Below are 57,671 nucleotides of genomic sequence, written 5' to 3' on the forward strand. Positions count from 1 at the left end.
CCCTTCCACAAGGCGCGAAGTCATGTGTACATGCTCCAGGCCGGTTTTGAGGTGGAACGTGGGATCAATCCTTCTGTTTCTTTCGATAAAGCGATCGCTTCCTTGCAACGGCTTCTGGAACTCAATCCGAGTGACATGCTGTCCTACAATACGCTCGGTCTTGTGTACTGGAATCGCGCCGACTACCTGTATCAAACCGGCAAGGATCCCTCCAACGACCTTTCCGAGGCGAGGTTTCACTTTCATCAACTGAAAAATGAACGCGAGGACTTGGCGGTGACCTACAACAGCCTGGGGTTGGTGAATTGGACCCAGGCTGAATACCTGCGTTTCAATCATCAAGACCCGTTACCTTATTACGACAAGGCGATTGGTTCGTTCGAGCAAGCGATTCAACGCAATCAAATGGAGTTCGCTTATTCGAACTTGGCGGCGGTTGCCAATACCAAAGCCGATTATTTGCGACGCGCGGGCAAAGATCCCACGGATGCCTTGGCGGTGACGCGCAATACGGTCGAAGCCGGTCTGACGATTAACACGGACGATCCCGATTTACATTATGAGCGGGGGCGGTCCTGGCTGATCACGGCACAACATGTGATGGACCGAGGCGAATCACCGTTGGAAGCCTTTGCCGCGGCCAAGGAAGCTTTGGAGAAGGTGCTGACGATTAGCGGTGATTGGTATGGTAGCCATTTGGAAATGGGAGAATACTACCTGATTCAGGCTTGCTGGGCGCACGGCCGCGAAGACCAGTCCGCCTCGGAAGAAATGTGGCGGAAGGCTTTGGATTACGTGGAAAAGGCCGTGGCCATCAATCCATTGACCAATCGGGGCAAAGGATTGATGGGCCAAATTTGGTTACTGGCCGCGCGGCAGGCCGCCACCGAGGCCGAAAAACAAGTGCGGCTAAAACGTGCCGTCGACCACTTCGAGGCGTGTTTTGCGCGGCTCAATCCCGAAAACGAACTTTTTCGCGGCGATTATGAGCGGGCCAAGGAACTGCTTTCCCCCTAGTCCTGCCATTCTCACCAGAATTCGTCGCTACTTTTTGGCATTTAGTTGGTTTGGCCCATGCGTTGGTAGGTGTCCTTCATCTCTTGGATCCCGCGCATATTGTTGCCGAAAATGGAACGGGAGGCGTCTTCCACGGCAGGTTGCAGCAGCATGACGCTAAGGACGTGGTTGGTCATGAAATCGTCGACCGGTTCGGTATAGGGCTGGGGGGTTAGGGAGTCAACAACGGTCAGTTCGTTATCAAGCCAAGCGCTGATGACCACCCAATGGAGGTTACCGCTTTGGCGTCGGCGGATGAGGGTAAGGGCGTAATGGCCGCTTTCCAAGTGATTTTGTAGGTGCCGGCGTGCCGGTACAGGATCTTGTAGGTCGAGGACGGCGGTGGCGAACCCGTCTTGATGCACAACCCGCAAAATGTCGGGCTGAACCGTGCCGAGCGTGGTTGCGTCGAAAGGGTTGGCGCGCCGGTCGACGCCGAGTCGAAAACGCAGGTCGGCGGCGGCGGGGTCGAGGCTGTAGCTCTTGTAAATGGCCGATAATGAATGAAGGCCGCAGGTATGACCTTCGGTTTGGTTTTCGCCCTGAATCGGGTTGGGTAGCGCGCTTGGTTTTTGTTGCGCGTCGCTTGCGTAGTATTTGCCGCTACGTCGATTGGGACCGGAATCCGGTGGCCCGACGAAGTAGCAAACAGGAATCAGGCAGCACAAGAAAAGCGCGATGAGTTTTCGTTTTCGGCCTTTTCGCTGTTGGAACAGATAGCCGTTTTCAATATAGGGATCTTTTAGGGGTCGGGGTTCTTTTTCCATAAATATCCTGCTGTCTGATAAGAACTTGGCGGCTTTTTGCAAAAATAGGGGCAAATAGTGGACAAGAAAAGCAAAAGAACTATATTAACAGGGTTGGCCGACTGATCGAAACTCGGTGGGCCGGCATAGGGACGCGGTCGCTAACCGCGTCGGTATGAAATGAAGGAGGGCCGAAATGGCCAAGAACAAGAAGCGGCAAAAGGCCGCGAGTGAGCAGGCCAAGGAATTGCGCAAGCTCATGGGACGCCGTGATTGGGGCGGAATCAATCCGGTAACGCGGGTGATGCCCAACAAGAAAAAAGACCAACGCGCGCGCAAGGCCAAACACAAGGGTCGAGGGTTCGACCCTTATTTGGCCGCCTGACATTGCATTTGTTTTGTTGCAAGCGCGGGACGAGACCCGCATTTACAAGAACACAAACGCTGCTTCATTCATCACAGCTTATCGGTTTGGAAGGAGACGACTTTTAGGAACTTCGAGGTCGGTTCGAGCGAGACGCCTTCCAAGCTTCGGCGCAGCATGTCGAGTGCAATCGTGGCTGAGAGGATGCGGATTTTCTCGCGACCCCAGTTGGGAAGTTGGAGCAGCATGCTGACCAACTGTTCCGGTGAGGCAAGCCCGAAGGCGACGGTGCCGACGGGTTTGGTTTCAGTGCCGCCGCCGGGTCCGGCGATGCCGGAGACGGCGAGGGCGTGACTGACCTTGCCGTGTTTCACCGCGCCCGCGGCCATGGCGGCCGCAACCTCGGTGGATACGGCGCCGACCGAATCGAATAAGGCGTTGGGGACACCGAGCATGTCGTGTTTGGCGGCGTTGGTGTAGGTGACGTAACCCCGGTGGAACCATGCGGAACTGCCTGAGTTGTCGACAATACGCGAGGCGATCATGCCGCCGGTGCAGCTTTCGGCCGTGGCCAGGGTGAAGCCGTGTTTGATCATTTCGTCTTGAAGTCGCAGTTCCAAGCTTGCGTTGCCTTCAAAAACCACATTGTCGCCAAAGGCCGCGCGTAGCTCGGGCAGGAAGGCCTCGGCCTGTTGTTCCGCTTCCTCGCCGGCGCCCATCAATTTGACCTCGGTGTAGGGAAAGGTGGCGCGGTAGCCGACGCGCACGCCCGTGGGAACCCTTAGGGCGGCGGTCAGGTCGTTGATGCGCGCTTCGCCAATACCGAAGGTGGTGATCTTTTTGACAAATGCCGCGCGTGGCCCGCCCAGATGCTCCGCGAGGTGCGGCATGATCTGTTCGCGCATCATCTTGTGGAGTTCAAAAGGGGGGCCGGGCGTGAAGTACACCCAGGCGCGGTGAATTTGAACCACAAAACCACAGGCGGTCCCGCGCGGGTTATCGAGGATTTGGGCCGATTTTGGCAGGCGCGCTTGCTTGAGTTGGCGTTCGCTGACCGTGCGCCCCTGTTGGGCGAATTTGCTGTTGAGTTGTTGCACCCATTCGGGAAAAAGCACCAGGTCCTCGTTGAGGGCGTGGGCCGCGGCTTGCGCTGAGAAATCGTCGTCGGTCGGCCCGAGGCCGCCGTTAACGATGATGACGTCCGCGCTGCGTGCACGGGTACACAATTGCTCGACCAACTCGGGTAAGCGATCTCCGATGGTGTAGCGGCGGGAAACCTCGAGGCCTTGGTCGGTGAGGAAACGGCTCAGCCAGGTGGCATTGCCGTCGGCAATTTGACCGGAGAGGACCTCCTCCCCGGTTGTCATGATTTCTACCTTCATTAATTCGATCCTGCTGATGGGCTTGGGCGGTTACGGATTGCCCGTTTCACGGCCCTGTCGCCGTTAGTCCAGTTGGAGGTCCTTGAACAGCGGATGCACCAAATCTTTGTCGCTCAGCACGGCGTTTTCGGTGTCGGGCCAGTTTAAACCGAGCTGGGGGTCGGACCAAATAACGCCACGCTCGTCTTGGGGTGACCAGTAATCGGTGCATTTGTAGATGACCTCGGCGGTGTCGCTGGTTACCTGAAAGCCGTGGGCGAAACCAACGGGAACCCAAAGCATTTGTTTGTTTTCGCCGGAAAGCGTGGCGGAAACGCTTTGTCCGAAGGTCGGTGAGTTGGGGCGGATATCGACGGCGACATCCCAAATTTCGCCGGCGATGCAGCGCACCAGTTTTCCTTGCCAGCGGTTGACCTGGTAATGCAGGCCGCGCAGGGTGCCTTTCACCGATTTGGAGTGGTTATCTTGGACGAATTCGTCCTTAATACCGAGCTCTATAAAGACGCGTCGGTTGTAGGCCTCCATAAAGAAACCGCGGTGATCCGCAAAAACGCGCGGGGTGAGGAGCAGGGGACCTTCAACATCGAACTTTGTGACTTCCATGACGATACCTCGCTGAAGTGTAACTAGGCGTTGGGTGAATCTTTTAGGAGGGTTTGGTTTCGATTTCGCCCTCGGAATGCGCGATGATGACCGCGCCGACCGAGTCACTGAAGACGTTGGTGGCGGTGCGCAGCATGTCGAGGGGGCGGTCGATGGCGAGCATGGTGCCGACGATGACGCCGACTTGATCGCCTTTCAAACCCACGGCGTCCAGTACGATAAAAATCATGACGAGGCCGGCGGAAGGAATGCCCGCCGCGCCGATGGAAGCCAACAGGGCGGTGATGACGACGGTCATTTGCTGGAAAAAGCTTAGGTCGACGCCCATGACTTGGGCGATGAACAGCACGCCGGCGCATTCGTACAAGGCGGTCCCGTCCATGTTGACGGTGGCGCCGAGCGGCAGCACAAAACTGCTGATTTTGTTGCTGACGCCGGCTTCTTCTTCAACGCATTCCATGGTGACGGGTAGGGTCGCCGAGCTGGAACTGGTCGAGAAGGCGGTGAGCAGTGCGTTACGCATGTGGGCAAAGTGTTTGATGGGGCTTTTTCGTGTGAATACGAAAAGGAGCAACGGCAAAGCGATAAAAAGATGGCTCAAAACCCCAAACAGAATGGTGAGGAAATAGGCGCCCAGTGCTTTGAAGAATTTGAGGTCTCCTATTTCGTAGATGGCGGTGAAGACCAAGCCGACCACGCCGAACGGGGCCAGGGCGATGATGGCGCCGGTCATTTTCATCATGGTCTCAAACAAAGAGTTGATGAAGTTGAGAATACGGTCGCGGTGTTCAGACGGCATGGTGGTTAGGGTTATGCCGAAAATGAGGCTGAAAAAGATAATGCCGAGCATGTCCATTTCGGCCAGCGCTTGAACGGGGTTGGTGGGGATCATGCGGAAGATGATCTCAAAGGGCGAGCCTGGTGTATTTAAGGTGCTGGGGTCAATGGCCTTGGTGCCGGTTTCCGGAAGTTCAACCCCGCGGCCGGGCGCCATGACATTACTGGCAACCAGGCCGATGGTGATCGCGAACAAGCTGGTCATGGTGTAGAAAAGCAGCGTTTTGATGCCGAGCCGGCCCAGGTTTTTGCTGTCACCGATGCTTGCTATCCCCACCACAATCGAGGAGCCGACCAGCGGTACAATCACCATCTTGAGCAGGCTGATAAACAGCTTGCCGAGGCCGATCAGCGGCGCGGCAACCCAGGCGGAGCCGGTTGTGTAGCGCAATGGCTCGGGGATGCCGAAGCGCATGAGGCAACCCAACAAGGCGCCAACCAGCATGGCGATAAAAATTTGCGTGTGAAGTGGCATTTTGCCGATCGAGGGAGCGCTCATACATCATACTCCGGGAGCTAAAAAAAATAGGACCTTGGGCGACGGGCGAGCCGACATAGATGCGGTTCGCGGTGGGGCAAATAAACGGGTGTTGCGGAAAAGTGCAACGTTGGAAAAGCGCCGGCGGAAAGGTCTGGCCCCATTCTACCCGAGCGACAGGGCGCGGGCACAAACTTTTCCACGGGCCGCGCGGGAAAGTGGCGGTAAAACACCAACGGGTGGGAGGGCCGTGGTGTTTTTGCAACGGGCGCGTGGGCGATTTTTGGGAATTTTGGGGGGAAACGCGTCTCTGTGCTTACGCCGCAACGCGGCCGATTTGCCGCGACGGGTGACAGCTTGGTGATGTGGCGCAAGACATTGAAGGTCACTCGATGCGGCTGTATCCGCGCTTAGAGACAGTGCGCCTGGAAGCCTGACGTATTGGCCTTATTCAGGTTATTGGCGCCTATGGTTATTGAAAGCCGGCATCTCGTTTGCATCTACTTCGTGCCGTCGCGTCGCTGTTACGCGAAATTTTCTTTGAAACGCGCCGAGTTTCTCCTATGATCGGGTGAAAATTGAGGTTGTGGATGGCCGCACCATTAAGTTTTTTTCTTTTTGGATTGCTTGTGAAAGATCGTTTGTTTGTCGGCTTCTTAGGAACACACCTCGGCGTGAAACGTGACGAAAAAACATTGGGCGTAATGCGTCTGGATGCGTCGCGAAAGTGAGGATTTTTTATGTGTGGAATCGTTGGTTATGTTGGGATGCGCAAAGCCGCCCCTATTCTGTTAAATGGGCTCAAGCGATTGGAATACCGCGGCTATGATTCGGCCGGTTTGGTAACCGTCGCCAAGTCGGGTTCGCGTCGTTACCGGGTTGTCGGCCGCGTACAAAATCTCGACAAATTGGTCAAAGGACTCGATTTACCGATGACCTGCGGCATCGCCCACACGCGCTGGGCGACCCACGGCAAACCCAACGAAACCAATGCCCACCCTCACACCGACGAAACCCAGCAGTTCTACGTGGTTCACAACGGCATCATCGAGAACCACGAAAAGTTACGCGCCGGATTGGAAGCCGACGGCGCCCACTTTCATACCGAAACCGATACCGAGGTCATCGTCCAGCTGATTGCCAAGTTTTTTGACGGCAGTTTGGAAGCCGCGGTTGAAGAGGCCCTAAAACACCTCGAAGGCACTTTTGGGATCGCCGCCGTTTCGGCCGCTGATCCCATGAAGATCGTGGTTGCCCGTCGTGGTTCGCCGGTGATCATCGGCATTGGCAAGGACGAGATGTTTGTTGCCTCGGACGTTTCCGCCATCGTGCAGTACACCGATCAAGTTATCTACATGGAAGACAATGAGTTAGCGGTATTGACTCCTGGCGATTACCAAATGATGTCCTTTGATCACAAGCCGATTCAGCGGGAGACCTTCCAAATCGATTGGAAGGTTGAGGACGAAGGTCTCAACGGTTTCCCCCACTTCATGCTCAAAGAGATTTACGACCAACCGGAAACCGTGCGCAACGCCTGTCGCGGTCGCATGAACGTGTCCGAGGGCGTCGCCGTCCTGGGCGGATTGCAGTCCAAAATGGACGAAATCAAGAATTTACGCAAATTGATTATCGTCTCCTGCGGCACCAGTTACCACGCCGGCTTGATTGGCCGCTATATTTTCGAGGCCTTGACCGATCTCAATGTCGAGGTCGAGTTGGCCAGTGAGTTCCGTTACCGAAAGCTGCGCCTTGATGAAACAACCGGGGTTTTGGCGATCAGCCAAAGTGGCGAAACCATCGATACCTTGGCGGCGATTCGCGAGGCGCGTCGCAAGGGTGCGCTCACCATTGGTTTGGTGAACGTGGTCGGTTCAACCATCGCGCGGGAAACCGATTGCGGTGTCTATTGTCACGCGGGCCCGGAAATCGGAGTCGCGTCCACCAAAATTTTTGTGTCCCAGTTGGTCATTCTTAACCTGATGGCGTTGTTGATCGGCCGCTACCAAATGGTCTCGCTGAATGAGGGCGTGAGCCTGCTGAAGGCGCTCAACCGGCTACCCGACCAAGTTTCGGACATCTTGGCCCGTGCGAGCCAAATTGATGAGCTGGCGCGCATCTACCAGAAATTCGACAACAACCTGTTCATCGGGCGCCAGACCCACGCCGCGGTGGCGATGGAAGGGGCGTTGAAGCTCAAGGAGATCTCCTACATTCACGCCGAGGCCTATGCCGCGGGTGAGATGAAACACGGCCCGATCTCCTTGATTGACGAGAATTTCCCGACCATTGCACTGTTGGCCAATGATGCCAGCTACGACAAGATGCTGAGCAACATCCAGGAAATTCGCGCTCGTAGCGGCCCGGTTCTGGCGATTACGTACGAGGGTGACGATCAATGCGCCCGTCATTGCGACGATTTGTTTCGGGTACCGCAGACCCACGATCTGTTGCAACCGATCTTGACCACCATCCCGCTCCAGTTATTCGCCTACTACTGCGCCCGTTATCGCGGTACGGAGATCGACAAGCCGCGAAATCTCGCCAAAAGTGTGACGGTGGAATAAGGACGGAACATCCGCTAAGGTTTGTCTGGTTGCGGCAAAAGGCCTCTCTTTTTACGGAGAGGCCTTTTATTTTTATGTTTTTCCGGGACTTGCCGTAAGGTTTACCTGGTATTGTTCGGCGCTTTTATCTAAAATGTGGCCGTTCGTGAGTTCAATATGGGGATCAATGTCCCCAGAGGGCTCAAGAGGCACCTGCCTTTTGGAGTGATTGAGGACCAGGCAAGGAAAAAATGGCCTGGTGGTTCCCTAATGCACGGTCACGCCTCGTCGTGTCTTGATTTTTTTATGTCATGGGAACCACGTGAGGAACTAAAAGGAACAGTTGGGTGATATTTCGATGAAAAACACGACTAAGTTTGTGAGTGTCGTCACATTTCTGGTGGCCGTCGGCGCCCTTGTCGGCGTTACGGCGCTTGGCCAGGGTGAGCGAATTAAAACCGAGGTCAAAGAAGTCCCGGTTGGCGCTTACGCCCCGAAGCAACCAATCGACTACAGTCACAAGTTACATGCGGGCGATCTACAGATCGAGTGCCAAAATTGCCACACTTACGCCCGACGGTCACGGTCAGCGGGTATTCCCGCGCTGGAACAGTGTATGCAGTGTCACGTGCTGATTGCAGCCGACCGCGATCCGATCAAAAAAATTGCCGAGGCATACGAGAAGAAGGAAGCGATTGAATGGGTGAAGGTTCACGACCTGCCCGATTTCGTTTACTTCGATCACTCGCGCCACATCAAAGCCGGTTTCGATTGTCAAACCTGTCACGGTCCGGTGGAAGAGATGGAGCTGCTTTACCGCCATGCGCCACTCACGATGGGTTGGTGTGTGAATTGCCACCGCGACAATTTGGATAAGGGCGCATCGTTAGACTGTCTAACGTGCCACAAGTAAGTGAGGTAATTCATGGCCAAGAAGATTAAGAGAAGAGACTTCCTCGGACTGATGGGTCTGGGTGGTGTTGCCGCGGCCACATTAAGCTGTGATTACCAACCCACCGATTACGAAGAGGGCTTTGATGAAGTTTGGAAGCCTTGGGTCGAGCCGGTAGACGGCGAGATCCCCTACGTGCCGCGTTTCTACGCGACGAGTTTGCCCGAATTGGGCAGCTTGGGGCTTCACATCAAGTCCATTAACGGACGTGCAAACAAAACCGAGGGCAACCCCGACCACCCGGTCAACATGGGGACGCTGAGTGCGCGCCAACAGACGGTGATCCAGAACCTGTATTCACCTGACCGTGTGCGCAAGCCGCTGTTGGACGGCAAGGCGATTACCCGCGCGAAAACCCAGGAAGTGTTGAAAGAGAAACTGAGCGGGGCCAAAGGTCGCAACGTTTCGGTTTTGGCGGGCGATCTGTCCGGCGCAACCCAAGATTTTTGGACGCAGTTTGTCGCCGCCATGGGCACCGGCAAGCTGGTGCGTTACACCGCTTTCACCGACAGCTACTGGGCAACTGCTTCTGAGAAAGTGTTCGGTCGCGCCGAGGTGCCTTACATCAACCTTGCCGGTACCGATTTCGTGTTGTCCTTGGGCGCACGCTTCCTGGACAGCTGGGGCGACCATACCGCTCACGCCCGTAACTGGGCAAACATGAAAAAAATCGAAGATTTCAACCGCGGCAAGCACGTGCAAATCGAAACCCGCACTTCTTCCACCGGCGCAATGGCGGATACCCGCCTGCACTGCAAGCCTGGAAGTGAGTCGGTCATTCTGCTCGCCCTGCTCAAAGAAGTGGCGGCGAAAAGCACCAAGTTGAGTGCCGAGGATCAAGCGGCGATTGCCGGCTTGGTAAGCGGCGCCGATATGGGTGCGGCGGCCGGCGCTTCCGGTTTAACCGCCGCCGATTTGCAAAAGGTTGCCGAGGAACTGCTCGCGGCCGGTTCGGCCGTGGTTCTGCCCGCGGAAAACACCGTTTTGGGTGATCAATCGCTGCAACACCACGCGGCGGTTCTGCTGCTTAACAAAGCGTTGGGCGGCATTGGCAAGCATTTCAACTACGCGGCCTCCAAGCCTGCCACGCGCACCGTTCACCACGGTGACATCAGCGACTTGGTTCAAGACCTGAACGGCGGCAACGTCGATGTGCTGATTGTGTTGGGCAACCCCAACCCGGCGTTTAACACGCCCGGTAGCCTGAAGTTCGCCGAGGCCATGAAAAAAGCCACCTTCTCGGTTGCGTTCGCCGCCTCCAACGACGAAACCACGACGCTGGCAAACTTGGTGGTACCGAACCACCACGGTTTGGAAGCATGGGGTGAGGTCAACACCTACGAGGGCCTCAACCAATTGCAACAGCCGACCATGCGCCCCCGTTGGGACATGGCTCAAGCCGAGGACCACATCATCGGTCTGATGAAAGAACTGGCCCCGGACACTTACGCGCAGGAAAGCTTCCGCGAGTATGTGCAAGCGAGCTTCACCGCGCGGTTCGGCGCGGAAGCCGCCGACGCCGGCAAGTTCTGGCGCGACTGCCTCCGCAAGGGCGGAATCTTCGCCATGGCTGAAGCCGGTGAAGACCTGCCGGTTGCCGCCAATATGGACGCCGGTTTCTTCGGCGCGGTTGCCGCGATGAACGTCGCCGGCCCGGCGCTGATTGTGATGGAATCGCCCCGCTTCGGCGACGGTTCAGCCGCAACCAGTGGTTGGATGCAAGAACTGCCCGAGGCCATGACCGGCGTAACCTGGGACTCGTTCCTCGAAATCAGCCACCAAACCGCCAAAGACAACAACCTCAAGTACGGCCAGGAAGTCGAGTTCACCGTAAACGGCGCCACGGTTGCCATGCCGGTGATTACCTCGCAAACCATGCCGGACGGTGTGGTTTACATGGAAACCGGCCAAGGTCGCACGGTTGCGTCGGAAACCTTCGTACGCGGCGCCAACGCCTTCAGCCTGTTTGGCGGCGGTGTTAACGCGGCCGGGGTTTTTGCTTTCGCACCGACCAAGGTGTCCCTGAAAGCCACCGGCAACCAAACCAAAGTGGCCACGTACCACATTCCTGGTTTGGGTGACCAACTCTACACGCCGATGAGCGACTCGCCTTACTTCCACGAGGAAGACGGCAAGCAAGATCACCGCTTTGTGCGCGACCTGTTCCAAACGGTTAGCCTCAAAACGTTGTCCGAGGGCGGCCCCAAGTACGTGCCCCACTACGCGCCGTACGACAAAAAGCTGCCTTTCGTCAAACACCAAGACAAAGACTTCTACGATGATCGCGGTAACGATCCCATCTACTGGGGCCGTGAAGAGAAGTTCTACGAGCCCTACAAATGGGAAATGGTGGTTGACCTCGACACCTGTAACGGTTGCGGTTCTTGTGTGACGGCCTGTTACGCCGAGAACAACCTGCCGGTTGTGGGTAAAGATCAGGTAGCCAAGGGTCGTGAGATGGCTTGGATGCGGATCGACCGCTTCCTGAACGTGAAGAAGGACAAGCAAGGTCACCAGAAAGTCGAAGTGAACTTCATGCCGATGATGTGTCAGCAGTGCGGCAACGCGCCGTGCGAATCGGTTTGTCCCTCACTCGCGACTTACCACAACAAAGAAGGTCTCAACGCCATGGTCTACAACCGTTGTGTTGGTACCCGTTATTGTGCGAACAACTGCTCCTACAAGGTGCGCCGCTTCAACTGGTTCTCGTTTGAATGGGACGAGGACGCCCGCTGGTACACCAACCCCACCGTGTCGGTTCGCCACAAAGGGGTTATGGAGAAATGTACATTCTGTTCGCAACGGATTCGCGATGCGCGCAACAAGGCAAAGGACGAAGGTCGTTTGGTTCAAGACGGCGACTTCCAAACCGCTTGTCAGCAGGTATGCCCGTCTAAGTGCATTTCCTTCGGCAACTACATGGACCAACAGAGCGAGGTTTACAAACTTGCTCACGACCAACGCGCCTACCGTGCGCTGGACAGCCACATCAAGACGAAACCCGGTGTGTCCTACTTGAGACGCACGGTGTTCGACCAAGGTCACGCGTGATCGGAGAGGGTGAGTAACAGTGGACGTTAAACAACACGAAATCAATTTTTCTTATGCTGAAATCACTAAGGACATCCTAAGTACCCTCGAAAAACCCCGTCCTACCTATTGGCTGATGATGGCCATGATTGTGGGTGGACTGGGTGTCGGCGTTGCCAGTTGGATGTACCAAATTAAAGAAGGGATGGGCGTCGCCGGTCTCAACCACCCGGTTGGCTGGGGTGTTTACATCACCGACTTCGTATTCTGGGTTGGTATCGGTCACGCCGGTACGCTGATCTCGGCGATCTTGTTCTTGTTCCGCGCCAAGTGGCGGAACGCGATCTTCCGATCCGCCGAGGCCATGACCATCTTCGCCGTACTCACGGCGGCCCTGTTCCCGCTGATTCACGTCGGCCGGGTATGGGTCGCATGGTGGTTGATCCCCTACCCCAACCAACGCGAACTCTGGGTTAACTTCCGTTCGCCGCTGTTGTGGGACGTGTTCGCGATCAACACCTACTTCTCGGTATCGGCGATCTTCTTCTGCATCGGTTTGATTCCCGATGTCGCCGCCATTCGCGACAAAGCGAAAGGCATGCGCAAGAAGATTTACACCTTCATGTCACTGGGCTTCGACAGCTCGAACCACCAATGGCGCCACTACATGGCGGGTTACGGCTTCTTTGCCGCCCTGGCCACGCCGCTGGTTCTTTCGGTTCACTCGGTTGTATCTTGGGACTTCGCGGTCTCGATCGTTCCCGGTTGGCACTCCACCCTGTTCGCACCTTACTTTGTTGCCGGTGCGGTTTTCTCAGGGATGGCGATGGTTATCACGATCCTGATTCCCTTCCGCCGCATTTTTAACCTGGAGAAGTACCTGACGATTTGGCACTTCGACATGATGGCTCGTCTGATCATGCTGACCGGCACCATCGTCACCTACTCCTACCTGACCGAATACTTCATCGCTTGGTACAGCGACGACGTTTTCGAAATTTTCATCTTCCACGAGCGTGTATTTGGTGCTTACCAAGTTCCGTTCCTGATGATGTTCGGTTGTAACTGCGTCGTGCCACTGATTCTGTGGGTTCGCAAGCTGCGCACCAACCTGACCGTCCTGTGGATCGTCACGATCTTCATCAACATCGGTATGTGGTTCGAACGCTTTAACATCATTGTTAGCTCCTTGGCGCAGGAATACGATCCGTTTGCCTGGGGCTGGTACGTGCCTACTTGGGTTGAAGCCGGTGTAACGCTTGGTTCGTTCTGCTGGTTCTTCATGTGGTTCTTCCTCTTCATTAAATTCTTCCCATCCATGGCACTGACTGAGATGAAAGAGATTGCCGATCCCCCCGTATCTGGTGACGCGACCCACGGTAAGGAGGCAGCGTAATGAGCAATAACAGTGTTCCCGGTGTGCTTGGGATCTATTCCCACATGGACACCGTTATTAAAGCAATTCATCACTTCAAGGAGCGCGGCCGCGACGACCTCAAGGTTCACTCTCCTTGTCCCCACCACGACTTGGATCACGCCCTCGACGAACCGGTTAGCCCCGTGCGCCGTTTCACCCTGTTGGGCGGCCTGACTGGTTGCACCTTCGGTTTTGTTTTTACCTCCTTCGCATCGCTCGATTGGATCTTGCCCACTTCCGGTAAGCCCATCGTTGCACCGCTGGCGTTCACCGTCATCGCGTTCGAATTGACCATTCTGTTCGGTGCCTTGTTCACGCTGTTTGGGATCATCCTCAACGCCAAGTTGTTCCGTCCCCGGACCACCTTGTACGATGATCGTTTCAGCGATGACAAGTTCGGGATCTTCATCCCCTGCAGCAAAAGCGAGTACGAGGCGGTTGCCAAGGAACTCGCCGAGAATGGCGCGGAAGAGGTGAAGCATGCGTAACAAAATCATGCTCCTCAGCCTGGCGCTGGTTTGCTGTACCGCACTTGTCGCCGGTTTTGCACGTCCCTACCGCTGGTGGCCCTGGAACGACATGGCCGAGCAACACATCATCAAGCCGTTCAACCAAGACGGCTTGCGTGCTCCCGCCGAGGGCAGCGTCGCCATCGATGCATGGGAACCCGTTCCCAAGCCGATGGACCTGCTGACCCAACCGGACCAGTGGACACACTTTAAGAACCCCGTTGCCAAAACCCCGGAATCGCTGGCCAAAGGTAAAGAGTTGTATGAAGTCTACTGCATCTCTTGCCACAGCGTGGACCTGGGTGTGAACCCGGACACCAAGTCGCCCGTTGCTAAGGGCGGCAAGTCCTACTACCGTGAGGGCGCTGAGTTTACCGGTATGCCGGCTGCCGCCCCCCAACTGATCAAAATGCGCTCTGACGAACAAGTTTTTGCGGTTTTGACCCACGGTAGCGCGATCATGAAACGGGTCAGTTACAACCTGAGCCCAGAAGAACGCTGGCATGTCGTTAACTACGTTAAAGACTTGGCCGACAAATCACCAAATCCATAAAGAGGTTAGCCGTGGGACACCATCATCATACAGATTATGTTGACGTCGTAAGCGCGAAAGGACCTGCGAAACCAAGCGGGTCCACACTAGCCGTCTTTGCGTTAATGATTTTGATCGGCTTTGGCACTTTCGTTTACTGCGCTTTCGGAATCGAAGGCAAAGAACGTTTGGGCTGGATCGCATTCTTACACAACACATACTTTTTCACTTTGTTGTCGGCCGCCGGTTTGGTAACAGCCGCCATCATGCAAGTCACGCGCTCTCACTGGGGGCGCACCGTTAAACGTTTCGCAGAAGCATTCGGTGCCTTTCTGTGGTTCTCGCTCGTCTGCATGCTCATCCTGAAATTTGGCGTTGAGCATCTGTACGAGTGGAGCCACATCAAAGAATGGCCCAGTCACTCCAACAAAGCCTCCTGGCTGCAAGAAAACTTCTGGTGGGGTCGTCAGATCGTATGGGTTGCCGTTATGATCTTCGTCGGTCAGATGTTCCTCAAGTACTCCAACCGTCCCGACATGGGCCTGGCCCACGAAAAACATCCCAACCTGTGGAAAAGCGTTCCCGGTTGGCGTGGTGCCGCCACGGAAATCGAAGACTGCCAAGCCAAGCAAAGCACATGGGCCGTGCTCTACTGCATCGCCTTTGCCGTTTGCGTTTCCATGCTTTCCTACGACTTGGTTATGTCCTTGGACTTCCGCTGGTTCTCCGCGATGTTCGGTGGCTGGAACTTCACCACCGCGCTGTTGACCGGTTGGGCCTCCATGGTTCTGATTTCCTGGTTCATGAGTGAGCGCTTTGAAGTCGCCAAATACCTCAGCAAACCCGTCTACCACGACTTGGGCAAACTGACCTTTGGTTTCACCATCGTGTGGGCTTACCTTTTGTTCGCTCAGTGGTTGGTTATCTGGTACGGCAACTTGCCACACGAGGCCGGCTTCCTGTTGACCCGCTTCCAAGATCCGATCTGGAAACCTTGGGCGATTCTGGTGTTCTGCTCCGTGTTCTTGGTTCCTTTCATCTTGGGCCTGAGCAAGCACCTCAAGTTGTCACCGAAAACCTTCGCCCCGATTGCGGTCCTGAGCTTGTGCGGCGTATGGTTGGAGCGTTTCATCTTGATCGCACCTTCCGCTTGGTACTTCAATCGGAAGGAAGGTGTTTACTGGGACCAAAACCCGTTTGTGAAGGGTTCCGAGGATATCGCCGGTGCCGCCGCTGACAGTGCCATGAACATCATTTTGGTGAACGGCGTTGTTGGTCTCGGCTTCCTGGGTGTCTTCGGTTTGATGTACACCTTGTACCTCTACAAACGTCCCATCATGGTCATCTCCGACCCCCGTTTGGACATGGGTGTGAACCGCCACTAAGTTTTTCTTTTTAGAAAACCTAAAAGCCGCACGTTTTACCACGTGCGGCTTTTTTGGTTTTAGCCCGCATTTCTTACGAGGATTCGTAGCGAGAAGCTGGAAGCCTTCCGAGAAATGCGGGTTAGGGTCGATGGTGTGTCGCGGCCAACTGTCCATAAAAAAAGCCCGCCGGATGCGCGATCCGACGGGCTTCTTTAATGATTGCTTTGCGATTGCGGTTTAGTAATAACGCATGCGCTCGACACCGGAGATGATGCGGGCGACGCGGGTTACCTGCATGGAGTAGCCGTACTCGTTGTCGTACCAGGCGTAAACGACGGCGCGGTTGCCGCGTGTTTGCGTGGCCAAGGAATCGACGATGGCGGCGTGGGTGTTGCCGACCATGTCGCTGCTCACCACGTCGTCGTCGTTGGTGAAATCGATTTGGGCGACCAGCGGGCCTTCCAAGGAGGCGTGGCGCAACATGTCGTTGACTTGCTCGCGGGTGACTTCTTGTTCCAGGTCCAGGTTCATGATCGCCAGTGACACGTTGGCGGTCGGGACGCGAACCGCGTTGCCGGATACCTTGTTCTCGAGCGCGGGCAGTGCCTTGGCGACGGCTTTGGCCGCGCCGGTTTCGGTGATGACCATGTTCAACGCGGCGGCCCGGCCGCGACGTTCTTTTTTATGGAAATTGTCCAACAGGTTTTGGTCGTTGGTGTAAGAGTGTACCGTTTCCACATGAACGTGGTTGATGCCGAAGGCCTCGTGAACCGCTTTGAGTACCGGGGTGATGGCGTTGGTGGTGCAAGATGCAGCAGAGAAGACGCGTTCGCCCTCACCGTATTCGCGGTGGTTCACCCCGTAAACGATGTTGGGAACGTCACCCTTGGCGGGGGCCGTCAACAGCACGCGGTCGACGCCTTTGGCCTCGAGGTGGAGGCTCAGGCCGTCGCGGTCACGCCAAACACCGGTGTTATCGATGACCAGCGCGTCTTTAATACCGTGAACCGTGTAGTCGGCTAGGTTGGGGGCGTCGCAAGAAATGAACTTGATGTAAACGCCGTTGGCGATGATGGCGTCCTGCTCCTCGAGCACCGTCAAGCTACCGCCAAAGGGACCGTGAACCGAATCGCGCAAAAACAAAGCGGCGCGTTTGGCAACGTTGAGTTTGCCGCGGCAAACAACCGCGCGCAGGCGCAGCGCGCCGCCGCCGCCGGCTTGTTCGACCAGCAGGCGCGCGAGAATACGGCCGATGCGGCCGAAACCGTAGAGCACCACGTCCTTGGGTTCAAAATCGGCTTTGCCGGGCACCAGATGCTCGGCAAGCTGTTCTTGTAGAAAGCTGGTTAAGGTGTTGGGTTCGCGTTTGGTTCGCAGCCATTCACTGGTCAGGCGACCGAGATCGAGGCGCGAGGGGCAAAGCGGCATTTCGGCGAGCTGCTCCAAAATGGGCAGGGTATCGCTGATGCGCATTTCGGTGTGGGAAATTTGGCGGGCGTACTGGTGGCTCTTCAAAATTTCGAGCGGTCCTTGGTGAACCAGGACGCGGCGGAACAACAAAACTTCAACCGAGTGTTCAACCCATAATTTGTGAATGGCTGCGATGGCACGGATCGCCAGGGATTCCTGTTCAACCCAGTTTTGAAGTTCGTTGTGGTATTCGTTGACCAAAAAGGGACTCCTTCAAGAGCAGGGGGAGCGCAAAAATGGATATACCACCATCGCGGACCTAGCCCGAACGCGGCTCTTCAGCGCGGACCAAGGGTGAGCAAGCCGGGAAAACCGGCCCCGTCTGGGTGTTGCCGCGTTCCCCCGAATGCGGCTTTATGTGGCGCTGCACGGTGAAACCATGAGGTGCGGCGCTCAAATCGCGCAGTATAACACAACCCGCCGGCTTTGGTGTAGCCGGGAACCGTTGCGAGAGAAGCCGCTTCGCGTTACCAGCCCGCGTCGGTACCGGGTCGGGGGTTGATGAAGCGGTTAAACATCAGCCAGGCTTCTTTGACATCGATGTTGGGAATGAAGATCGCGCCGCTACCGGAACCTGCCACATCTAATTGGAGTTCCGCCAAACCGCGCACATATTGGAACGGGGTTTGGTGGACCGCCGCGTTTTGAATTTTACTGAGCGGGATCACCCAATAATGAAGGCCCAAAAACCCGGTTTTGACATATACAAAGCGCAGGTCGAAGGCGTAACCTGTTTGGCGCCAAGTCGCATGGGCAATCACCCATGACGCGGGGATGCCGATCACCGTCAGAAGAACGGCGAGGGTTTGAGCCCAGGTTTCGCCCGCGTAGACGGCGATTAGGGCCGTGATGAGCACGGCAAGCAGGAGCAGCAGTTGGCGGAATTGACGCGTACGGGTGTACTTGTGGACCGGGCGCCAGGCCAAGTGGTTCCAGCCCGCGTTGGGCCAAACGCATTGAACAAAGTGTTGGGTTTGCTTGACCGCGGTGATGGGAACGAGTAAATCGGACTCGCCTTGGCCGCCGTCTTGAAATCCGACGTGGCCGGCCGACTGTACAAAAATTTGCATCAACCCCAGGGGCCGCCGTAAAGGTGTGATACGGCAGCGCAGCGCCTGAACCTTGTTCAAGGGGAAGTTGTATTGTCGCAAGGTGAACAGGCCGGTTTTGATGCTGACGCTGTCGTGATTATGGCGAATGGTGAATTGGTACCAGCGAATAAAAGCGGTGATAATGCTGAGCATCCAAGCGGTAAAAAGCAACGTGATCAGGGTGCCGCACACCAACAGGGCGACCTGCCACCAGGACTGATCCCCAAGCCCTTGGACCGTTTCTACGCCTTGTTGTAGCAACTCGGGTCCTTGGCCGGCCATTGAGTTAAAGATCCGGTCCTCAAACAGCTGGAACAGACCGGCGAAAGCAACAAAAATGATGCCGAGCCGATGGGTGGTTGCACCCGCAACCAGAATGTCGCGATGGGAAATTCGGTAAAACGGGGTTGCGTCGTCTTCCGCCAGCAGTTGGGTGTCCGCTGCTTCAATTTCTCCGCTTTTCTCCCGGCGCCAATACGCGAACAGTCGTTGTGCTTCTCCATGGGACAAGGCGGGCAAAGACGCCTCGGCGGCGCCCCCGCCCGCGGTTTCAATATCGAGACGGACGACATTGAGCCGGCGGGCGACCAAGTTCTGGCGGATGTTGATGTTGTGAATGCGTTTGGCGGGAATGCGGCGCACTTTTTTGGAGAAAATACCTTCGCGGATGCAAATGCTGCCGTCGATGGTGGCGTAGCGGAAGCTGGCATAGCGGGCCAACAGGGTGGACATAGACGTTAAAACGGCTATACCGACCCAGAACATCATGCCAAAGCTGGCCGGGTTCAGAAGGAACACAAAAACAAGCGGCAAGATCAGGCGCGAAATCATTTCACCCGAACCGAAGAGCAGCATGGTTGGGTGCAGCGCTTGCCAATCCTCCGGAATTTCAGATGTTTGCATGGGTGTGCCCGACCTCCGAGAGGTAGTCACGCAGTGCCTCGGCGTCTTCCTTGGGCAAGCCTGGCACCGTCAACGATCCCAACATGGCGCCGGCCGTGTGTACGACCAAATTGGCGAGGCCGAAGCTGCGTTCCATCCACCCGGAATGGGTGTCCACGTGCTGGATGCGCGAGAAGGGAACCGCGTAGATGCGTTTGACAATGACGCCGCGGCGAATTAAAAGGTCGTGATCGCGCAACGCATAGCCCCAGTGAGGATAGGCGACAAACGGCCAAAAAATTTGTCCGCCCGCGATCATCACCATCAGGCCGCAGGCGGTGAACAGGCCGAACCGTATCCAACCGCTGAGACCGACCGCGAGAATCAAAAGAAAGGTCACCGGGAACATGATGAAGAAAAAGGAAATAATCCGGCCCAGCATCCAGGTGATGCGCACATTGGGATCAAGGCGGTAGAAGGTGGCGGTGGGTTTGGGTTCAATTTCGCCGACATTCTCAAGGGTCGCATCCGCGCGCCGAATGGGAGGCGAATATTCCATGGGTCACTCCTGTTCGCAATGGCACCATTCTACCCTAGCCCGCAATTCTCACCCAGCGTTATGTCTCGGGGCTGAAAGTGCTGCGATTGGGTCGTTTGCTTGACTTCGCGGTTATTTCGCGACCCTGGCCTGGGTTCCGCAATGCCGCAAGGATTGAATCGTTACCAATCAGGTGATTGCCGATCTTGTGGTGTCCTGTTCACGAGGGGATTACGCAACCCGAGGTTTTGTGCGGATCGCTTAAACGCCGGAATCAATTTGCCGTATCTGTAGCCTTCATATGGGGCGGAAGGTGACCGAAACCCATGTGAAAAATACCGGCCAAAGGGTCGCGCGGAGTATGTGTGTTTTAACTCAGGCGATGCACCCGTGCTGCAATTTGTGTCTAAACTTGGTAGCCGGGTTCGGGGCCGGGGCGCTCTTTAAGCGTGCGGTGTGGGTTGCTGATTTGGGAGATGCCCAGCAGACCGGTTTCATCGTCGGAGGGGCACAGCTCTTTTTCTTTTTTGGCGCAGCCGCCGCAACTGGGTTCTTCGTCCATAAAGTGGGCCGTGCTGCGGCAAGATGCCTTCATGGCGACACCGCGGATAAAAAAGCCGATGCCGAGGCCGAAAAAACACAGGCCGAAAATGGTAATTGCCATCAGTGTCGTGGTTAGCATGAAAACCCCCGTCTCAAACGCCGCCCATTATAACAGAAAGTGCCCGAATTCGTTCGCTGGGTCTTGCGGGGGCGGGTCGTCGCCTGGGTTTTCCCCCGAGTCGGGTTGGTTTTCGGTAGGGGATTCGCCCGCATCGTTTCCGGTCTCGGTATCGCTTGGGGCGTCTGGGTTCGGCAGCGCCGGGGTCGGTTCACCTTCCGCCGGTTCCGAGGTTGCCGGCGTGGGTTCGCCCTCAACGGGTGCGCCGGGTGTGGGTAGCGGGGGGTTGCCCTGGACGGCGGATGCCTCGGTGCGGGGTAAGCAGAAGAGTTCGACAGCGGGACGACCGGCCTGGGGTACACCCGCGTAGTTGAAATCGAAACTGTTGCCGCCGTCGACCCACAAGGTGACCGCGCTGTCGACCGCGGCGTCGGGGGAGGTTAGGGTTAAGCGCAATGGCCGACGGGCGCTCGCCAGGGGCTCGAAATCGAGTTGAAGCCAGGCGTTGTCTTGGAGCGTGGCGGCGTCAACGGTCTGCCGCCAGAGGGGCCGCGCTTGCTCGTCGGGGCCGTTATCGTCCTCAATGGTTACGATCAACGTGCTGCGATTGATGCGGTTGTAGGTAGCGAGGTTGATTCTAAGTCTGGTGAGCCCGTCGTGAGCGGTCATGAAGTTCATGGCGAACGGGGCGTCGGCGGTGATCGGGCCGAGGGGGCGTAACGCCGAGGCCTCGGGCTGCCATGGCGGCAGGACAGGCTGGTAGACGCGGTACAAATCGTAGCGTTCCGCGATACCCCTGCCGAAGCGGTAGGGCAAAATTCCCCGCGCATGCACGTAGAAGTTGGTGTGGGTTGTTTCGTCGCGGAGCTGGATCGGCCATGGGTTTTCAATTTCGAAACTTTGCACCAATTCGGCCCGTTCCATCAAGCTTGGGTCAACCGCGATCCGGTCGGTGCGGTGTGGAATTAACAGGCGGCGTACCTTTTGCTCCTCGCCTTTCTGCAAATACGTCATGCCCAGGCGTTCGCCGGTGAAACGAACCCCCATTTCACCGACCACGTGAATCTGGCTCGGGTCTTCCGGCAGCGGTAGACGGCTGAGATCTTGGGCATGGGAAAAGGTGCGTTCGCTCTGGGCGGTGGTCCAGCCGAGCACAACGGAAAGGAGCGTCGCCAGCAGCAAACCACCGCGGATGGCGGGCACCGCGGGCAAGGTTTTCAGGAGCGCCAAGAAGGTTGCGCCGAGTAGCAGCAGGTTATAGCGGGGCGAGGCGAAGGCGGCGAGGAACATTTGGAACATCGCCATGCCGCCGGCCCAAACCAGGAGCGTGAACCACCAAAGCGCGTATTCGCGATCCGTGGCCAGTTCCTTCAAGGCGCGGGGAATTAAGGCGACAAAAGCTAAGCCAAGCGCCGTGAACAGCCAGGGCAACCAGCCCGGGAAACCGACGCCGACAAAAGGCAACACCAGGACCCAGCCCCAGCCAAGGCAGGCGAGCAGTGGGTAAGCGGGGCCGTCCTGGCCGCGGAAGGCCGTCGAGAACGGGGCGAAGAACCCGAGCGCGGCGCCGAGGTACAGCACCATCACGCGGGTTTTGGCCCAAATATTTTCCAGGACGAGCCCTTTATTGACCTCGGTGGTGATGCTTAATGCTTCGCGAGGCGGCGCAAAGTAAGGAAAGATGCCGTGGTTGTAATAGACCTGGCCAAGCCAGAGCACGAACGGTGCCAGGACCGCGATGGTGAGCACCAGGGTTTCGCCGACACGACCCCGTCCCACGCCGCGTAACGCCATCAGGACCAACAAGCCCAGGCCTTGGTAGGCGGTGAAAACGGCGCACCAAGCGCAAAACAGCGCGAGCGTGTACTGAACCACCGCGGCGCGACCGGATCGGTCCATGGCGCGTTCCCAAAACCACAAGCCGCCCACCCAAAAGGCGAACAGGGGTACATCGGCCATGAGTGTTACCGCATTGGGTAGAAAAAGCGGGCCGAGCACCAAGGCCAGCGCCAGCCAGCCGGGCTGTTCGGTAGTGCGGCGGATCAGACCCGCGCAACCCAAGGCCGCGAGGATTAAAAACGGCGCAAAAGCCAAGTGCATAAAAAACAGGTGGTCGCCCCATTGGGGGCCAAGGGCGGTTTGGAGGAGGCGCAGGTAATAGGGAATGAGGGGGGGATGGGTGCTTTCGAAAACCACAAAGTCACGTAAGACCTGGCCGTGGAAAACGTAGTCGGCAACTTCTGAACGGGCGGGATTCCAAGTGAGCCGCGCGGCATAGTCGAGGAACACGCGGTCGTCGTTGAGGATTCCTGTGTCGGCCAAGGGTGCATAGGCGACCAAACAAATAAAGATGATGGCCAGGATCGAGCCGATCGATAGATCTTGCTCGTGGCCGGAATCCGAACCGAAGTAGGCATTCATGAGAAGGTTCCTCGCCGCGATCCACGAGACGGTTTGCCCGCTGCATCGCGTGCGGTCCCCCCTTTGATCGCTGTGTTATTCGCATCAGTTGGTGCTGTTTGGGACAAAACACGCGCGTTGTGGTCGCGTGTAGGGCCGACCCACCCTTGTTCCAAAAAGTGGGACGACGGTGAGCCCCTGGAGCTCAACGGCACGCTAAGCCTACCTGTCACAGCTTTTGCAAGCAAGCGAAGGACGAAAAAAGGGCGGTCTTTTGATGCGGAAGCGACGGTTTTCAAGGGTGGACCCAATATTTCTGTGAATATTCTGGTTTAAATATGCAAAATTATGTTAGTTTATGCGGCGTTTATCCAGGGTTCGAATGCCGCGACCATTCGAGCATGTGACGGCTTTGTTGCCTCGTTGATCACCGTTACACCCGGAACCTTCGCCAAGTATCAATGCAAAGCCCTTCTTTTGAGTAGCTTAGCGTCACCTTTTTGGGTCGGCGCGGTTGGCTACCCGTCTGTCTAACGCAAAATTGCAATTGCGGTTGATGGGTGGGCTGTATAGAATGGCGTTTTCAGCCAGACAATTTAACCGAGGCGGTTATCAGCATCAGCACCTGGTCACCGCCTTTCGTGTATTCGGAGGCCCCCTTTGCAAGGATACCTGCTGTTCCCTGACGGCCGTGCGCTTCAGGGCGAATTGATTGGCGCCAAACGCCCCCAACTGGGCGAATTGGTGTTCAACACTTCGATGACCGGCTATCAAGAGATTTTGACGGATCCCAGTTACCACCGCCAGATCGTGGTGTTGACTTACCCCGAGGTCGGCAACTACGGTTGTCACCTGGAGGTAAGTGAGTCGACGTTGGGCCATGCGGCCGGCATGGTGTTGCGGAACCTGAGCCCCGGCTCGTTCCACAACCGTTACCAACAAACGTTCGACGCTTTTTTGGCTGAAATCGGTGTGACCGCCATTATCGGGTTGGACACACGCAAATTGACCCAAATGATCCGAGATGAAGGCCCCCGAAATGTGATGATCGTCCCCGCGGAAATCGCGGTAGAAGAGGCTGCCAAAGATTTGGCGGCCGCGGCACCCATGGCCGGTGCCAATTTGGTTCCCGAGGTGTCTACCCAAGAAAAGGTGATCCACGGTGACGGCGAAACCCACATTGTGTTGCTCGACTTGGGCATTAAGTTGGCAACCATTCGCGCCCTGGTTGAGCGCGGTTGTCGCGTGACCCAGGTTCCCTGGAACACCGACTTTGCGGCGATTGAGGCCTTGAAGCCCGACGGCATTTTATTGTCCAACGGACCTGGTGACCCCGCCGCCGTACCCGGCGTGCGCCCCACGGTTGCCAAGCTAATGGATACCTATCCCACCATGGGCATCTGCCTTGGGTTCCAGTTAATGGCCCTTGCCATCGGCGGCGAAACTTACAAACTGCCTTTTGGCCACCGCGGCGGCAACCATCCCGTCAAATTCGACAAACGGGTGGTGATCACCTCGCAGAACCACGGTTTTGCCGTCCACGAGGAATCGATCCCGGTCGATACCTGCGAAATTACCCACCACAGTTTGTTCGATGGCTCGTTGGAAGGGTTCCGCATGCGCGAGAAACCGGTATTCGGCGTTCAGTTCCACCCCGAAGCGGCGCCCGGCCCCAACGATTGCCTCGACCACTTCGATTATTTCCTAAAACAAGTGAACCAACACAAGGGGGGCGGGGATGCCTAAACGCGAGGATATCCAAAGTGTCCTATTAATCGGCAGCGGCCCGATCATGATCGGCCAGGCCTGCGAATTCGATTATTCCGGGGTACAAGCCATTCGTGCGCTCAAAGAAGAAGGGATCCGCGTCATCCTGGTTAACTCCAACCCGGCCACGGTCATGACGGACCCCGATTTGGCCGACGCCACCTACATCGAACCCCTGACGCCTGGTTTCTTGGAAACCATCATCCAAAAAGAAAAACCCGACGCGCTGCTCCCCACCATGGGTGGCCAAACGGCGCTAAACCTCGCCATTACCTTGGCGGAGCGCGGAATTTTGGAAAAGTACGGCGTCGAGATGATCGGCGCCAGCGTTGAGGCGATCTCCCTCGGTGAGGATCGCCTCAAATTCCGCGATTTGATGACCGACAACGGCATGGACACGTGCCGCGGTGGTTTCGCGCATTCCATGGATGAGGCGCGTACCATCCAAAAAGACATCGGGTTCCCGGTAATCATCCGTCCCAGTTTCACCTTGGGCGGCTCCGGCGGTGGTGTGGCCCATTCGTTGGAAGAGTTTGAATCCATTGCCCACGCCGGTTTAACCGCTTCGCCCAACAGCCAAATCCTGGTGGAAGAATCGATCATCGGTTGGAAAGAATTTGAGCTGGAAGTCATTCGCGACAAAGCCGATAACTGCATCATCGTGTGTTCGATTGAAAACCTCGACGCCATGGGTGTGCACACCGGTGATTCCATCACCGTCGCCCCGGCGCAAACCCTCACCGACCGCGAGTACCAAACGTTGCGCGATATGTCGCTCAAGATTCTTCGCTTGGTTGGGGTTGATACCGGCGGCTCCAACGTGCAGTTTGCCGTCGATCCAAAAACCAGCCGGGTGATTGTGGTTGAGATGAACCCTCGGGTATCGCGCAGCTCCGCGCTGGCTTCCAAGGCAACGGGTTATCCGATTGCCAAGGTGGCCGCCAAACTCGCCTTGGGTTACACCTTGGACGAGTTAGCCAACCAAATTACCAAAATCACGCCGGCAAGCTTTGAGCCGAGCTTGGATTATGTGGTCATTAAGTTCCCGCGTTGGGCCTTTGAAAAGTTTCCCCGTGCCAATGCGACCCTAACCACCCAGATGAAATCCGTCGGTGAGGTGATGTCTTTGGGCCGCGGTTTCAAGGAAGCCTTCCTTAAAGCGGTGCAATCCTTGGAACAGGGCCGTCACCACCTGGGCATCCCCCGTAGCGAGCCACCTGAAAATTTGGAAAAGCGTTTGACCGTGCCCAACTGGCTGCGCATGCGCAGTATTTTTCATGCCTTGCGCGCGGGTTGGGATGTGGATCGGATTTATGAGCTGACCCACATCGACCCTTGGTTCTTGACCCACTTCCGCGACATCGTCGCCATCGAGCAACAGCTCAGCGAACACAGGCTTGACAGCTTGCCCGAGGACTTGCTGCGATTGGCCAAATTCTGGGGCCTTTCGGATGCGGGGATCGCCCTCTTGATGGGTGAGGAGGAAACCACGGTTCGTGCCAAGACGAGCCAACTCCCTTATGGCTACAAGGCCGTTGACACCTGCGCGGGCGAGTTCCCCTGCGAAACCCCCTACCTCTACGGTGCGGCCGGCGAGGAAAGCGAAGTGGAACCCCTGCCGGGACCGAAAGTGGTCATCATCGGCAGTGGTCCCAACCGTATCGGTCAAGGGATTGAGTTCGATTACTGTTGTGTTCAGGCCGTTAACGGATTCAAAAAGGCCGGCTTCAAAACCATCATGGTCAACTGCAACCCGGAAACGGTTTCGACCGATTTCGACGTGGCCGACCGGCTTTACTTCGAACCGCTCACGCTTGAACGGGTTCTCTCGATCCTCAACTTCGAGAAACCGGACGCGGTCGCGGTAGCCTTCGGCGGTCAAACTTCGCTCAACCTGGCCGAACCCCTTTCGGATTTGGGGTTCCGCATCATCGGGACTTCCAGTGAAATCATCCACCGTGTTGAGGACCGCGAGGCGTTCGCCCAAGTCATCGAAGCCACCAACCTGCGCCAAGCTGAAAACCGAACCGCCAACGACATTGAGGAAGCCAATGCCTTTGCCAAGGAACTTGGGTTTCCCTTGATGGTACGACCCAGCTTTGTCTTGGGTGGCCGGGCGATGTCGATTGTATGGGATCAGGAAGAGTTGGACCACAGCCTGCGATTGGCGATGGAAGCAACCCCGAACCAACCGATTTTCATCGACCGCTTCTTAGACGACGCCATCGAATTGGACGTGGACGCGATGGCCGACGGCAAACAGGTTTCCATCGTCGGCATCATGCAGCATATCGAGGAAGCGGGTATTCACTCCGGCGATTCCTCCTGCGTCCTACCGCCGGTTGCGCTTTCGCCCACCCAAATCACCGAAATCAAACGCGCCACCCGCGCATTGGCGGAAAACCTCGGCGTTGTCGGCCTGCTCAACGTGCAATACGCCATCTGGCGCGACGAGCTGTACGTGATTGAGGCGAACCCGCGCTGTTCCCGTACCGTACCCTTCGCCGCCAAGGCGATTGGTTTCCCGGTCGCCGAAACCGCGGCCAGGGTGATGGCCGGTGCGACGCTGGAAGAATTGAACTTCCCGCTGGAGCCCGAACCCTACATGTGGCACGTCAAATCACCGGTGTTCCCGTTTAATAAGTTGCAAGGCGAAGACCCGGTACTCGGCCCGGAAATGAAATCCACCGGCGAGGTGATGGGTTCGGCGCGCAGCTTCGGCAACGCCTACGCCAAGGCCTACCGCGCTACCAACTACGAGTTGCCGCGTGAGGGCAAAGCCTTTATCAGTGTCACCGACAGTGATAAGCAGGTGATCGCCCAAGTCGCCCGCGAACTGTACCAACTTGGTTTTACCATCGTAGCCACCCGCGGTACGGCCCAGTTCCTGCGTGAACGTGGGGTGCCTACCGAGGATATCGCCAAGCGCCACCAGGGCAGCCCGAACATTGTCGATGCCATTCAGGGCGGCGAAATCGCGTTGATCATCAACACCCCGGTCGGCAAAGAAAGCCACGAGGATGACCGTTACATTCGGTTCGAGGCCTTGCGCTTAAACGTCCCATGCATCACGACAACCTCGGCCGCGATGGCGGTAGTTGCCGCGATCCGTGCGATTAAATCGGAACGTCTGACGGCCGACAGCCTGCAAGACCTGGCCCGCGACCGAGCCTAACAAACAAAGGGGACCGGATGCTTCCATCCGGTCCCCTTTGTTCAACTTGGCCGTGTGCCGGAATCCGAGCACGCTTCTAACAGCCCTGGACGGTGGGCCTTCTGGTATGCGTGCTTCATCACTCTCATGATCTATCATCCCGATGGCTCCAGCAGCCTGGTTATCATCGACCGGGAGAATCGCCGATCCCCCCTGAGCAGACCAGGGGTGTGCTCTTTGTAATGCTTAATCCATCTTTTGAGGGGTGCGTTCACCGTCGGAAAATTCCACTCGGAAAACAGAGCCACCGGTTGGTTTTTCCACCCAAAACGCTTTGCCCTGCATCGTTTGTTCGTTGCCGTTCTGATGGTACCTAATGATCTGGATGGTGGTATTTAAGATGCTTTTCTCACCAACATTGAGCGTCGAGGGCGGTTTTGTCAGGAGTTGGTCTAGGTCGATTTTTGACAATTCGTTCAAACCGGTTCGACCAGGTGACTCAGGTAGGTAAGCATCGGAAGGGGCGGTCGCCTGATCCCATAAGGGATGAACCCGGAGCTTTTCCAGATGACGCTGGTCAAACTGTATTGAAAAGACGTTTTCGGATGCACGGTGTTTGGGCACGTCGGAAGTCAAACCTTCTTCTTGGGGCGAATGCGGCTCGGAAGCAGGCTGGTCAACGTGCTGTTGCCGATCCTGGGATTGATGTGCCGTGGGTAAGATGAGGTCGTACCCGTAAACAATACCTGCGAAAAGAAGCAAACCTAGGGTAATCGGCCATGTTATCCAATGCACGCCCAGCACTTTGTTCGAGACAATAGGTCGGTGCTCGCCGGGATCATTGAGGTGAACATCGCCCGTTTCTAATCCTTCAACCAAGGTATCAATGGTTTTTTCAAATCGTTTCATTGCTTCTTCCAGGTATCTCGAAAAAAAGTGCTCAGCAGCTTGGCCGCCTCTTCACTGGTACTTGCTTTTGAAAGCGGGATTTCTAAAAGCCGAATCGAATAATTCTCTCTGCGTATGTTCTTCACCATATTGACCGCCACCAGCACCAGCGATTCCATCGCGGTACCCAAGGCGGCCACTTCAATTTGCGGATTGGCGTAAATCCCTACATAAATCACGCCCATTCCGGTAAAACCAATGAGAATCGCGAAGGAAAGAAGAATCCGCTCAGGAACCTTTCCATCCGCAATCGCGTCTTGCAACACGTCGTGAATTGACCGTCCTACCATGCAAGCTACTCCCTGTTGACCTTGAGGTCAAATGTCAGGTGCACATTTTTTTGCCAAAGAGACGGGGGACATCACAGCAGGGCGAGGCTCACCCGAAAATCTGAGGGTGCCGGCAATCAGTAAGTCTCTGTGTTGGCTTTGTTTTGCTAAATATTAGTCGCGCAAAGTCGCAAGCGCCAGGGTTTTTTTGGGTTGTCGGTATTTTTTTATAAAAAGTTTTCATTCGCGACTTCCGCTAACCGTCGGGTTCCGCCTCAAATACCCATCCGCTTACCCTTCACCTCGAACCAGATCTCGCGGCCTCGCCTTGGTTTGATGGAATGGGAGGCGGTTTCCTCATAGGCGCGTATCTCGAAGCGGTTGGCCAGGTGCTCCTGGAATTCCTCTGACGCCACCGCGAAAGGTGGGCCTTCCCGACGGGTAACCTGGCGAAACACCATGCCGAGGTAGGTGCCGCCGGGCTTGAGGGCACGCTGGATACCGTCGAGGTAATCGCCTCGGTCGCTCGGATCGAGCGCACAGAAACAGGTGTATTCCCAGATCCAATCGAAACGGGCCGCGAAATCGAGCCGGCGCACGTCGGCCTGTTCCCAGCTTAATCGTGGATGCTCGTAGGTAGTTTGGGCCGTGGCCAGGGCCGTGGGGGCGAAGTCGACGCCGAGCGTGTGACCGCCTTTTTTCGCCCAATAAAACGCGTCGTGCCCCGTACCGCAGCCGGGAACCAGCACCGAACCGGTGACCTTGGTGTCGCGCAAAAACGCGATCAACGCCGGGGTTACGCCGCCCAGGTCCCAGCGCGTGTCGGCGTCCTGCCAGACCTGTTCCCAATGGGCGGCCGATAAAAAGGGATCAGTCATTGGCCGCTTCGGCGGTTTTTCCTTTGTAACGCGAGAAGCTGTAGAAATCGTTTTCAAGCCACTGGATCCACGCTTTTTGGTCGGCGACTTGGCGCGTGATGGCGGTCATGATCCCGGCCAGCTCCGTCATGTTTTCGATGTCCAGGTGTTCGGGGTTGTCGTGTACCTGGTGGTAGTGCTCACCGCCGCCCCAGGTGGAAAAAGAGTGGGCCGGAATGCCCACCGCGGTGCGTTTCTCGCGGTCGGACTCCAGCATCGCGAAGCGAATGTTGTCGGAGCGCACAAACAAATTGAGCTTGGGGAACGGGGCGTCCACGTATTCCCAACCCGCATCCTTGGCTTTGGCGATGACGATTTTGTGCAGATCGCTGTAAGGGCCGCCGGTTAGCCACAGCTTCTTTTTGCCGAGCTTTTTGGTGTGACCCACCATCTCAAAGTTGAGATTAACCACCATTTTCTCCAGCGGTAACAGCGGGTTTTTGGCAAAATGACCCGAGCCGAACAAACCCAACTCCTCGGCCGCCCAGCCGATGATCACCACGGAACGCTTCGGGCCGCGCCCTTCTTTCTTCATTTTGGCCAGCACCTCGCCGACCGCCAAACAGACCGCCACACCACTGGCATTGTCGTCGGCCCCGTTAAAAATGAGGTCGCCTTCGCCCTCGGGTTTGGTGCCCACGTGGTCGTAATGGGCGCTCAGCATGATCCATTCGTCTTTGAGCTTGGGATCGGAACCCTCGAGCATGGCCATCACATTTCGCGCCGAAAGTTCTTGTTTCTGAAACGTGAAATCAAACGATTGGAAGTAACCTTCAGCTCCTGGCAACGGCTTTAGGCCGAGGGTTTTAAATTCATTGGCCAGCCATTCGGCGGCGCGTTTTGCGCCCGGCGTCCCCTCTTTGCGACCTTCCATGGCGTCGCCGGCGAGTTCGTCAACCCAGGTTTTTAACTGTTTGGCGCTGGTTTGGGGGATCGGCTCCTCGGCGGAAACCCAAAAGGGTGCGGTCAGACAGCAGCAAAGCAGGATGCGAATGAGGGTAAAGCGGGAAGGGTTCATAGGAGGTCTTTCCTTTAAAGCGAGATGGTTTTGAAGGGGCCCTGGTCAGCGGATGTGAAAATTGAGTGAGGCATTTACAGAAAAGCCATTTTACCTTATGCAACGACCAAGAAAAGAAAACGCCGTATCAAAATTGTGCTGGTACCCTTCGTGCTTGAACGGCGTGGGGACCTGTGGTTTGGTTGGGGCATGTTCCTGAAACCCACATTTTTGGGAGGGCCCCTTGTCCCACGCGTCAAACCCGTCCTCGGATTCACCCACTGCTTGGCAATTCTGGATTGATCGCGGCGGTACCTTTACCGATATCGTTGCTCGCCGGCCCGACGGCAGCCTCAGTGCCCATAAATTCCTGTCGGAACACCCGGAACGCTACCGCGACGCGGCGTTGTTCGGCATGCGCAGCCTGCTTCAATCCGCGCCCGCGAAGCACCGGAACGGGGAACCGAACCTTTCTCAGGCGTGCGTCGAAGCCGTCAAAATGGGAACGACGGTGGCGACCAACGCCTTGTTGGAACGCAAGGGCGCCAAAACCCTGTTCGTGGTTACGGAAGGGTTCGGTGATGTGTTGCATATCGGCAGCCAGCATCGACGCGATATTTTCGCCAGGAAAATTGAGAAGCCCGTGCCCCTGTTTTCGCGGGTTGTCGAAGTCAGGGAACGCATTTCGGTTGACGGCATGGCGCTGTTCCCACTCGACGAGGACCACGCGCGCGCGGCCCTTCAGCAGGCTTTTGACGACGGCTTCGAGGCGGTGGCGGTGGCGCTGGTCCACGGTTATCGGCACCCCGCCCATGAACGCCGCCTGGGCGCATTGGCCGCCGCGGTAGGTTTTACCCAAGTTTCCCTCAGCCACCAGGTGACCGGCTTAATTCGTCTGGTCCATCGTGCCGATACCACCGTGGCCGATGCCTACCTTTCGCCCGTGTTGCGTCGTTACGTGGCACAGGTCCAGGCGGAAACAGGCGATATTCCGCTGCTGTTTATGCAGAGCAACGGCGGTTTAATCGCGGCCGACGCCTTCCAAGGCAAAAACAGTGTTTTGTCCGGGCCGGCGGGCGGTATCGTCGGCGCGGTTGCCACCGCCGAACAAGCCGGATTCCCCCGGGTGATTACCTTCGACATGGGCGGTACCTCCACCGATGTGGCCCACTACAGCGGCGATTTGGAACGCGCCTACAACCGTGAGGTCGCCGGCATACGTCTGCAAGCGCCGATGATGGACATTCACACCGTGGCGGCGGGCGGTGGTTCCATCCTCAGCTTCGACGGCCTGCGCTTCCAGGTCGGTCCCGCCTCGGCCGGCGCGGATCCCGGACCGGCGGCCTATGGAAGGGGTGGACCGGCCACGGTTACCGACGCCAACTTGATTCTCGGCCGTTTGGTACCTGCCTGTTTTCCCAAAGTATTCGGGCCCAACGGCGATTTAGGCCTCGACAGCGAGGCGGCCCTCGCCCGCTTTCAAACTTTGGCCGACCAAAGCACTGCCGCAACGGGTAACGCCACGACGGCGGTCGATGTCGCCGAGGGTTGCCTGCGCCTCGCGGTGGCGGGCATGGCCGACGCGGTGAAAAAGATTTCACTCCAGCAAGGTCGCGATGTCGCCGGCTACGCCTTGCAGTGTTTCGGCGGCGCGGGCGGCCAGCTCGCCTGCCGTGTTGCCGCCGAGCTGGGCATGCGTACGGTTCTGGTCCATCCTTTCGCCGGCGTTTTATCCGCTTACGGCATGGGTTTGGCCGATGTTCGCGTGCTTGAATCGCGTACCGTGGAACAACCTTTAACCGAGAGGATGTGGCCCGAACTCAACGAACTGGCTTCCCAACTGAAAACCCAGACGGTGGCAACCCTTGAGGCGCCCAAACATGCGACACCGAGCTTCCACGTCAGCCTCCAGGTCAAATACGAAGGCAGCGATGAAGCGCTGCGTGTTCCCTTCGAATCCGTCGCGCAAGCGACCGAGGCGTTTGTCGCACGACACCGCGCGCGTTACGGCTTTGTGTTGGAAGGCAAAACCCTGCTGGTGGCAAGCCTTGAGGTGGAGGCGCGTTTGGCCGAAAACACCCTGAACCAACTGCCGACCATGCCTTCCGTTTTTGTTGACGGCCCACCCCCCGAACACCACATGTGGTTGGACGGCGTCCGAACCGCGGTACCGGTTTACGACTGGGCGGCACTCGAACCCGGCCAAGCAATTGACGGTCCCGCGGTCATCGTCAACCCGCTAACCGCGGTCACGGTGGATCCCGGCTGGCGCGCCCGCCACGAACAATGCCTCATGGTGGAGCGCGTCGGCACCCAGGTTGCCGGCGGCGGGGACGATCCCAACGCGGTTGCAGTCGATCCAGTGCGCCTCGAAATCTTTAACAACCTCTACATGTCCATTGCCGAACAAATGGGGTTTGTGCTCCAAAACACCAGCGTCTCGGTCAATATTAAGGAACGGCTTGATTTTTCCTGCGCGGTCTTCGACGGCAATGGGTTCCTGATTGCCAACGCGCCTCACATGCCGGTCCATTTGGGCTCCATGGGCGAGAGTGTGCAGGCCTTGATTCAGCGCCACCGTGAGGAACAACGCCTCTTTGCGCCGGGGGATGTTTACGCGATCAACGATCCCTACAACGGCGGCACCCACCTGCCCGATATCACCGTGGTTTCTCCTGTCTTTGATCGCGCGGGTGCTGAGCTTTTGTTTTTTGTCGCCTCACGGGGTCACCATGCGGACGTCGGCGGCAAAACCCCGGGCTCCATGCCGCCGTTCAGCAGGTCCATCGAGGAAGAAGGCGTGCTGTTCGACATGGTTCCGCTGGTGGAAAACGGGGCCTGGCGGGAGGAAGCCCTGTTGGCTTTGCTCAGCTCGGGTCCCTACCCCGCCCGCAATCCAGCGCAAAACATGGCCGACCTGCGTGCCCAAGCGGCGGCCAACCACAAAGGTGCGGAAGAACTGCGAAAGTTGGTGGATCGCTACGGTCGCGCGGTGGTCATCGCCTACATGCAACACGTACAGGATTACGCGGAAACCTGTGTGCGCCGTGTGATTGGTGTGTTGAAGAGCGGCGCTTTCCGCTATACCTGTGATTCCGGCAGCGTCGTCGCGGTCCAGGTCACCACCGACCCCGAGCAAGGTACCGCGGTTGTGGATTTCACCGGTACCTCACCGCAACAAGACGACAACTTCAACGCCCCCGCGGCCGTTACCAAAGCCGCGGTTCTGTATGTGTTTCGCTGTTTGGTGGAAGAGAACATCCCGCTTAACGCCGGTTGCCTCAAGCCACTGACGATTCATATCCCCGAGGGCAGTATGCTTGCGCCGCGTTTTCCGGCCGCGGTGGTCGCGGGCAACGTCGAAACCTCGCAAGTGGTGACGGATGCCTTATTTGGCGCGCTCGGCGTGCAAGCCGCCGCCCAAGGTACGATGAACAACTTCACCTTCGGCAATGCGACGCGACAATACTACGAAACCATTTGTGGCGGCGCCGGCGCGGGTGATGGATACGACGGTGCCGATGCGGTTCAAACCCACATGACCAACTCCCGCATTACCGATGTCGAGGTTTTGGAATTGCGTTTTCCGGTCTTGTTGGAACGGTTCGCAATCCGTCGTGGGAGTGGCGGCGCGGGTCGTTTTCGGGGCGGCGACGGCGTGGTCCGGCGCGTGCGCTTTTTGGCCGCGATGACCGCGGCGATCCTGGCCAACCGTCGCGAAGTTCCGCCCTTCGGTCTTGGTGGTGGTCAATCAGGGCGGGCGGGTCGAACCCGATGGTGGCGCATCACCGGGGCCGTCGACACCTTGCCCAGTTGTGCGGAGATCGCTGTTGCGCCAGGCGACGTGTTGGAAATCGAAACGCCGGGTGGTGGGGGGTTCGGTGATGCAGCGAACGAAAAAGCGCGATGACCCGTATGAACCTAAGTCCGGGTATCGCGCTTGTCGGTTTGGGGCCGCCCGGTTTTCCACCAAACACCATCACCGGCGGCACCCATCATGTTAACCAATTCAGATTTCGTTCTGGAAATCCAAGTGGATTAGTAACACGCTTGGATAGAGCAAATACACGCTTCGTAAGCTTTTAACCATTTAGCCGAGCCGCGCTTGCCAAATTGGTCGGCGTACTGCATGCAGCTAAACTGGACATCGGGTGGCGTATCGCCGCCAACCAACTGAGAAGCGCCGGTGGCTACGGCGGAAAACAAAAATACAGAAACAAGAATCTTCTTGAGCATAAGTCATCTCCAGGACATGAGGATTAAATCTTTGCTTTGTGAGCTCGATCACAATACATTGAAAGCGAAAATAAAGTCAAATACGAAAATAGACTTGCAGTCTTCATTAGCGGTTTTTCTGTTTATTTCAGTAAAAGATAACCTTTGCGAAAAGCAATCGATGCGCGGCGCTCGGGTGCCCTGACGGTTTTCCCCGCTCCATCTGTCGGGGAAACAAAGCACGTGTTCGTATCCAGAAAATGGGGAAGCACTGCCATTTCGCGGTTGTTTTCCGGTTACAGGTTGGCTATGGTTCCGAGGCCGGGTTTCGATAAGAATGTGTGCTTTGTAAAAAAAGCAGGAACAACGACGGATTTTCCCGCCTCGTGGTCACCAACCTTGCAGCACCACGGGACCTTCGCTTTTTGTTGCGATCGTGACCCCCCACTGTCGGCCGCCTTTTTTGCGCCGCCGTACCTTACCCAAGGAAGTACCATGCAGCGAGTGAAACGCCTTCTGCCCTTGTTGGCCTGTCTGATCCTGATGTTGTCTTTGAATGCTTGCCTTAGCTTTCATCGGCAAGCAGTGTTTTTTCCCGAGGATCAGCGGCTGATTATGGAAGGCGTCATCGATTCCTACACCCCCAAGCGTTTGGCCGAGGTGCTGGAGCGCAATCCCCAGATCACCACCATTGTTTTGCTGGACGTGGAAGGTTCGGTCGACGACGAGGCCAATTTCGTGGCTGCTCGGCTTGTCAGAGAAAAAGGACTGGCGACCCATGTTCCGGCCAATGGGGTGATTGCCTCAGGGGGCACCGACTTTTTCCTGGCCGGCGTGAAACGCACCATCGAGCCGGGCGCCCAAATCGGGGTTCATTCTTGGGCCGAGGGATTCGGTAAGGCGGAATTGCAGGGCGGCGATCTTGCCAAAGATCACCCCGACCATCAGATCTACCTCGAGTACTACCGCGACATGAACATCCCCGAATCCTTTTATTGGTTCACCCTTGAAGCTGCGCCTGCCGAGGGCATGCACTGGATGTCCCGTGAAGAAATGGAACAGTACGGATTTCTGACGGAAAAACCTTAAGGTGCGTGCTTTTTCTTTCGAAAACCAACTTTTGTGACAGCCGTAGCAACCTCTGTCGGCATCGAAAATCACCACTATTAACTCTGTGATAAACAGCACGTAAGGCGGCGCCTGCTGTTGACGGTAGCGCGTGGGTTGATTAAGGTTTTTAGCCATCGTGTACAACGCAAAACTTATCGTACTTTCTTTTGCTTTTGAAACTAAATAAGTCGGGTACTCCGCGTAATAAATCCCGAAAATTATCTTTATTTTGCGAATTTAATTGGTAAGAGAGACGGCGCAAAAGGCATCGGGGTGTGGTACAATAGGCCTCGCTGCCTGCTTTTGATGCATGAACCCTTTTTTTATGGGTCAATCTTTCGATTTTTATTGCATGTATTAGAGAGACGAATTCGATTCCGCCGGCATCTTCATTCTTCTTAAACCCGGCATTCCATAATCATTCACATAGGTTTGAACCAACGCGAACCTATCTATTTATCGTGCTACGGACCATGCCCTTGGTCGCGATATCCCTGTGCCTTCAGCCCTTTTCCCTCGCCTCCCTTGGGAAAACCTATGACGCAACCCTCGCTTGCGTTTCGGCACAGCCCGTCGCCGGCCCCGTCGATCCCCACGGGCTGTCTCGGTGCTTGTCCCTGCACGTTCACGATGAGGTATCCTCAAATGCAAAAAACGGCTGCAATCAATCTGTGGTTTCCCCACTTCGAACGTCATGTCATTGGCTTAATGGAAAAAAACGGTCTGCGCGCTTGTCGCCTGGCCATCGGTATCATTTTTATTTGGTTCGGGATGCTTAAACCCCTCGGTTTAAGTCCCGCCGATCAACTCGTCCGCGACGTCACCTTCTGGATTCCGATCCCGCACTTTGTGTTTCTGCTCGGGCTCTGGGAAGTCGCCATCGGCGTGTGTTTCTTGTTTCAACCGCTGACCCGCTTCGGGGTCGCGCTTTTGTTCATGCACATGCCCGGCACGGTGTTGCCCTTTTTCCTCTTGCCGGAACAGTGTTGGCGCGTGTTTCCCCACGCACTCACCCTGGAAGGGCAGTACATTGTCAAGAATTTGGTATTGGTCGCCGCGGCCTTGGTGGTCGGCGGCAAGGTGCGCCGTCACAGGGACGACGTGCAACGTCTGGCGCCTTTTACCGGCGAGGGCTTTCTGTCCTTGCTCAACCACGGAACCTGGATCGATATCGCGCCAGGGACCACGCTGATCCGTCAGGGTGAGCACCACGATTACCTTTACTACCTGGCCGCGGGTCGCGGCTCGGTCGAAATCGACGGGCGGCCCGTGGCCGAGTTGTCGGCGGGCCAGTTGATTGGTGAAATGAGTTACCTGACCCGTCAAGGCGCCGGTGCCACGGTCAAGGCGGCCGAAGCCATGCGCCTCGTTCGTTGGTCCAAGCTGCATCTTGCCAAGTTGCAGCGGGAGCAACCGGATCTGCTGGAAGCCCTGCAAGCCGCCATCTGCCAGGATCTGGTGTGCAAACTGCAACAGCGGCCCGTGATCGCCGAAGCCGGTTCACAACCGCCCCGAAACCGTCGTGGCGCGGCGGCTTAAACGACCGATTGACACAATCTCAACCCCACAACCCATACGCGTGTCGGCTCATCTGAGCCGGCACGCGTTATTTCTTTTTTGGGGTTTTGTTATCGATTTTGGTGACGCGCCCGCCTTGTGTTTCAATCCAAGCAACCCAGGACGCGGCGGTTTTGCCGTTACAGGTGAGCAGGAAACGGTCCGCCGGGGCTTCGGTTGGCCGGCTAAACCAACCGGTGCGGTCCGGGTCGGCCGCGATGTGAATCGCCACCGCGCCGTCCTCCGCAAAAATCCTTTGCTCGGTAGGCAGTTGGCTCGCGGTCAAACCTTCGAAACGAATGGTTTTTAATTTGCCGCGCCCCTGTCCTGGTTCCAGGTACCCGCTGATGAATTCAAAGGAGGCGTTCGACCAATCACAAAAACCGATCAACGCGTCCATTGACTGGAAACACAAGTGGATCCGGTTGTCGTCGACGCCCTCGCTGTCGTCAAAAGGCAGTGCGATCACACCCCCTCTTTGCGTCAAGGCCGGATGAAGCTCGGGAAAAAGGGGTTCCGCCGCCAAGGGCGTTGCCGGGGCAATCAGCAAGCGCGGGCTCTGTTGCAAAGCGACCGTGACCAGGTGCTGGACCGCAAAACGGGAAAAAGTTTCGGCGACCCGCATCGGCGCGGGCATGTCGCTGTTTAAACCCAGAACGGGTGGGTCCGCCGTCGCATCGTCCAAATCCAAGTACCACACGGAATAGTGGTCGTCGCTGAGAATCAATGGGCAACGCGGGATCAAGGCATGCGGAATGCCGAGTTGGCCCATGTGGCCTCGTTGACGGTTGAATTCGGCTTCGCTGCATGTCGCGGGTTTTTGCAACACCGTCGCGAATGCCTCCATAAAGCCGATACGCTGCCAAAAAGCGGCCACGTCTTGGGGAAGCCCCGAAAGGGTGTCGACGGATTCACGGTCCTTGGGGTAACCCTTGAGTCGGTCACAAAGAAAATCATAGAGAGCGTCGAATCGATTCACCATGCTGCTCCTGAACGCGATGGATGATGGGGGAAACGGTTCCATTTAAGCCGAGGAACCGCTTCCCGCCAAGCCTGGATTTTCGTTACCCCGCATTTCTCACGAGGATTCGTCGCGAGAAGCTGAAAGCCTTGTGATTACGAAGATTACGACCAAGCGCAAACGGAGCGGGGCTGACCATTCGCGGGGCTGACCATTCGCGGGGCTGACCATTCGCGGGGCCGACCATTCGCGGGGCCGACCATTCGCGGGGCCGACCATTCGCGGGGCTGACCATTCGCGGGGCCGACCATTCGCGGGGCCGACCTTTCGGCGTAGCAGCGCTACGTCGAGGATTGCTCGACTGAGTAAAGCGGAAGGCCGCCCCCTCGTAATCGCATGGGTTGCCCCGCGGCAGAACGCCTCGTGAGAAATGCGGGTTAGGGGCAGGCGGTGTGCACGTTGCGGGGAACCACCCGCAGGCGGATATCGTTGTCGGCCAAAACCTGGCGCAGGTGGGTCAGCGAAACTTCGCAACCGGTGCCGCCCTGGTGGCAGGGTGGGAAACGGATTTGAAGCGTCACCGTGGTGCCGCGGAACTGACCGGGATTGTGCATCACGTAGGAGAGCGCACGCATTTCGGCGTGGCACCAGTTGCCCATCGGCCCACTCCGCGTGTGCTGCCGAACGCTTTGGTGGGTGGTCGCATGACCCGCGGACCAATTGCTGACGCCGTCGCCCCAACCACTCACAAAGGCGGAGCGGTGACCTTGGGGCGTGGTCAATATGGCGGAACACTTTTCGCTCGACAGCGGTACCACGTTGCCGGTGTTGGGATCGGTCATGACGCCGTTGCTGTCAATGTTATAGGGACCACCGCCGGCGAGACCGTAGGGATCCATCCAGGTCAGTGGATTGTGGGCGTATTGGTAGAGGTGGTTGTTGCCGTTCAGACCGAGTGGGTCTTCCGAGGCATATAAACCTTGATCCGGCATGTAGTAGCGAAACCAGTTGTAGGCAAAACCGCTTTCTTCATCGAGCCATTGGCCTTGGTAGCGGGCGGGTTGTACCTCGGCGTCGGGGCTTCCCTCATGCTGGAGCAGGCCGCCCCAAGTATCAAAGTGGCCCGCCCATTGTACCTGGCCGCCGCCGTCGACCCACTCTCGGGTCAGGCCGATGGGTTCGTTGACCGCGTAGGCGCGGCGGCCTTGGTGGGTTACGGCCAGCGGGCTGAAGGTGTGTTCCTCCCGCAGGAAGCTGGTGACTTCCTCCGCGCCGTCGCGTTCTTCGATGACGTGGGCCACCGTGGTGGTGTCCCAAACATAACGGGTTTTACCGGCGGGCCCTTCCTTGCTGATGCGGCGACCCAGAGGATCGTAAGCATAGTGGTGAGAACGACCGTCGGGTGCGTCGATTCGGATCAGGCGATCCTGACCATCCCAATGGTAGGTCCAGGTTTGAGGGGTGCCGTGCGCATCGATCTGCTCGCGTCGGCACAGGCGACCGGCACGGTCATAGTGGAAGCGGGTATTGCCGTCCGCTTCAATGCGGCCACCCGGCCCGTAATGTCGGGTCCGGTTTTGGTGCACCCATTGTTTGTTGCCGCCGGCGTCGTATTGGTATTGTTCGACGCGTTGCCCATTGCGGTGAATGATCAGGGGTTGGTTTTCGGCGTCGAATTCGCGCCGCACCTCGCCCCAGCGGGCGTCTTGGGTTCGGATCGGGTTCCCGGCCGGATCGTATTCGAAGGCGCGATGCATGCTGGGTGCCTGACCGGGTTGCGGTGTCAGCAGCTTTTGGCCCGCCACCAAACCGTGGTCCCCGTAATGGGTACTCAGCAGGCCGCCGCCCGGCAAACGGCGCTCGATTTCGCGACCGAGTGGATCGCGGTAAAGGTGCATCGCGGCTCCGGCCAGATTCACCTCGGTGATTTGCGAGTTGGCGTCATAGCCGAATTTTACCCAATCGCCGAGGGACGTTTTACGGGAGATGCGGTCGGAAAGCGGATTGAACTGGTTCTCAACAAAATGATCGCCCTGGTGTTCCCGTAAAACTTGGCCGAAACAATCCCGTTCCCAGCGAACGTCGGTATGGGCGTTGGCGGCGCGGGTCAGGTGATGGCTGGGTGACCATTCGAATTCAACTTTGTTCCCATCGGGCAAAACCTTTTGGACCAAACGGCCACCCGCGTCGCGGTGGAGCTCGATGCGTTCGTCCTCACCATTGATGATGGCGCGGCACATGCCCGCTTTGTCCCGTTCCATCGCCAGTACCGAGCCGTTAAAACGGGTTTCGCGGACGCACCAACCGTCGCTGTCAAAAAGGTAGCTTTGGGTTTCGCCCATTTCATTGGTTACCGCCAACAGGCGGTTGGGTTCGCTATCCCACTGAAAGCGGCGGCTGTTCCCGCTTGCGTTGGTGACGGCGAGAAGGTGGCCGTTCACGCCGTAATCGAAGCGCACCTGATGGTTGCGACCGTTGGTCACTGATTTCAAACGGCCCGCGTAATCCCAATCGTAGCGCTCACACATGCCGTCGGGGCGTGTCGTTTGCAGCAGGCGACCCTCGAAGTCGTAAGCGTGTCGGGTGGTGCGGCCACTGGGATCGGTGAAGGCGATCATGTTCTGAAGTTCGTCGTATTGGAACTTGGCCCAGTTGCCCAGCCAATCGCTGTGCGCCACGTTGTTGCCGCGTTCGTCGTATTGGAACTTTTGTACCGAACCCATCGCGTTGACCACCTTGACCAGGTCGCCGGATGCGTCGTGGGTGTAGGTCCAGCGCGCGCCATTGGGATCCGTTGAGGCGGCCAGGTAACCCCGTTGGTCGTATTCACGGGTCCAGACCCGACCCTCCGCGTCCGTCATTTGAGTGGGCAGGTGGAAGGTGTTGTAGGTCACCTGGTAGCAACCACCTAGGGGGTCGGTGACTTGGGTCAGGCGACCCAACGTGTCGTAACCCAGTGTCATCTGCCCGCCCTCGGGATCGATTTGTGCGACCAAGCGGCCGGCCTCGTCAAAACACCAACTGTGCTGCGCACCGGAAGGCGCCGTGCGGGTTTCGACTTGGCCGCGGTCGTTATACTGGAAGGTGGTCACCTGATCGTGTGAGTTGGTGACGCGGGTGGTGCGGGCGTGGTCCGCGTATTCAAGCCGGGTTTTCTGATAATTGTCGGCGCCGACCGAATAAATGCAGCGCTGCTGTTCGTCGTATTCAAAGGTAAAGGTTCCCATACCGCGCGGGGTATCTTCAATCATCAAACCCGCGTCGTTGTAAGCATAGCGGTCGGCGCAGTTGGTGGGATCGTAGGCCGCGACCAAGCGACCCGCGGCGTCGTATTCGTAACGTGCCACTGAGACCTCGTTGCCGCCGTAGCTGGTGGTTACCGCCGCCAAACGGCGTTCGCCGCCCGCGTGGGTGTACACAAAACGAAAGGTGCGTTTTTCGCGGCCTTGGACGAACCGGTTGGGAAAACCTTCGCGGTCGTAGTGGCATTCCAGCCGCCAACCGCTGGGATTGCTGATGCAGGCCAGGGGCATCACCGCCTCGTCATTGTCATCCTCAGGCACAAACAGGTAGTAGAGGCGTGGCTTGTCTTCCGGTCCGTAGCCGAGCACCTGGTAAAAACCATTGACGCGGCACAGTTCCAAACGGGATTCCGGCTGAACCAAACGAAAGGTTTCCCGATGATCGAAGCTGTCGTCATCAATGTCAAAGGTGTGGGTGACCCCGTTGCGGTCGTGGAAGGAAAAACCGTCCAAATCACGGGTAAGCGTAATCTGAAAGGAACTCGACCAGCCCTGGCCGAGGTAGGAAGGGGTTTCCTCCAGAGTGTCGGTGCCGTAGCGGCGGTCCCAAATCAGTGGGACCGCGCCACCGTAGCTAAAATCATTGCGGGTGGTGAAGACCACACCACTGGCGACGTCGATGGGGTGGCCGACGGCCTGGCGCCCCTTCTTTTCTTTAGACATAAAACACGCTCTCTAAAATAATGCGGCGTTGGTGGCGGCGACGGAACATTCATCGACACCGGTGGGCGGGTGAAAGTGGAAAACGGTTACTTACCGCCGGGGCAACCCGCGCAGCGGGAACGACCGGCTGTGCCTTGCTTGCGCGAACGCAAGCCTTTGACAAGCTTAAGCAGGCCTTTGGCAATGTCCATCCAGGAAGGCATCGGGAAGCCGCCGATCAAGACATTGGGCGAACCCATGGTGATCATGCCCGGCGTGCCCGGCGGTACCGCCAGGTCTTTACCCATCGAAGCCGTTGCCGCCATGGCGGCGGCGTCGGCGGCCAGCTGGGCGGTGGCCATGCCCGCGTTGATGCCGAGCGCCGCCGCCATGTGGGAATTGTCCGCTTGGACGGCTTCAATACCGTCACCGACCGCACCCAGCGCGGAAGCGGCCATCCCGGCGAACATCAAACCCTTCATCGCTTTTTGCGCCGCGGCCGCGGCACCCCGTGCGGCCGGATTGCTGGACGGCACCGGTTTACAGTGAAAGGTAATGTCGCCGGCGCGGGCGGCGCGGGCACCGCCGATGAATACCTTGGACGAACCGGTTGTGATCTCGAAAAAAGGCGGCAAACCACAGCAGGTGGGTGCGAGGCCGATATCGCCGGAACGTGCGGCGGGCATCCCGTTAATCAACACCTGGACCGAGGTTCCCAGCATGACACTGCCGATGGAGGGCAATGGCGTGGGCGGAATCGGGGGCGGCCCGCTCGGCGGGTGGGCCACGTGGGCGTGGGGCGCACCGATGGCGAGGGAACCCAAGGTTGCCGCGGGAAAACTGGGCAGGGCTTGGGCGACCACGTTGGTTGCTTTGGCAAAACCTTCGTTCACCAGCATGATCCCTTGGTGGGGCAAAGTGACCACGGCGTTAATGCCGTTGGCCACATCGTGCAGCGCGTTGGTCGGTCGGGTTGCCGGCTCGGGGCGCGGCGTGGCGGGAATACCCATGATTACACCTCCACGGGTGGGTGCAGCTTGATGGTCCGCAGCTCTTGGTCCACCGCGGATGCTTGGTCCCGTTGGCGCAACGACTTGTAGCCGCGTTTAAGGTGTTTCAGGTTGACCTCGAGCAGGCCGTCCATGGTGCAGTTCCGACACAGGGTGACCGCCGTTTCCCAATGGGCGACGGCACCCTCGTAATCGCGCTGTTTCTCGCGGGCCAAACCTTGTTTTTCAAGCATTTGCGCTTTGCCCTCGGCGTCGAGCAGGTGGGTGGCCAAGGCCTCGGCGTGGGCGTAGTATGCTTCCGCCGTCACGTAATCCTTCATTTTGAAATGCACGTCACCCAGGTTTTTGACCACCGTGTAAAAGACCACGTGGCTGTCGCTTTGGGTCACCTCGTGAACCGCACATTCGTAGTAATGCTGGGCTCGGTTGAGTTGATTCTTGCGTTGGTGAACGTCGCCCAAACCGTTGAGCACCAGCGCCTGCATGCCGTGGTCCTCGGTACTTTGATAGTAGCCGAGCAATTGGTTGAACTTGCGCACCGCGGCCTCGCTCCGATTGTAGGCGGCGTCCCGTTGCGCCAGTTGGAGCAACGCGTGCATGCGCCGTTCCATCGGAACGCTTTCGTCTTCGAATTGGTCGCGGTTGGCCTGTTCCAGCGCGGCCGGGCTGAAATCGACCGTGAACAATTGGACGCGGGGTGTTTGGGCCAAACCGTTGCGGTAGCGTTTGGCGCGGGGATGGTCGCGCAGCACCAAGCGCACGTTGCGCATCCAACACTGCACGCCGTCGTGGGGCGCGAGGCTGTCGATGAGGCCGTACCAAGCGCCGTGGTCGTGGATCTCCGTGGGGAACATCACCCACACCAGACGGTGGCCGCCGCCGCAGGGAATTAGGGATCGGCTGTATTTGATCGCGCCAAGCAAACGTTCGGCCGGTGTTCGCGTGCTGTCAAACAGCGCCTCGGGTGGGCTGGGAATGGGGTCGCGTTGCTGTTCGGCCAACCATTCGCAGGCGAGGCGGTGTTCCTCGCTCAAACGTTCCAGCACGATGTCGACGAAGGCGCCCGGATGGTGAAAGGGATCGGCAAACAGCAAAAAGACATCGCTGGACGCGCTTTGCTCCACGTCACGCAACACCTTGAGGGCCACGGGCACGTCGTTGTCGCTGCACTGGACCAGTTGCATCAGGTCACGGCGTTGCTCGACGAAACAAGCGAAGCCGGCACGGGTGTCGTTAAACAGTTTTTCCATGGCTTCAACCTCCTTTGATGTTTAAGGATGGTTGTTGGTTGAGGAATGGGTTTTGGAAGGGCGATGGATCGGGTCGACACGCGGGTATAAAAGCGGACGCCCCCGTAAAGGAAATGAATGGGTTCATACGGAAACAGCTCCCTGGATTATATAAGGAAACCCACGCGAATAGCCGCGCGGGCCGGCCCGCATTTCTCACAAGGGTTCGTCGCAGAATTCCTTGTGAGCAATGCGGGCTAGGAACGGGCTCCCATAGAGTGAAGTGGTGGATCACCGGCATGGGTTGCGAAAAAAATGGTGAAAACCGGTCAGTCATTGTGGTAGAGCGCGTATTTCTTCCGAAAACTAATTGATGTGGGCGTCGATTCGATAAGCCAAGTATGCATTCCGGTTCAAATGACAGCGGCACTGACTGATCCAACGCGCGGATGAGTCGGTGACACCATGATGAGGTTTACCCATGGCTTGGCTTGATCGATTCTCCTTGGCCTTTAAATTCAATGTGTTGGTCCTTCTTTCCGGTCTGGTTTTCCTCGGCTCTTACCTGATGCTGTCGCGGGGGTTGACGCCGATTAGTGACCTCTGGTCCGAATACCAGGATCAGGTGGTTGCACGAAACACCAAGATGACAGGGATCAAACGGTTATTGGGTTTCGGCGGCCTCATCCACAACCAAAAAGATTTTATTTTGCGACGTGATGAACGCTATTTTACCGCCGCGGATCAATCCGCCAAGGAAGCCATGCAGCTGCTTGGCGCCTACACGAACATCGAAGGCCTTAGTCAGAAAGAACATGCGGCGGCGGACGAACTCAAAAAGGTGGTGGCCGCTTACCAAGAGGGGCTGGTCATGATTGAAGCACTCCACCAGACCCAAATTCCCTCGGCCATCATTGATCGGTTGATTATTGTTGACGACCGGCCGGCTCTGGAAGCTTTTGCCGAAATGGAAGCGGCCTACCTGGGCAAGACCAAGGACTTGGGAACCCGCCTGACCAAACGGATTCGCCTCGCCCTCAACCAACTGGCAGTGAGTTTGGCTCTGGGTTTCCTGGCCATCGCCGTTTTCTGTACGCTCTTGCGTTTTGCGGTGGTCGGCGGCATTAACCATGTGGTGGTGTTGCTCAAAGATTTGGCCGAGGGTGAAGGCGACCTGACCCCGGTGATGGCCGAACGACAAGACACCGAAATAGGGCGCTTGGGTTGGTGGATCAATCGTTTCCTTGAGAACCTGCGTGCTTTGGTTGGGAACATTCGCCAAAATGCCCGTGATCTCAACCACGCCGGCAACCAACTTTCGGCTTCCGCCAGTCAGCTCAGCTCGGGTTCGCGGCAAATGTTGGCCACGTCAAACGCGGTCGCCGATAACATGAACAAGGTCAATCACAACTTGGAGGCGATTGCTGGAACCACGGAAGAGTTCGACCAGGTCGTGCACCTCATCGCGGGCGCCGCCCAAGAGATTACCGCCACCACCGATGCGGTGCAGGATTCCGCGCGTACGGTCCGTGGTTTGGCTTCCGATGCCGGAGATGCCGGACGTCACGGCCGCGCCAGGGTCGCTGAAATGGAACAATCGGCCGAGGAAATTGAGTTGGTGACCCTGTTGATACGGGATATCGCCGAGCAAACCAAACTCTTGGCCTTAAACGCGACCATTGAAGCGGCACGCGCGGGTGAAGCGGGTCGGGGTTTCAGCGTTGTCGCCGGCGAAATCAAACAGCTTTCATCACAAAGCACCGAGGCGGCGGGCCAAATTTCAGCCCAGATTGAAACGGTCCAAAGTCGCGCGAGTGAGGCCGGCTCGGCCTCGGAAGAAACCAGCAAGGCCCTGACCAATGTCAACGAAGCGATGCACACGATTGAAGGTTCCATTGCCGAACAAGCGACAGCTACCGCCCAAATCACCAAGCAGATTCACGACGTGCGCCACGGTGCCGACACCTTAAACCAATCGATACGCCAGATTTCCCAGAAATCCCAAGAGGTAAGCGAGAAAATGAATCAGGCCGGGCGGGTCGCTCAGGAATCAGCGGATAACGTGGTCATGATCGATGAGGAAATCCAAAGGTTGCTGGGCGTTTCAGAAAGGTTACGCGCGCTGGTAGAAAAGTTCAAAATCGACGAAACGACACCAACGGATGCATCACTTTAGGGTTTGAACCGCAAGGAAGAAGTTGTAGCGCAGCAGGTAATAGACGTGACCGGGTTTGACCATCCCCACGCTGTTCCGCCAAGCTTCAAAGGTTTCGGCACCCTGATCATAGCTGCCGTGAAGCACCTTCAGCTCGCCCAGAATGATGAGTGAAAGGTCAAACACATCCTCCGGCGAAAGGTTAGCAAAATCGCTAAACGGCGCAAATTCAATGGGTTGATAGCCTGCCGATGTTTGGTAATAGCGGGCGATTTCGGCGTAAAGCGTGAGTTGGAATGCGAAAATATGTTGGGGTGTGATGTTTTCGGCGGCCTCCTTGGGTAGCTGAAAAGCATCACGCTGTGTCCCACGGGTCTCGGCCAGGTTGGTCAAGATGGGTTGGATCTTGGTGTAATTCAGCATGAATACCCGGCTCGGTCCCCAATAAGCGGTTTTTTGGGTTTGCCCGGCGGCGGTTTTGAGCGTGTGGGAAACAGCACGCAGCATTTGAAAAACATCCGAGGGACTTTTGCTTCCCCGTGATCTTGGGGCGGCGGTGTATTCGCCGCGTTTTTTGAGATCCTCGGCGACCTCATCGAGCAAGCGGTACACATCACCGGGCCCAATGGTTTTGGTGTCTCGATTGAGGAGGCCGTTGATGCGGGCCTGATTGGTAAAGCCAGGGTGCAATTGCCCGTATTCGAGGTGGAGATAACACACTTTTTGATAGACATTCCGCGGCTTAATGGATTGGCTCAGGGGGATTTTCTCAAATGTTTGGTTGATGTCGTAAGCACGTTTCACCGAGTAATTGATATCGGAAGCTAATCGGTGAACATCAGTCGGGGTGATTTGTGACCACAGGAACGGGGAACTCAAAAAGAAGGCCCAAAAACCTAGGGCTAATCGAATGACGGTCCCATGAAACATCGCTCCCTCCGCGCTGGTGACTTAACCAAGGAGTCGGCCAACCATCCGAGAAGCTTGAATCATCGGGCGGATTCTTTACCCGACCGCGCGGGATGATTCGCGAGATTGGTGCAGGCTTAAAAAACGACCGACCTCAATAATGCGCCAGACCAGAGCGAGTTCCTGCGCGGCCGTATTAAAAAAGGTGCCGTCTCGGGTGGGGATCGGTTCTTCCGAGAGGGCGGCAAAGGCGCGGTAGCGGCTCAGCTTGGCATAGTGGGTAAGCCAGGCCGGCCTGAGGTGATCGAACACCACCACATCGCAACCGACCGCTTCCCAGGCGTGGACTTGATCGCGACTCGGTGGTTGGTCGCCGGTTACCTGGTGGGCGGTGATGTGGTTGAAACCGAGTGCTTTGAAACGGGTAAGCAGTTGTTCGACGGGTGCACTTCCGATCACCACGAGGTGGCGATGACGGAGCCAATCCAGCTCCGGGACCAACGCGTTGGGAAGCGTATTCAGGTGTGTGGCGGGATGCCGCGATGATGGGTCGAAACGCCGTTGCTTGAGGCGTTCAACCGCCAACCAGACCACCAGCCAGAACACCAGGCCAATCAACACAAATGCAAGGCCGTGTTCTTTGCGCACACGGGCATTTTCCGCGATGAGCGCCAGGCGTTCGTCGCGCATACGTGCGTTTTTTTCCAACTGGTCCAGCCGGTGATCAAGGGCGCGCACGTCCTTCTTCACGTAGGACCAGGATCGGTTAAAGATGTCCCGTTGTTGGGCCCCTTTAGCAGCCAAATCTCGTTTCACCAGGTGAAGATCACGTGCGCTCACCTCGCAACGATGCGGCTCGCGTGGATTGGCCGACGGTTCAACCGGTATTTGAAAAGCGATAAGCATGAAAGCGAGGGTAAGGGTTGGCACGGGAGGCTCCTTCTCAAGAGGCCGGGATCGGTCCCGCCTTGTTGGTGCCAAGGCGGGAAACGGATGCTGCTGTTGCTATGAATGGGGCGCGGAAAAACCGAGGGTGCCGTCCGGCTTCGGATTTCCGGTTGTCGGGTCTTCCGGCTCGCGACGGGGCGCGGAAAAACCGAGGGTGCCGTCCGGCTTCGGATTTCCGGTTGTCGGGTCTTCCGGCTCGCGACGGGGCGCGGAAAAACCGAGGGTGCCGTCCGGCTTCGGATTTCCGGTTGTTGGGTCTTCCGGCTCGCGACGGGGCGCGGAAAAGCCGAGGGTGCCGTCGGGTTTCGGGTTACCGGTGGTCGGGTCTTCCGGCTCGCGGCCTTGTTGGCTCGCGCTAACGGTGGTGTGATTATCGACGGGATCGTTGTCCAAAGAATGGTTCAAAAGAGGCCTCCTCTCCATAACAGGGGATTGAAATAGGTACCCGACCGCGGGCGGTTGGGCGTCTACTTCACTAAAAGTCTGTTTTTTCGCAAAAGTTCACGGAAAATCAGGGATTAGGAGTTTTCGGCGCCCGGTAAGGGCCGGGATCACCGTTCAGTACAAAGGGCGCCCAGAAACGAGGATCCCGAAAAGCGGCCTGCCCGCGTAATTTGAGGCGTGCACGACGGACGGCCTCGTCGGCGGCAAGTCCCTGGTTTAAGAAGCCTTCGTAAAAAGCGCACATAAAGACCCGACCGGCGTTATCGTCAACCTTACGCAGGCCGGCAAGTACCCGGCGCGCACCCGAACCCAGAAAAACCTCGTCCAAACCCAGTGCACCTTCGCCGAAAGAAATGTCGCTGACCCCCGAATAACACGCACTGAGGGTAACCAATTGGGCCTTAAAGTCCATGGATTGAATCTCGGGAATGCGCAAGATGGTGCGGTCGTTCCGATCATCCGGGGCAAAAATCAGGCCCTTGACACGGGTACCCAACCCTTTAAAGTGCGCACTAGTCTCGGGTTCTTCGGCGCCGCCGTATGGGTTTTCCCCGTGGGTCGCAAAGTGGATTAGATCGTAATCGCCCGCATTTAAGTGGTGCCATTCCGTCAGGGTTGCCTCGTTTTGGGTGCGCAGCGTGGATTGTGCCGCGGGAATCCATTGCTGCAAACAGGCCGCCTCGTGCGCGGTCTCGGCCAAGGGCGCATAGGCCTTAGAAAAAGCGGGATTGGCAAAAAGCAGCAACCGCCGGGTCGCCGCCACACGCCGCTCGCGTTGCATCAGTGACGCAAAAGTGATCGAGGGATGCATGCTTGTGGTTGCAATGTCGACCAGCGCGTGCGTTGTTCCCGGAACCGTTAGCATATTAAAGGGCAAATTGTTCAGGTGATCGTCGGCCACAATCAGCAAGCGTCGTGGGTTTTGGGCATCGGCATTTTTCAGAACCGTGTCAACAATAGGTCCGAGCAACAGCTCGCCAACGGCCGCGGCGGCGTCTCCCAAGGCCTCGGGATGATCACCCGGATCTTTGTGAAAGTACTCAAAAAAGAAGGCGAGTTCCGTGATGATTTCATTTCTTGGCGGTAATCGTTTCATCTCAAACGTTTCGCTGGTGATAATCCATAAAAAACTGTTCGGGTCACCCAGGTGATAGACCAGCATCGCGCCGTCCCACTGCTTCGAAAGCGCAAGCGCTGCCGAGGCGGGGTCTGGATGTTCGATAAAAGGATCGTTCGAATGGTTGAAAACAGGTTGACCCTGAAGGGTTTCAACGACTTCTTGAATGTGGCCGAGCCGTTCCTGAAGCGCCCTATCGGTGCGCCCTTTGCGGTGGAGATCCTCGCGTCGCTCGTACAGTTCACCGCGTTCAAGGCGCAACGCCGAAAGGGTCGCCTGGTCTTTTCTGGAGATTTGTTTTCGGTGTTGGCGGGAATGGTACGCCTTCACTAGGTAACGGGCTTGAAACATTTCAAAAATACGCAGGGCTTCCAGGTCAAAACCGCGTTCGGGATGGTCTTGATGGAATTGGTAGAGAAGGTCCAAGGTGAAGGCAATATAATCCTGGCGCGGCCCCATAAAGCTCAACCCCGCGGCGGGGTCATCCATCGCCTCACGCAAAGCGTGGAGGGTTTGTAGCGCCTGTTCGGCTTGACCAACCGCCTGTTCCTGGTCGCGCATTTGTGCATGAATGCGGGCTAACAGAAATCCGGCATGCAGGGTTTCAAGTGGCGCGGATTCGGCATCGTAGATTTCCAAAGCCTTCTGGGCATAGTCACGCGCCTCATACAAATTCCCCTCCTGAATACCAAGTTCCGCCATGTTGAGGTATGTCGCCGCGCGCCGGTCCCCCACGGCGGACTTGCTTTCCAGGTAGGTTTGGTAATACTCGCGTGCCGCTTCGAAATTTTTCAGCCGGAGGTTAATGGAACCGAGACGATCATAAAGCGGGTCTGCATAGTTGGGAAGATTGCGTTGTTCCAGTTTTTCGATCATTTCTGTCATGATCTCATCAGCAATGCCGCTGTTTCCGAGAAGATGATTGGACCATGCGGTTTCACTTCGGGAGAGGTAATGGTTTTGTATAGGGCCGATTTCTTTCCAAAGTTCGGCTGCCTGGCCGAAGTAGTTTTGGGCCTCATCCATTTGCGCCAAACGATTGGATAGCAGCCCTAGGTCGTCTAACTGCCGCGCGGTACCACGCCGGTCCCCCTTGGCTTTGAGATCGTCAAGCGCTTCAAGCATCATGGATTTTGCTTGTTGGAAGCGACCTCGTTGCATCAGCCAATGGGCGTGGTTGCTGCGTAAGCGTCCGAAAAGGTGGCTTTGATTGCTCAATATCCCGAGGTGGTAGGCGTGATCGAGATGTTCACCGGCACGGCCCATCTGATTGAGACGACCCGCGGCCCGCGCCGCTTTGAAGCCGTAGAGCGCGGCCGCGGCGTAATCCCCGTCTTGTTCAAAAGCGAGGTGCGCCTGGCGAAGCGCCTCGTAAGCTTGCGGTTTGTTGCTGACCCGGCCCGCGAGGAAGGCGATTGTTTGCCATACCCGGGCCCTGTAGGCGGGGGGCCATCCACTTTGATCGGTTCGCGCTACATGCTCTTGAAGCTCTTGGAGTTTTTGTGCCGGTTTGTCCCAGCGCGTGGTTTGAATACCTCTCAAGTCAGGAATTAGCTCGGGCACCAACAGCTTGTTCGCGACACCGGATGAAACTTCCAAACGGTAGCTCGCTTTTTCGCTATCCGTTAAATCACTGACAACCTTCAATTCAAAGACGCCGTTGCGGTCCGCTTCAATCTGCAGCCATTCTTGACCCCAGCTTCCATCCCAGTGGTCCATGGTGACTTGGACTCGGCCGTCGGGGCCGACCCACTGCAAAGAAACATCAACCAGGTGTTGGTCGACCCGAATTTCGAGACGCGCCCCTTTTTCGAGGTCCAGATGGTAGCAATGGGTTTGTTTGGGTTTGATGGCAATCGGTTGGTTGCGATTGGGAAGAGGGTGGCAGGTGTGCGAGGGAGGCGCTTGGTGGCAAGCCGCCAGGTTGATGAGAAAAACAAACACAGCGATGGCAGACAGCCGCATGAAAAGTGCTCCGCGGGGGAAGGATGCCGTCATTCTATCGCAAGTTATCTTTCAGACCCTATTCTGTTTTGCGAAAAAGTTATCTGCTAAAACAAGGAAATGATTTCACCGTAAAATTGTTTTTTTGTCGCTAGTTGGAGATAGTCGTGGCGATGTCTGTATGCGCTGCTCTGCTTCAAGGTCCCTTTTGGTAACGAACCAAAAAGGTTGCCAAATTGGCATCGTTGTTGTCGCCGCGAGCCACGTCGATCCGGTACACGCCCGGCGCCTGAAACGCTTTTCTGCTGACCGAGAACGCCAGCAACCCAGGTGGAGGCACCAGGCCCGTCTTCAGCTTCTTCCTTTTCCCAGCCTGGTCCGATTTGATGAAAATATCGACCGTTTCCGCGCCTTTCGGGTCGAAGGAGAACGCGATCAGGTGCACCTCGTCTTGACCATCGCCGAAAAAGAGGGGTTGGATGTGACCCGCGCGGACAACCTCATCGGTTTCGAGTTGATGGTAGAGGGGCGTCGCGGTATTGCCGCGGTTTAAAGGGGCGGCAATACCAATCAACAAACCGACCACCAAGGCGGCGGCTACCGGAAGAAACATCGCGAAGCGGCGCCGCGGTGCGGGGTCCGCGGGGGCGTTGTTCTCTTGATTCCGATCTACCGGAACGGCGGCCGTTGCGGCGGATTCGTCTGTTTCCGCCTCTTCCGTCAGGCTGAAATCCAGCTCAAAATCCAGCGGTTCTTGGATCGTTAAGAACTGGTCACTGCAGGTGCGGCAGCGCGCCAAATGGGCGCGCAGTTCCTCCGCCTCGGCTTCCTCCAAGTCGCCGAGGGCGTAATCCGTCAGCGTTTCCAATGAAGGATGGGCGTCGCAGTTTTTTTCAAATTCCGCGGCCCTCTCCTGGAAATGTGCGGCGAGGGTCATGGGTTCTTTACTCACGTGTTGCTCCTTGATGAGGAAGATTCATCGGCGGCGTTGTTTTGGTCGAGGTCGGGGGCTTGGGCTTGTTCCCATTGCCGAACCGCTTTGCGAAATTTATTGATGCGTGATTTAACCGTCCCGGCCGGCACGTTCATGATTTTGGCCGTTTCGTTAAGGTCGCACTCGCGGAGGAAGTAGGTCTGGACGGTCAGGCGCATCGGGGTCGGTAGTTCTTCAATATAGTCGGTAATGCGTTGCAAACGCTCGCGCACCAGGAAATCGCGCTCCAAATCTTGGCCTGGGACAAAATCGGTACTGTTTTCCAAGGCGTCGATCGGCACCACGGTCCCTTTGCGTTTGACACGGTTTTGATCGCGCATGTGGGTTTTGAGGACATTGCGGGCGATGCGCCACAGCCAGGGGCCGGGCGATTCGGGTGTTTGTAACTTATGCCAGTGTAAGGCTGCGTTTTTGAGAGTGATGGCCGCCAGGTCTTCGGCAAGGAAGGTATCGTGGACGCGGCGGTCAAAGAAGGAAACGAAACGTGGGAAATAGGATGCATAGACATGGTTGGGAAATTGACGGGGTTTGCTCAAAACAGACTCTCCAGCGTGAACGGCAAGCTTAGATATGAAAAACGCATGAAGCAAGACAACTAAAAAGGACGGGCAAGGATGGGTGGATGATGGTTTTCGAATGCCGGCCACCGACCATCGTGGCAATGAGCGGTCGGGGTCGTGAGGATAAATTACGGAATTTTTGATATTTCGTTGTTCTTTCTATTTACCTAAGCAGGGAAAGTTGGCGAATCGGTGCAAAAAACTTTGAAAAAGTTACTTTGTTCTCCGTGATTGCTTCGTTGACTTTTCTCGCTTTGGGTTAATTCGTGCAAATCGGGATTAGACTCAGGTTTTTGATAAGGCTGGTGGAACTGTTGCCGTTTGCCGGTCCCCTCACCCAACCAAAGGTTGCCTTTCGTTTGTTTCTCGCGGAAACCGCGGGGAATGAGTTGAAGGGCGTTCTCCAGATGGATCCTGCTCGTTTTGGTCCACGCAATGTGCCGTTATGGGTGGAGAACACCCTTTTTCGGTTTTGGTTCACCGGTTTTATGCAACGTGTCCTTTTAACGGGAATAGTGTGTTGGACGGGGTTGTCTTTCTTGTGGTGATGCCTGCCAAAGGGTGAAGACATGGGGGATGAATGATCGTGATCACGACGGTTTTGTTAACGACGCTGCTTTGGACGTCGCCGGTCGAGGTACCAAAATTGGTGGTTGTTTCGGTAGACGGCGGCTCCGACCAATTGGTGGACGAATTATTGGCGCGTGGTGTGTTGCCGGCCGATGGTGCTTTTGGGCGAATCGCGCGTGAGGGAAAGGTTGCCGACTACCTTCGGCCCGTCAATGTTTCCTCAACCGCATCTTCCCACGCAGCCCTCTTCACTGGTGCGTTACCAGGAGATAACGGTATTGTTCTCAACCGTTTCCTTGGGGTAGACCAACTTGAGGGACGGCCGACAAGTGGTTTTGTCGCCGCACTTGACGCCGACACCATTTTTCAGGCCGTCAAACGGGCGGGCATCAAGGTTGTCTGTGCCACGGCTGTAACGGTGGATGCGACCGGCGAAGACCGAAGCTGTAGTGAGACCATGCCGTATCCAAGCCGTTTGGCCGACGCCGCGCGGATTGTGTTTCATCCCGCGGGTGAGGCGCGGGCGCTTGACGGCCGGCCAGGGTTGTGGCAACCCGTCGAAGCAGTCGGTGAGACCGCGGCCGCCATCCCGTGGTTTGCCGGCGAGGCGACCCCGCTGGAGCTTTGGTTGCAGCAGGAAGGTGAACCAAAATTGCTGGTGAACCACGCTTTGGCGGAGAAAGCGGTGGTGTTAAAACTTAACCAATGGCAGTCACAACGCATGTGGCGCGGCACAAGCCTGATGGAACCCTGGCTGCGTTTTGATCGGGTGGCCGATGGGTTTCGTCTTTATTTCGGCCAGATTTACGGATTCCGCAATGCCGACGACGCCTTCATGCAAACCATTTTCAAAACCCTCGGCGGTTGGCCGGGCGAACCCGATCACCGCGCGCTTGCCGACGGGGTGATTCGCCTTGACGAATGGCGCGATCAGTCCGTGCGTCAAAACGAATATCTGCGCGGCATCACGCACCAGGTGCTGCAACGCAAGGATTGGCAGGTTTTGTTCACCTACCTGCCCCACGTCGACGATACCCAGCACCATTTCATGCTGCGGTCGCCCCGTCAACTTGACTACCACGCGGAGGGCGGCGCACGGCGAGCGCGTTTCCAAGCGGAAATCGAGGCGGCCTACCAACGGGCCGACACATGGCTGGCCGGTTACATGGACGCGGCCCCGGCCGGGACACGTTTTTTGATCATTTCCGACCACGGCGGCACGCCGACCCACCATGTCCTGTTCCTTAACCAATGGTTGGCCGACCAGGGATTCGCGGCCGAGGGGAAACCGTCGGTGCGGGTAACCTCCGCCGGTCCATCGGCCTTTTTCTATGTGGATGGTGCGGATGCCAAAGCCCAACAAGCCACCATCGCGGTCCTTACGAAAAAGCTGAAAACACTTCAAGATCCCGATACGGGGGAGAACCTGTTCGAGGTGGTCAAGCAACGCCATGAATTAACGTCGTTGGGTTTGTTTCACCGGCAACGATCGGGGCAGGTTTTTGTGAGCGCGCGGCCTGGCTGGAGTCTGAGCATGCGGGTGCCGCCGAGCAAAGGTTGGTACCTACCCAACAGCTACCATCGCGACAGCTTGGCAGGAGCGGGCTTGAGTCGCGCCGATCAGGATTTTATGCTGCATCGCGGGTTAAACGAAGGCGGCGTCGGGGTTCATGGGCACTTAAGTCACAACCGCATGGTCCATGGCTTGTTTTATTTATGGCAGCCGGGTGTCGCGCCTGGTCCCTTGGGTGTGGTTGATGCTTTACAGGTAGCACCGACCATCGCCGCCTTGCTGAACATTCCCCCGCCGCGCCAGGCCAAAGCCAAACCCGTTGGGACGACGTTCCCTTAATGCGTGCGATCACTCCCAAAAAAAGAAAAAGCGGGGGCGGGTCGTCCGCCGGTAACCAACGACCCGCCCCCGCATCGGGGGGAAAACAAGCGCTGAAAAGAGTTAACCCGCAATTCTCACAAGGAATTCTGCTACGGCATTGAAATAGCTGCGATGACTTAGGTTACTTGGTCGGACAAGCCTCGACGTAGCGCTGCTACGCCTGCGTTTGCCCTCGGTCGTAACCTGTGTCCTCATAGCGATTTCAAAGCCTCGCGACGAATCCTTGTGAGAATTGCGGGTTAGTTCAGAGGACGCGTCGCTTTTAAGGTGAAGCGCGCGGCTTGGACATCCCGTGCGTTGGTTCCAATGAAGACTTCAAAGTCACCGGGTTCGGCTTGCCACTTGCCGTCGCGGGTATAAAACGCCAGGTCCGCCGCCGTGAGGTTGAAGCTGACTTTTTGCGTGGCGCCCGCCGCCAAGCTGATTTTCTGGAAACCCTTGAGTTCTTTGACCGGCCGGGTGCGGGTGCCGACCAAATCGCGAACGTAAAGCTGGACGACCTCGCTGCCGGCGCGTTTGCCGGTGTTGGTGACCGTGGTGGAAACGGTCAGCGTGCCGTCAAAGGCGATTTCCTTGTTGCTCAGGGAGAGGTCACCATAGGAAAAGGTGGTGTAGCTGAGGCCGAAACCGAAGGGAAACAAGGGCGCGTTGTCCATGTCGGTGTAGTGTGACCAAAATACCAGCCCGTTGGGGTCGGGTCCGGGTCGACCGGTTTTTTTGTGGTTGTAATAAAGGGGCAGTTGGCCGACGTGGCGCGGGAAAGACATCGGCAGCTTGCCGGAGGGATTGACGTCACCGAAGAGGATATCGGCGACGGCGTGGCCCGATTGCGAACCCAAGTGCCAGGCTTCAACCAGGGCCGGCGCCATCGCGGCCACCTCGTCGAGCACCAGAGGGCGACCGTTGCTGAGCACCACCACGATGTTGGGGTTCACGGCATGCACAGCCTTCAACAGGTCCATCTGCACCCCTTTGAGGCCGATATCCACCTGGCTGCGGCCTTCACCGGATTGGAAGGCCTCCTCGCCAAGCGCCATGACCACGGTATCGGCACCACGCGCGGCCTGAATCGCCGTGTCAAAACCGGAGCGATCATCGTGGTTGAGCGTCAGTTCTTCGACGAAGCTGCGCGTCCCGACGCCGAGCGGGGCACCTTGCGCGTAACGAACCTCAACCTCTTTACCGACCGCGGCACGG

General features: G+C 57.1%; 42 protein-coding genes (2 of these 42 running past the window's edge). 17 read left to right on the forward strand and 25 right to left on the reverse strand.

The window, feature by feature from the left end; genetic code table 11:
- Positions 1–1,017: the final stretch of a serine/threonine-protein kinase gene (locus tag J3U88_RS18325; RefSeq protein ID WP_207860389.1), read on the forward strand. Its footprint begins 2,046 nt before the window's first position; 1,017 of the gene's 3,063 nt are visible here — the last part of the coding sequence; its start codon lies off the left edge, out of view; its stop codon occupies positions 1,015–1,017.
- 41 nt (positions 1,018–1,058) lie between these two features.
- Here the strand turns inward: J3U88_RS18325 and J3U88_RS18330 are convergent, their stop codons facing one another.
- Positions 1,059–1,823, reverse strand: a complete 765-nt coding sequence (locus tag J3U88_RS18330) for a hypothetical protein (protein WP_207860390.1) — start codon at positions 1,821–1,823, stop codon at positions 1,059–1,061.
- 175 nt (positions 1,824–1,998) lie between these two features.
- Between J3U88_RS18330 and J3U88_RS18335 the strand changes: the two genes are divergently transcribed.
- On the forward strand, positions 1,999–2,187 hold the full coding sequence (locus J3U88_RS18335) for a hypothetical protein (RefSeq protein WP_207860391.1): 189 nt from the start codon (positions 1,999–2,001) through the stop codon (positions 2,185–2,187).
- Positions 2,188–2,258: 71 nt separating this feature from the next.
- Here J3U88_RS18335 and J3U88_RS18340 read toward each other — a convergent pair whose 3' ends face one another.
- The 3 genes from J3U88_RS18340 to J3U88_RS18350 form a co-directional block, all read right to left on the reverse strand.
- Positions 2,259–3,548, reverse strand: coding sequence for a CinA family nicotinamide mononucleotide deamidase-related protein (locus tag J3U88_RS18340; RefSeq protein WP_279382568.1), 1,290 nt, complete (start codon positions 3,546–3,548; stop codon positions 2,259–2,261).
- Between the two features lie 63 nt (positions 3,549–3,611).
- Positions 3,612–4,151, reverse strand: coding sequence for a dTDP-4-dehydrorhamnose 3,5-epimerase (gene rfbC, locus J3U88_RS18345; protein ID WP_207860393.1), 540 nt, complete (start codon positions 4,149–4,151; stop codon positions 3,612–3,614).
- A 43-nt stretch (positions 4,152–4,194) separates the two neighbouring features.
- A complete protein-coding gene (locus J3U88_RS18350) occupies positions 4,195–5,487 on the reverse strand; it encodes a dicarboxylate/amino acid:cation symporter (RefSeq protein ID WP_207860394.1) in 1,293 nt (430 codons plus the stop codon).
- Positions 5,488–6,056: 569 nt separating this feature from the next.
- On the opposite strand from J3U88_RS18350, the gene J3U88_RS18355 reads away from it, so the two are divergent.
- The 8 genes from J3U88_RS18355 to J3U88_RS18390 all read left to right on the forward strand — a co-directional run bounded on the left by J3U88_RS18355 (position 6,057) and on the right by J3U88_RS18390 (position 15,837).
- Entirely contained in the window at positions 6,057–6,197 is a 141-nt protein-coding gene (locus J3U88_RS18355) for a hypothetical protein (protein ID WP_207860395.1), read from the forward strand.
- Between the two features lie 9 nt (positions 6,198–6,206).
- Positions 6,207–8,033 (forward strand): glutamine--fructose-6-phosphate transaminase (isomerizing), encoded by a 1,827-nt coding sequence (gene glmS / locus J3U88_RS18360; protein ID WP_207860396.1) that lies wholly within the window; start codon positions 6,207–6,209, stop codon positions 8,031–8,033.
- A 322-nt stretch (positions 8,034–8,355) separates the two neighbouring features.
- Positions 8,356–8,925, forward strand: a complete 570-nt coding sequence (locus J3U88_RS18365; protein ID WP_207860397.1) for a cytochrome c3 family protein — start codon at positions 8,356–8,358, stop codon at positions 8,923–8,925.
- A 12-nt stretch (positions 8,926–8,937) separates the two neighbouring features.
- Positions 8,938–12,015: a 4Fe-4S dicluster domain-containing protein gene (locus J3U88_RS18370; RefSeq protein ID WP_207860398.1), complete on the forward strand. Its 3,078-nt coding sequence runs from the start codon at positions 8,938–8,940 to the stop codon at positions 12,013–12,015.
- Positions 12,016–12,034: 19 nt separating this feature from the next.
- On the forward strand, positions 12,035–13,390 hold the full coding sequence (gene nrfD / locus J3U88_RS18375; RefSeq protein ID WP_207860399.1) for an NrfD/PsrC family molybdoenzyme membrane anchor subunit: 1,356 nt from the start codon (positions 12,035–12,037) through the stop codon (positions 13,388–13,390).
- Positions 13,390–13,899 (forward strand): DUF3341 domain-containing protein, encoded by a 510-nt coding sequence (locus tag J3U88_RS18380; protein WP_207860400.1) that lies wholly within the window; start codon positions 13,390–13,392, stop codon positions 13,897–13,899. The genes nrfD and J3U88_RS18380 overlap by 1 nt, the downstream gene beginning before the upstream one ends.
- Positions 13,892–14,473 carry a c-type cytochrome gene (locus J3U88_RS18385; protein ID WP_207860401.1) on the forward strand — a complete coding sequence of 194 codons (582 nt, stop codon included), beginning with the start codon at positions 13,892–13,894 and terminating at the stop codon, positions 14,471–14,473. Before J3U88_RS18380 ends, J3U88_RS18385 begins: the two co-directional genes overlap by 8 nt.
- Before the next feature lie 245 nt (positions 14,474–14,718).
- Positions 14,719–15,837 (forward strand): hypothetical protein, encoded by a 1,119-nt coding sequence (locus J3U88_RS18390; protein WP_207860402.1) that lies wholly within the window; start codon positions 14,719–14,721, stop codon positions 15,835–15,837.
- Between the two features lie 219 nt (positions 15,838–16,056).
- Here the strand turns inward: J3U88_RS18390 and J3U88_RS18395 are convergent, their stop codons facing one another.
- The 5 genes from J3U88_RS18395 to J3U88_RS18415 all read right to left on the reverse strand — a co-directional run bounded on the left by J3U88_RS18395 (position 16,057) and on the right by J3U88_RS18415 (position 22,882).
- On the reverse strand, positions 16,057–17,490 hold the full coding sequence (locus J3U88_RS18395; RefSeq protein WP_207860403.1) for a glyceraldehyde-3-phosphate dehydrogenase: 1,434 nt from the start codon (positions 17,488–17,490) through the stop codon (positions 16,057–16,059).
- 266 nt (positions 17,491–17,756) lie between these two features.
- Complete coding sequence (locus J3U88_RS18400) at positions 17,757–19,283, reverse strand: PH domain-containing protein (protein WP_207860404.1); 1,527 nt, start codon at positions 19,281–19,283, stop codon at positions 17,757–17,759.
- Positions 19,270–19,821 carry a PH domain-containing protein gene (locus J3U88_RS18405; RefSeq protein WP_207860405.1) on the reverse strand — a complete coding sequence of 184 codons (552 nt, stop codon included), beginning with the start codon at positions 19,819–19,821 and terminating at the stop codon, positions 19,270–19,272. The genes J3U88_RS18400 and J3U88_RS18405 overlap by 14 nt, the downstream gene beginning before the upstream one ends.
- Before the next feature lie 385 nt (positions 19,822–20,206).
- Positions 20,207–20,482, reverse strand: coding sequence for a hypothetical protein (locus tag J3U88_RS18410; protein WP_207860406.1), 276 nt, complete (start codon positions 20,480–20,482; stop codon positions 20,207–20,209).
- Positions 20,483–20,509: 27 nt separating this feature from the next.
- On the reverse strand, positions 20,510–22,882 hold the full coding sequence (locus tag J3U88_RS18415; RefSeq protein ID WP_207860407.1) for a hypothetical protein: 2,373 nt from the start codon (positions 22,880–22,882) through the stop codon (positions 20,510–20,512).
- A gap of 639 nt (positions 22,883–23,521) precedes the next feature.
- Here J3U88_RS18415 and carA point away from each other — a divergent pair.
- Complete coding sequence (carA, locus tag J3U88_RS18420; protein ID WP_207860408.1) at positions 23,522–24,607, forward strand: glutamine-hydrolyzing carbamoyl-phosphate synthase small subunit; 1,086 nt, start codon at positions 23,522–23,524, stop codon at positions 24,605–24,607.
- On the forward strand, positions 24,600–27,803 hold the full coding sequence (carB, locus tag J3U88_RS18425; RefSeq protein WP_207860409.1) for a carbamoyl-phosphate synthase large subunit: 3,204 nt from the start codon (positions 24,600–24,602) through the stop codon (positions 27,801–27,803). The genes carA and carB overlap by 8 nt, the downstream gene beginning before the upstream one ends.
- 225 nt (positions 27,804–28,028) lie before the next feature.
- Here carB and J3U88_RS18430 read toward each other — a convergent pair whose 3' ends face one another.
- From J3U88_RS18430 to J3U88_RS18445, 4 genes are all read right to left on the reverse strand, one after another.
- Positions 28,029–28,691 (reverse strand): hypothetical protein, encoded by a 663-nt coding sequence (locus tag J3U88_RS18430; protein WP_207860410.1) that lies wholly within the window; start codon positions 28,689–28,691, stop codon positions 28,029–28,031.
- Complete coding sequence (locus tag J3U88_RS18435) at positions 28,688–29,020, reverse strand: hypothetical protein (protein WP_207860411.1); 333 nt, start codon at positions 29,018–29,020, stop codon at positions 28,688–28,690. Before J3U88_RS18435 ends, J3U88_RS18430 begins: the two co-directional genes overlap by 4 nt.
- A 254-nt stretch (positions 29,021–29,274) precedes the next feature.
- Positions 29,275–29,877, reverse strand: a complete 603-nt coding sequence (locus tag J3U88_RS18440) for a methyltransferase domain-containing protein (RefSeq protein WP_207860412.1) — start codon at positions 29,875–29,877, stop codon at positions 29,275–29,277.
- Positions 29,870–30,934 (reverse strand): M20/M25/M40 family metallo-hydrolase, encoded by a 1,065-nt coding sequence (locus tag J3U88_RS18445; protein ID WP_207860413.1) that lies wholly within the window; start codon positions 30,932–30,934, stop codon positions 29,870–29,872. Before J3U88_RS18445 ends, J3U88_RS18440 begins: the two co-directional genes overlap by 8 nt.
- 223 nt (positions 30,935–31,157) lie before the next feature.
- Here J3U88_RS18445 and J3U88_RS18450 point away from each other — a divergent pair, with 223 nt between their 5' ends.
- A complete protein-coding gene (locus J3U88_RS18450) occupies positions 31,158–34,823 on the forward strand; it encodes a hydantoinase B/oxoprolinase family protein (protein WP_207860414.1) in 3,666 nt (1,221 codons plus the stop codon).
- 128 nt (positions 34,824–34,951) lie between these two features.
- Here the strand turns inward: J3U88_RS18450 and J3U88_RS18455 are convergent, their stop codons facing one another.
- A complete protein-coding gene (locus J3U88_RS18455) occupies positions 34,952–35,149 on the reverse strand; it encodes a hypothetical protein (protein WP_207860415.1) in 198 nt (65 codons plus the stop codon).
- A 474-nt stretch (positions 35,150–35,623) separates the two neighbouring features.
- Between J3U88_RS18455 and J3U88_RS18460 the strand changes: the two genes are divergently transcribed.
- Both J3U88_RS18460 and J3U88_RS18465 read left to right on the forward strand, forming a co-directional pair.
- Positions 35,624–36,217, forward strand: coding sequence for a COG3904 family protein (locus J3U88_RS18460; protein ID WP_207860416.1), 594 nt, complete (start codon positions 35,624–35,626; stop codon positions 36,215–36,217).
- 666 nt (positions 36,218–36,883) lie between these two features.
- The gene (locus J3U88_RS18465; protein ID WP_207860417.1) at positions 36,884–37,777 is read left to right on the forward strand and encodes a Crp/Fnr family transcriptional regulator; all 894 of its coding nucleotides are present in this window, start codon (positions 36,884–36,886) and stop codon (positions 37,775–37,777) included.
- 67 nt (positions 37,778–37,844) lie between these two features.
- Here J3U88_RS18465 and J3U88_RS18470 read toward each other — a convergent pair whose 3' ends face one another.
- The 4 genes from J3U88_RS18470 to J3U88_RS18485 all read right to left on the reverse strand — a co-directional run bounded on the left by J3U88_RS18470 (position 37,845) and on the right by J3U88_RS18485 (position 44,960).
- Complete coding sequence (locus tag J3U88_RS18470) at positions 37,845–38,777, reverse strand: hypothetical protein (protein ID WP_207860418.1); 933 nt, start codon at positions 38,775–38,777, stop codon at positions 37,845–37,847.
- A gap of 416 nt (positions 38,778–39,193) precedes the next feature.
- Positions 39,194–42,721 carry an RHS repeat-associated core domain-containing protein gene (locus J3U88_RS18475; protein ID WP_207860419.1) on the reverse strand — a complete coding sequence of 1,176 codons (3,528 nt, stop codon included), beginning with the start codon at positions 42,719–42,721 and terminating at the stop codon, positions 39,194–39,196.
- 86 nt (positions 42,722–42,807) lie between these two features.
- The gene (locus tag J3U88_RS18480) at positions 42,808–43,710 is read right to left on the reverse strand and encodes a PAAR domain-containing protein (RefSeq protein ID WP_207860420.1); all 903 of its coding nucleotides are present in this window, start codon (positions 43,708–43,710) and stop codon (positions 42,808–42,810) included.
- 2 nt (positions 43,711–43,712) lie between these two features.
- Entirely contained in the window at positions 43,713–44,960 is a 1,248-nt protein-coding gene (locus J3U88_RS18485; RefSeq protein WP_207860421.1) for a tetratricopeptide repeat protein, read from the reverse strand.
- 460 nt (positions 44,961–45,420) lie between these two features.
- On the opposite strand from J3U88_RS18485, the gene J3U88_RS18490 reads away from it, so the two are divergent.
- Complete coding sequence (locus J3U88_RS18490; RefSeq protein ID WP_207860422.1) at positions 45,421–47,115, forward strand: methyl-accepting chemotaxis protein; 1,695 nt, start codon at positions 45,421–45,423, stop codon at positions 47,113–47,115.
- Here the strand turns inward: J3U88_RS18490 and J3U88_RS18495 are convergent.
- The 6 genes from J3U88_RS18495 to J3U88_RS18520 form a co-directional block, all read right to left on the reverse strand.
- Complete coding sequence (locus J3U88_RS18495) at positions 47,107–48,024, reverse strand: hypothetical protein (protein WP_207860423.1); 918 nt, start codon at positions 48,022–48,024, stop codon at positions 47,107–47,109. The genes J3U88_RS18490 and J3U88_RS18495 overlap by 9 nt on opposite strands.
- 75 nt (positions 48,025–48,099) lie before the next feature.
- Entirely contained in the window at positions 48,100–48,933 is an 834-nt protein-coding gene (locus tag J3U88_RS18500) for a hypothetical protein (RefSeq protein ID WP_207860424.1), read from the reverse strand.
- 75 nt (positions 48,934–49,008) lie between these two features.
- On the reverse strand, positions 49,009–49,356 hold the full coding sequence (locus J3U88_RS18505) for a hypothetical protein (protein WP_207860425.1): 348 nt from the start codon (positions 49,354–49,356) through the stop codon (positions 49,009–49,011).
- A gap of 106 nt (positions 49,357–49,462) precedes the next feature.
- A complete protein-coding gene (locus J3U88_RS18510; RefSeq protein ID WP_207860426.1) occupies positions 49,463–52,477 on the reverse strand; it encodes a CHAT domain-containing protein in 3,015 nt (1,004 codons plus the stop codon).
- 175 nt (positions 52,478–52,652) lie between these two features.
- Complete coding sequence (locus tag J3U88_RS18515; RefSeq protein ID WP_207860427.1) at positions 52,653–53,408, reverse strand: zf-HC2 domain-containing protein; 756 nt, start codon at positions 53,406–53,408, stop codon at positions 52,653–52,655.
- Positions 53,405–53,986, reverse strand: coding sequence for an RNA polymerase sigma factor (locus J3U88_RS18520; RefSeq protein WP_207860428.1), 582 nt, complete (start codon positions 53,984–53,986; stop codon positions 53,405–53,407). Before J3U88_RS18520 ends, J3U88_RS18515 begins: the two co-directional genes overlap by 4 nt.
- Positions 53,987–54,590: 604 nt before the next feature.
- Between J3U88_RS18520 and J3U88_RS18525 the strand changes: the two genes are divergently transcribed.
- Positions 54,591–56,432 (forward strand): alkaline phosphatase family protein, encoded by a 1,842-nt coding sequence (locus J3U88_RS18525; protein ID WP_207860429.1) that lies wholly within the window; start codon positions 54,591–54,593, stop codon positions 56,430–56,432.
- 281 nt (positions 56,433–56,713) lie between these two features.
- Here J3U88_RS18525 and bglX read toward each other — a convergent pair whose 3' ends face one another.
- Positions 56,714–57,671, reverse strand: the end of a protein-coding gene (gene bglX, locus J3U88_RS18530) for a beta-glucosidase BglX (RefSeq protein ID WP_207860430.1). 1,253 nt of this gene lie beyond the right edge of the window; 958 of the gene's 2,211 nt are visible here — the last part of the coding sequence; the start codon falls outside the window, past its right edge — the gene reads right to left on this strand; the stop codon is at positions 56,714–56,716.

Source organism: Acanthopleuribacter pedis, from assembly GCF_017377855.1.
GTDB classification, from domain to species: domain Bacteria; phylum Acidobacteriota; class Holophagae; order Acanthopleuribacterales; family Acanthopleuribacteraceae; genus Acanthopleuribacter; species Acanthopleuribacter pedis.

What these genes read in the sequence shown, in the direction of transcription:
- J3U88_RS18475 (WP_207860419.1), bottom strand. Translation starts at nt 42,721, where the DNA reads ATGTCTAAAGAAAAGAAGGGGCGCCAGGCCGTCGGCCACCCCATCGAC.
- J3U88_RS18340 (WP_279382568.1), bottom strand. Translation starts at nt 3,548, where the DNA reads ATGAAGGTAGAAATCATGACAACCGGGGAGGAGGTCCTCTCCGGTCAA.
- J3U88_RS18440 (WP_207860412.1), bottom strand. Translation starts at nt 29,877, where the DNA reads ATGACTGATCCCTTTTTATCGGCCGCCCATTGGGAACAGGTCTGGCAG.
- glmS (WP_207860396.1), top strand. Translation starts at nt 6,207, where the DNA reads ATGTGTGGAATCGTTGGTTATGTTGGGATGCGCAAAGCCGCCCCTATT.
- J3U88_RS18465 (WP_207860417.1), top strand. Translation starts at nt 36,884, where the DNA reads ATGCAAAAAACGGCTGCAATCAATCTGTGGTTTCCCCACTTCGAACGT.
- J3U88_RS18445 (WP_207860413.1), bottom strand. Translation starts at nt 30,934, where the DNA reads ATGAACCCTTCCCGCTTTACCCTCATTCGCATCCTGCTTTGCTGCTGT.
- J3U88_RS18495 (WP_207860423.1), bottom strand. Translation starts at nt 48,024, where the DNA reads ATGTTTCATGGGACCGTCATTCGATTAGCCCTAGGTTTTTGGGCCTTC.
- J3U88_RS18390 (WP_207860402.1), top strand. Translation starts at nt 14,719, where the DNA reads ATGCAAGTCACGCGCTCTCACTGGGGGCGCACCGTTAAACGTTTCGCA.
- carB (WP_207860409.1), top strand. Translation starts at nt 24,600, where the DNA reads ATGCCTAAACGCGAGGATATCCAAAGTGTCCTATTAATCGGCAGCGGC.
- J3U88_RS18480 (WP_207860420.1), bottom strand. Translation starts at nt 43,710, where the DNA reads ATGGGTATTCCCGCCACGCCGCGCCCCGAGCCGGCAACCCGACCGACC.
- J3U88_RS18350 (WP_207860394.1), bottom strand. Translation starts at nt 5,487, where the DNA reads ATGAGCGCTCCCTCGATCGGCAAAATGCCACTTCACACGCAAATTTTT.
- J3U88_RS18490 (WP_207860422.1), top strand. Translation starts at nt 45,421, where the DNA reads ATGGCTTGGCTTGATCGATTCTCCTTGGCCTTTAAATTCAATGTGTTG.
- J3U88_RS18400 (WP_207860404.1), bottom strand. Translation starts at nt 19,283, where the DNA reads ATGCAAACATCTGAAATTCCGGAGGATTGGCAAGCGCTGCACCCAACC.
- J3U88_RS18435 (WP_207860411.1), bottom strand. Translation starts at nt 29,020, where the DNA reads ATGGTAGGACGGTCAATTCACGACGTGTTGCAAGACGCGATTGCGGAT.
- J3U88_RS18370 (WP_207860398.1), top strand. Translation starts at nt 8,938, where the DNA reads ATGGCCAAGAAGATTAAGAGAAGAGACTTCCTCGGACTGATGGGTCTG.
- J3U88_RS18330 (WP_207860390.1), bottom strand. Translation starts at nt 1,823, where the DNA reads ATGGAAAAAGAACCCCGACCCCTAAAAGATCCCTATATTGAAAACGGC.
- J3U88_RS18525 (WP_207860429.1), top strand. Translation starts at nt 54,591, where the DNA reads ATGATCGTGATCACGACGGTTTTGTTAACGACGCTGCTTTGGACGTCG.
- J3U88_RS18335 (WP_207860391.1), top strand. Translation starts at nt 1,999, where the DNA reads ATGGCCAAGAACAAGAAGCGGCAAAAGGCCGCGAGTGAGCAGGCCAAG.
- J3U88_RS18510 (WP_207860426.1), bottom strand. Translation starts at nt 52,477, where the DNA reads ATGCGGCTGTCTGCCATCGCTGTGTTTGTTTTTCTCATCAACCTGGCG.
- rfbC (WP_207860393.1), bottom strand. Translation starts at nt 4,151, where the DNA reads ATGGAAGTCACAAAGTTCGATGTTGAAGGTCCCCTGCTCCTCACCCCG.
- J3U88_RS18410 (WP_207860406.1), bottom strand. Translation starts at nt 20,482, where the DNA reads ATGCTAACCACGACACTGATGGCAATTACCATTTTCGGCCTGTGTTTT.
- J3U88_RS18415 (WP_207860407.1), bottom strand. Translation starts at nt 22,882, where the DNA reads ATGAATGCCTACTTCGGTTCGGATTCCGGCCACGAGCAAGATCTATCG.
- J3U88_RS18455 (WP_207860415.1), bottom strand. Translation starts at nt 35,149, where the DNA reads ATGCTCAAGAAGATTCTTGTTTCTGTATTTTTGTTTTCCGCCGTAGCC.
- J3U88_RS18385 (WP_207860401.1), top strand. Translation starts at nt 13,892, where the DNA reads ATGCGTAACAAAATCATGCTCCTCAGCCTGGCGCTGGTTTGCTGTACC.
- J3U88_RS18380 (WP_207860400.1), top strand. Translation starts at nt 13,390, where the DNA reads ATGAGCAATAACAGTGTTCCCGGTGTGCTTGGGATCTATTCCCACATG.
- J3U88_RS18485 (WP_207860421.1), bottom strand. Translation starts at nt 44,960, where the DNA reads ATGGAAAAACTGTTTAACGACACCCGTGCCGGCTTCGCTTGTTTCGTC.
- J3U88_RS18355 (WP_207860395.1), top strand. Translation starts at nt 6,057, where the DNA reads ATGGCCGCACCATTAAGTTTTTTTCTTTTTGGATTGCTTGTGAAAGAT.
- J3U88_RS18460 (WP_207860416.1), top strand. Translation starts at nt 35,624, where the DNA reads ATGCAGCGAGTGAAACGCCTTCTGCCCTTGTTGGCCTGTCTGATCCTG.
- J3U88_RS18430 (WP_207860410.1), bottom strand. Translation starts at nt 28,691, where the DNA reads ATGAAACGATTTGAAAAAACCATTGATACCTTGGTTGAAGGATTAGAA.
- J3U88_RS18470 (WP_207860418.1), bottom strand. Translation starts at nt 38,777, where the DNA reads ATGGTGAATCGATTCGACGCTCTCTATGATTTTCTTTGTGACCGACTC.
- J3U88_RS18405 (WP_207860405.1), bottom strand. Translation starts at nt 19,821, where the DNA reads ATGGAATATTCGCCTCCCATTCGGCGCGCGGATGCGACCCTTGAGAAT.